The sequence below is a fragment of the Leisingera sp. M527 genome, from assembly GCF_025141525.1.
Classification (GTDB): domain Bacteria; phylum Pseudomonadota; class Alphaproteobacteria; order Rhodobacterales; family Rhodobacteraceae; genus Leisingera.
In genome coordinates, this window is record NZ_CP081037.1 from 3,020,712 (window position 1) to 3,078,382 (window position 57,671).

The 57,671-nt window shown below is 63.9% G+C and carries 44 protein-coding genes (2 of these 44 cut by a window edge); 25 read left to right on the top strand and 19 right to left on the bottom strand.

Features of this window, described 5'->3' with window-relative positions; genetic code table 11:
- Together K3555_RS15095 and K3555_RS15100 are read left to right on the top strand one after the other, a co-directional pair.
- On the top strand, positions 1–51 hold the 3' end of the coding sequence (locus K3555_RS15095; protein ID WP_259997598.1) for a GDCCVxC domain-containing (seleno)protein. The gene continues 177 nt to the left of window position 1, outside the view; only the last 51 of its 228 coding nucleotides appear in the window; its start codon lies off the left edge, out of view; it ends in the stop codon at positions 49–51.
- A 366-nt stretch (positions 52–417) separates the two neighbouring features.
- Positions 418–1,128 carry a phosphatidylcholine/phosphatidylserine synthase gene (locus K3555_RS15100; protein ID WP_260006039.1) on the top strand — a complete coding sequence of 237 codons (711 nt, stop codon included), beginning with the start codon at positions 418–420 and terminating at the stop codon, positions 1,126–1,128.
- Positions 1,129–1,240: 112 nt separating this feature from the next.
- On the opposite strand, the gene K3555_RS15105 is transcribed toward K3555_RS15100, so the two are convergent.
- Positions 1,241–1,693 carry a methylated-DNA--[protein]-cysteine S-methyltransferase gene (locus K3555_RS15105; RefSeq protein WP_259986714.1) on the bottom strand — a complete coding sequence of 151 codons (453 nt, stop codon included), beginning with the start codon at positions 1,691–1,693 and terminating at the stop codon, positions 1,241–1,243.
- 195 nt (positions 1,694–1,888) lie between these two features.
- Here K3555_RS15105 and K3555_RS15110 point away from each other — a divergent pair, with 195 nt between their 5' ends.
- Positions 1,889–2,275, top strand: coding sequence for a hypothetical protein (locus K3555_RS15110; protein ID WP_259997596.1), 387 nt, complete (start codon positions 1,889–1,891; stop codon positions 2,273–2,275).
- Between the two features lie 103 nt (positions 2,276–2,378).
- A complete protein-coding gene (locus K3555_RS15115) occupies positions 2,379–2,786 on the top strand; it encodes a hypothetical protein (RefSeq protein ID WP_260006041.1) in 408 nt (135 codons plus the stop codon).
- Here the strand turns inward: K3555_RS15115 and K3555_RS15120 are convergent.
- The 5 genes from K3555_RS15120 to K3555_RS15140 all read right to left on the bottom strand — a co-directional run bounded on the left by K3555_RS15120 (position 2,743) and on the right by K3555_RS15140 (position 11,139).
- Positions 2,743–3,768 (bottom strand): transporter substrate-binding domain-containing protein, encoded by a 1,026-nt coding sequence (locus K3555_RS15120; protein WP_259997594.1) that lies wholly within the window; start codon positions 3,766–3,768, stop codon positions 2,743–2,745. The two genes, K3555_RS15115 and K3555_RS15120, sit on opposite strands and share 44 nt — an antisense overlap.
- A gap of 11 nt (positions 3,769–3,779) precedes the next feature.
- Positions 3,780–4,859, bottom strand: coding sequence for a transporter substrate-binding domain-containing protein (locus tag K3555_RS15125; RefSeq protein ID WP_260006043.1), 1,080 nt, complete (start codon positions 4,857–4,859; stop codon positions 3,780–3,782).
- A gap of 149 nt (positions 4,860–5,008) precedes the next feature.
- Positions 5,009–5,803, bottom strand: a complete 795-nt coding sequence (locus K3555_RS15130) for a hypothetical protein (protein WP_260006045.1) — start codon at positions 5,801–5,803, stop codon at positions 5,009–5,011.
- Positions 5,804–6,037: 234 nt separating this feature from the next.
- Positions 6,038–8,980, bottom strand: a complete 2,943-nt coding sequence (gene ileS, locus K3555_RS15135) for an isoleucine--tRNA ligase (protein ID WP_260006047.1) — start codon at positions 8,978–8,980, stop codon at positions 6,038–6,040.
- A gap of 329 nt (positions 8,981–9,309) precedes the next feature.
- The gene (locus K3555_RS15140; RefSeq protein WP_260006049.1) at positions 9,310–11,139 is read right to left on the bottom strand and encodes a calcium-binding protein; all 1,830 of its coding nucleotides are present in this window, start codon (positions 11,137–11,139) and stop codon (positions 9,310–9,312) included.
- A 136-nt stretch (positions 11,140–11,275) separates the two neighbouring features.
- Between K3555_RS15140 and K3555_RS15145 the strand changes: the two genes are divergently transcribed.
- A complete protein-coding gene (locus tag K3555_RS15145) occupies positions 11,276–11,698 on the top strand; it encodes a group III truncated hemoglobin (RefSeq protein WP_259986722.1) in 423 nt (140 codons plus the stop codon).
- A gap of 104 nt (positions 11,699–11,802) precedes the next feature.
- Here K3555_RS15145 and K3555_RS15150 read toward each other — a convergent pair whose 3' ends face one another.
- Genes K3555_RS15150 through K3555_RS15160 form a run of 3 tightly spaced genes read right to left on the bottom strand, consistent with a single transcriptional unit; the run spans position 11,803 to position 14,656 of the window.
- Entirely contained in the window at positions 11,803–12,792 is a 990-nt protein-coding gene (locus K3555_RS15150) for a YcjF family protein (RefSeq protein ID WP_260006050.1), read from the bottom strand.
- On the bottom strand, positions 12,789–13,244 hold the full coding sequence (locus tag K3555_RS15155; RefSeq protein WP_260006052.1) for a GNAT family N-acetyltransferase: 456 nt from the start codon (positions 13,242–13,244) through the stop codon (positions 12,789–12,791). The genes K3555_RS15150 and K3555_RS15155 overlap by 4 nt, the downstream gene beginning before the upstream one ends.
- A complete protein-coding gene (locus tag K3555_RS15160; RefSeq protein WP_260006053.1) occupies positions 13,241–14,656 on the bottom strand; it encodes a YcjX family protein in 1,416 nt (471 codons plus the stop codon). Before K3555_RS15160 ends, K3555_RS15155 begins: the two co-directional genes overlap by 4 nt.
- Before the next feature lie 112 nt (positions 14,657–14,768).
- Here K3555_RS15160 and truA point away from each other — a divergent pair, with 112 nt between their 5' ends.
- The 4 genes from truA to K3555_RS15180 all read left to right on the top strand — a co-directional run bounded on the left by truA (position 14,769) and on the right by K3555_RS15180 (position 18,166).
- Positions 14,769–15,536, top strand: coding sequence for a tRNA pseudouridine(38-40) synthase TruA (truA, locus tag K3555_RS15165; protein ID WP_260006055.1), 768 nt, complete (start codon positions 14,769–14,771; stop codon positions 15,534–15,536).
- Between the two features lie 186 nt (positions 15,537–15,722).
- Positions 15,723–16,463, top strand: coding sequence for an NYN domain-containing protein (locus K3555_RS15170; protein WP_260006065.1), 741 nt, complete (start codon positions 15,723–15,725; stop codon positions 16,461–16,463).
- A 102-nt stretch (positions 16,464–16,565) separates the two neighbouring features.
- Positions 16,566–17,501, top strand: coding sequence for a glyoxylate/hydroxypyruvate reductase A (locus K3555_RS15175; RefSeq protein ID WP_260006067.1), 936 nt, complete (start codon positions 16,566–16,568; stop codon positions 17,499–17,501).
- Between the two features lie 200 nt (positions 17,502–17,701).
- Positions 17,702–18,166, top strand: a complete 465-nt coding sequence (locus K3555_RS15180; RefSeq protein WP_259986729.1) for an NUDIX pyrophosphatase — start codon at positions 17,702–17,704, stop codon at positions 18,164–18,166.
- A 172-nt stretch (positions 18,167–18,338) separates the two neighbouring features.
- Here the strand turns inward: K3555_RS15180 and gcvH are convergent, their stop codons facing one another.
- Both gcvH and K3555_RS15190 read right to left on the bottom strand, forming a co-directional pair.
- Complete coding sequence (gene gcvH / locus K3555_RS15185) at positions 18,339–18,698, bottom strand: glycine cleavage system protein GcvH (protein WP_134831259.1); 360 nt, start codon at positions 18,696–18,698, stop codon at positions 18,339–18,341.
- Between the two features lie 219 nt (positions 18,699–18,917).
- Complete coding sequence (locus tag K3555_RS15190) at positions 18,918–20,366, bottom strand: glutamine synthetase family protein (protein ID WP_260006069.1); 1,449 nt, start codon at positions 20,364–20,366, stop codon at positions 18,918–18,920.
- 212 nt (positions 20,367–20,578) lie between these two features.
- Here K3555_RS15190 and K3555_RS15195 point away from each other — a divergent pair, with 212 nt between their 5' ends.
- The 3 genes from K3555_RS15195 (at position 20,579) to K3555_RS15205 (ending at position 22,857) form a co-directional block, all read left to right on the top strand.
- Positions 20,579–21,355, top strand: a complete 777-nt coding sequence (locus K3555_RS15195) for an IclR family transcriptional regulator C-terminal domain-containing protein (protein ID WP_259986731.1) — start codon at positions 20,579–20,581, stop codon at positions 21,353–21,355.
- Between the two features lie 82 nt (positions 21,356–21,437).
- Positions 21,438–21,752 carry a hypothetical protein gene (locus K3555_RS15200; protein WP_260006070.1) on the top strand — a complete coding sequence of 105 codons (315 nt, stop codon included), beginning with the start codon at positions 21,438–21,440 and terminating at the stop codon, positions 21,750–21,752.
- A gap of 121 nt (positions 21,753–21,873) precedes the next feature.
- Positions 21,874–22,857 carry a type I glyceraldehyde-3-phosphate dehydrogenase gene (locus tag K3555_RS15205; protein ID WP_260006072.1) on the top strand — a complete coding sequence of 328 codons (984 nt, stop codon included), beginning with the start codon at positions 21,874–21,876 and terminating at the stop codon, positions 22,855–22,857.
- 52 nt (positions 22,858–22,909) lie between these two features.
- Here the strand turns inward: K3555_RS15205 and K3555_RS15210 are convergent, their stop codons facing one another.
- The 3 genes from K3555_RS15210 to K3555_RS15220 all read right to left on the bottom strand — a co-directional run bounded on the left by K3555_RS15210 (position 22,910) and on the right by K3555_RS15220 (position 24,327).
- Positions 22,910–23,518, bottom strand: coding sequence for a hypothetical protein (locus tag K3555_RS15210; RefSeq protein ID WP_259997569.1), 609 nt, complete (start codon positions 23,516–23,518; stop codon positions 22,910–22,912).
- Between the two features lie 64 nt (positions 23,519–23,582).
- Complete coding sequence (locus tag K3555_RS15215; RefSeq protein WP_259986735.1) at positions 23,583–23,849, bottom strand: hypothetical protein; 267 nt, start codon at positions 23,847–23,849, stop codon at positions 23,583–23,585.
- A 166-nt stretch (positions 23,850–24,015) separates the two neighbouring features.
- A complete protein-coding gene (locus K3555_RS15220; RefSeq protein WP_260006075.1) occupies positions 24,016–24,327 on the bottom strand; it encodes a hypothetical protein in 312 nt (103 codons plus the stop codon).
- Between the two features lie 84 nt (positions 24,328–24,411).
- Between K3555_RS15220 and K3555_RS15225 the strand changes: the two genes are divergently transcribed.
- Together K3555_RS15225 and K3555_RS15230 are read left to right on the top strand one after the other, a co-directional pair.
- Positions 24,412–26,214, top strand: coding sequence for an autotransporter assembly complex family protein (locus K3555_RS15225; protein ID WP_260006077.1), 1,803 nt, complete (start codon positions 24,412–24,414; stop codon positions 26,212–26,214).
- The gene (locus K3555_RS15230) at positions 26,211–29,837 is read left to right on the top strand and encodes a translocation/assembly module TamB domain-containing protein (RefSeq protein ID WP_260006078.1); all 3,627 of its coding nucleotides are present in this window, start codon (positions 26,211–26,213) and stop codon (positions 29,835–29,837) included. The genes K3555_RS15225 and K3555_RS15230 overlap by 4 nt, the downstream gene beginning before the upstream one ends.
- A gap of 21 nt (positions 29,838–29,858) precedes the next feature.
- On the opposite strand, the gene K3555_RS15235 is transcribed toward K3555_RS15230, so the two are convergent.
- A complete protein-coding gene (locus K3555_RS15235) occupies positions 29,859–30,809 on the bottom strand; it encodes a glucokinase (RefSeq protein WP_260006079.1) in 951 nt (316 codons plus the stop codon).
- A gap of 379 nt (positions 30,810–31,188) precedes the next feature.
- On the opposite strand from K3555_RS15235, the gene K3555_RS15240 reads away from it, so the two are divergent.
- Complete coding sequence (locus K3555_RS15240; protein WP_260006080.1) at positions 31,189–32,049, top strand: glycosyltransferase family 2 protein; 861 nt, start codon at positions 31,189–31,191, stop codon at positions 32,047–32,049.
- Positions 32,036–33,013, top strand: a complete 978-nt coding sequence (locus tag K3555_RS15245; RefSeq protein WP_260006082.1) for a glycosyltransferase family 2 protein — start codon at positions 32,036–32,038, stop codon at positions 33,011–33,013. Before K3555_RS15240 ends, K3555_RS15245 begins: the two co-directional genes overlap by 14 nt.
- Positions 33,014–33,166: 153 nt before the next feature.
- On the opposite strand, the gene K3555_RS15250 is transcribed toward K3555_RS15245, so the two are convergent.
- Positions 33,167–33,919, bottom strand: coding sequence for a WecB/TagA/CpsF family glycosyltransferase (locus K3555_RS15250; RefSeq protein WP_259999531.1), 753 nt, complete (start codon positions 33,917–33,919; stop codon positions 33,167–33,169).
- 193 nt (positions 33,920–34,112) lie between these two features.
- On the opposite strand from K3555_RS15250, the gene K3555_RS15255 reads away from it, so the two are divergent.
- From K3555_RS15255 to K3555_RS15290, 8 genes are all read left to right on the top strand, one after another.
- Positions 34,113–35,576 carry a hypothetical protein gene (locus tag K3555_RS15255; RefSeq protein ID WP_260006084.1) on the top strand — a complete coding sequence of 488 codons (1,464 nt, stop codon included), beginning with the start codon at positions 34,113–34,115 and terminating at the stop codon, positions 35,574–35,576.
- Between the two features lie 260 nt (positions 35,577–35,836).
- Positions 35,837–42,265 (top strand): type I polyketide synthase, encoded by a 6,429-nt coding sequence (locus tag K3555_RS15260; RefSeq protein WP_260006086.1) that lies wholly within the window; start codon positions 35,837–35,839, stop codon positions 42,263–42,265.
- Positions 42,266–42,270: 5 nt separating this feature from the next.
- The gene (locus K3555_RS15265; protein ID WP_260006087.1) at positions 42,271–43,287 is read left to right on the top strand and encodes a glycosyltransferase family 2 protein; all 1,017 of its coding nucleotides are present in this window, start codon (positions 42,271–42,273) and stop codon (positions 43,285–43,287) included.
- Entirely contained in the window at positions 43,284–47,861 is a 4,578-nt protein-coding gene (locus K3555_RS15270) for a MupA/Atu3671 family FMN-dependent luciferase-like monooxygenase (RefSeq protein WP_260006088.1), read from the top strand. The genes K3555_RS15265 and K3555_RS15270 overlap by 4 nt, the downstream gene beginning before the upstream one ends.
- Positions 47,858–48,547, top strand: a complete 690-nt coding sequence (locus K3555_RS15275; protein WP_260006089.1) for a 4'-phosphopantetheinyl transferase — start codon at positions 47,858–47,860, stop codon at positions 48,545–48,547. The genes K3555_RS15270 and K3555_RS15275 overlap by 4 nt, the downstream gene beginning before the upstream one ends.
- Positions 48,544–49,482 (top strand): hypothetical protein, encoded by a 939-nt coding sequence (locus K3555_RS15280; protein WP_260006090.1) that lies wholly within the window; start codon positions 48,544–48,546, stop codon positions 49,480–49,482. Before K3555_RS15275 ends, K3555_RS15280 begins: the two co-directional genes overlap by 4 nt.
- Positions 49,479–52,016: a hypothetical protein gene (locus K3555_RS15285; RefSeq protein ID WP_260006091.1), complete on the top strand. Its 2,538-nt coding sequence runs from the start codon at positions 49,479–49,481 to the stop codon at positions 52,014–52,016. The genes K3555_RS15280 and K3555_RS15285 overlap by 4 nt, the downstream gene beginning before the upstream one ends.
- The gene (locus K3555_RS15290; RefSeq protein WP_260006092.1) at positions 52,013–52,849 is read left to right on the top strand and encodes a glycosyltransferase; all 837 of its coding nucleotides are present in this window, start codon (positions 52,013–52,015) and stop codon (positions 52,847–52,849) included. The genes K3555_RS15285 and K3555_RS15290 overlap by 4 nt, the downstream gene beginning before the upstream one ends.
- Before the next feature lie 177 nt (positions 52,850–53,026).
- On the opposite strand, the gene K3555_RS15295 is transcribed toward K3555_RS15290, so the two are convergent.
- A complete protein-coding gene (locus K3555_RS15295; RefSeq protein WP_260006093.1) occupies positions 53,027–54,232 on the bottom strand; it encodes a glycosyltransferase in 1,206 nt (401 codons plus the stop codon).
- 235 nt (positions 54,233–54,467) lie between these two features.
- On the opposite strand from K3555_RS15295, the gene K3555_RS15300 reads away from it, so the two are divergent.
- On the top strand, positions 54,468–55,838 hold the full coding sequence (locus K3555_RS15300; RefSeq protein ID WP_260008549.1) for an oligosaccharide flippase family protein: 1,371 nt from the start codon (positions 54,468–54,470) through the stop codon (positions 55,836–55,838).
- Between the two features lie 2 nt (positions 55,839–55,840).
- Here K3555_RS15300 and K3555_RS15305 read toward each other — a convergent pair whose 3' ends face one another.
- Positions 55,841–57,091 (bottom strand): DUF874 domain-containing protein, encoded by a 1,251-nt coding sequence (locus K3555_RS15305; protein WP_260006094.1) that lies wholly within the window; start codon positions 57,089–57,091, stop codon positions 55,841–55,843.
- A gap of 131 nt (positions 57,092–57,222) precedes the next feature.
- Positions 57,223–57,671, bottom strand: partial view of a CpsD/CapB family tyrosine-protein kinase gene (locus K3555_RS15310; RefSeq protein ID WP_311199985.1) — the 3' portion only. The gene runs 412 nt beyond the window's last position; the window shows 449 of its 861 coding nt (coding positions 413–861); the start codon falls outside the window, past its right edge — the gene reads right to left on this strand; its stop codon occupies positions 57,223–57,225.

Consider the following 57,671-nt stretch of genomic DNA (forward strand, 5'->3'; position numbering starts at 1 on the left):
GGCAGCATCCCCTGCCCGCCGGTACAGACAGGCGGTAACTGCTGCGGCTAGCGCGGCCGCGCATGTGCTTTCGCTAAAATGCGCTCTATTTTCACGGCAGCGGGAAAGCTGCTGTTAAGGCGCCGCGGGCTTGATGGCAGAAACCGATCCAGAAAGGATTCTGCTATGACCTGTAACGGCTATTCAGCCTTGTTTGCCGATGGCGCCCCTGCGGCCCCTGCCCCGCCGCCCGGGACGCACCCCTGGGAGCGGGCACGCGATATTCCTTCCAAAGCCCCCTTTTCCTCGCCTGACATCACAGCGCCTGCCCCCTTTGGCCAGCGCATGGCCCGCATCCAGTTCTCCAACGGTACGGATTTCCGCCCAAAGCTGCATTGAATGCTTGCGGGATTCGGCCAAATTCGCCATCAGGGGCGCATGACACCTCAGATCCGCGCCCTCTCCGTTCATCTGCTGACTGCAACCGGTGCCGTGTTCGCCATGCTGGCGATGCTGGCAGCGGCGGACGGCAAGTGGAGCCTGATGTTTGTCTGGCTGGTGATCGCATTTGCCGTTGACGGCGTCGACGGCCCGCTGGCCCGGCATTACCATGTCAAACGCTACTCGCCGGAATTCGACGGGGTGCTGCTGGATCTGATCATCGACTACCTGACTTATGTCTTCATTCCGGCCTTTGCGCTGTTCCAATCGGGATTGATGGCAGGCTGGACCGGCTGGTTTGCAATCATCGTCATCACCTTTGGCAGCGCGATGTATTTTGCTGACACAAGGATGAAGACCAAGGACAATTCCTTTGCCGGCTTTCCCGGCTGCTGGAATATGCTGGTGCTGGTGATCTTTGCGCTGGAGCCGAGCCATTGGACCATCCTGGTGCTGGTGACCCTGCTGTCCGCCGCCATGTTCCTGCCGCTGAAGTTCATTCACCCGGTGCGCACCGCGCGCTGGCGCAAGGTGTCATTGCCCATGGCGCTGGCCTGGACCTTCTTTGCCGGCTGGGCCGCCTGGGTTGATTTCCACCCCGCCAGCTGGGCGCATTGGGGGTTGGTGGTGACGTCGGTCTACCTGCTGTTTGTCGGCATTGCCCAGCAGATCGTGCCGGAACAGCGGCGCAAATCCACAGCGGTTTGATGCGTAGCTGACAGAGGGGCGCTGCCCCTCTGCGTCCCTGGCAGGAGGCATTCACCCCGGAATACTTCCGGCCAGAAGAAGCTGCAGCAGCGCTGCAGGCCGGACCCTGCGTTCAGATCAGCAGGCCCGCAGCGCCTTCATGTTTCAAAAGCGCGACTTTGGTTTCTACCCCGCCCTGGCCCGAAAAGCCGCCCAGTCCCGTGGCGCTCAGCACCCGGTGGCAGGGAATGATCACCGGGATCGGATTGGCGCCGCAAGCATTGCCAACCGGCTGCGGCGGGGCGCCGAGATCCTTGGCGATTTCTCCATAAGTGCGGGTTTCGCCAAGCGGGATTGCCAGCATCGCATCACAGACCGCGCGCTGAAAGTCCGAGCCCTCTACAAACAACGGCAGATCGAAGGCCGTCAGTTCACCGGAAAAGTAGGCACGCAACTGCGCCAGCGCGCGGTCCAAAAGCGCCGACTGCCCGTCCGCCTGAGCTGACCAGGCAAGGCGCACAATGGCGCCGTCCCGCTCTGTCACGCTGAGCGCACCCACGGGTGTATCAAGGCTTGCTGAAATCATGGGTCCTCCCCGGAGCGTCTTCTGCCTGTGCATCTTCTGCAGGAATGGCATCAGAGGCAAGCGCGTCTCCGCCCCGCCGGCCGCACCCCCGCAGCGCCGCATTAACACCATGTTAACCAGTGTTAAGGTTTCGCCGCCACATTGCATCAAATTATAATAAAGTGAGTATCAAGAACGATCCTAAAGGTCAGCAAGATGATTACTGCAGTTTCCAGCACCGCCAGCCTGTACAACAGCATGAAACAGATGCAGGCCGCCTATCAGCGCCAGCCCGCAATCGCGCAAGCAGGCGGCCAGCCGGCGGATGCACCGCTGATCGAGGGCACTGCCCAAGGGCTCGCCCGGGCCGCTGCCCGGGAACAGGCGCTGAGCGGTGAACGCCCGGATGCCCTGACAGCCCAGTACGTCGGCCCTGCCCGCGCAGCAGCCCGCACCGCGGCGCTGGACCTCAGGCAGATGAATGGTATCGACATGGCCGCCTATTTCCTGGATCTGGCCAGCGGCTGCCAGGCCGGCCCCAAGCCGGTCAGTGCCCTGGAGGCGGAAAACCAGTATGCCAAAGCCCGGCGCATCACCGGCTGATCCGTTCTGCCGATGCGCTGCGGACTGCATTAACCCTGTGTTAAACACGCTATGTTAACTTTTCTGCAAGACCGGTTCTCAGCCACCGCGAAGGTTCCGCTCAATGTTTATACCAGTATCAGGACGGGTTAATCCTGCCAAACCGAACCGCGGTCTTTTGACCGCCCGCCCGGTTGTCCGCTCGGACGATCCGGAGCGCAGCGAATCTGCCAGCACCAGTCCGCGTGAGCGGCACCCGGACGGCCATTCGCAAGATCCGCCCGGCGATCAGGGCAGCCGCCGTATCCGGGCGGGAGGAAACCAGCGCGATACAGACCGGATACCGGCCCTATTTCAGGAAAACGACGTTCTGGCTGCCCATCTGCTGCTGCAACGTGCGGGGCAAGACCCGCATCCCGAGGCGGGATCCGAAGCTGCCTATCATGGCTATGAGGCCGCCAGGTCCGTGTCGGCATGGCGGCCTGAAATTACTGCAGCTGAGCCCAGAACAGTTCCAGATGGCGTGACATGATTTCCTCGAAGCGGCCGCTGTCACGGAGCTTTTTCAGGCCTGCGTTGATCCGGTACAGATGCGACGTGCCGCGCCAGTGACGCTTGGAAATCACCACGTGCAAACCCTCTTCGGAGAGCGGTTTTTCCAGCGGCAGCACAGTGTCGCGCAGACCTTCCCGGACAATCGTGCTGGCGCCCAGGAACAGGTTCACCGCCACCGCATCCACCTGCCCCTCGGACACCATGCGGAAACAGTCGGCCGGTGATTGCGGCTGCACCAGGGTGATCTTGCCGTCATCCAGCCAGCGGCGCCCCTGCCGGTTCAAGTCGTGGGTGAAATAGCCCTTGGGACGGCACAGGGTCTTGCCCTCGATGTCCTTGTCGTCTGCATAGGCGAACTGGTCCTCAACCCGCACAAACAGCATGATCGGCAGCGCCATCACCGGTTCGGAAAAGTGGAAGTTCACGCAGCGCTCATTGTCCGGCTCGGCCGCGCAATCAGGCTTGAACCAAGGGAAGCCCATATCGAACTCCTTTTGGTCCAGCATCGGAAACAGATGCTTGGACCAGTCGTCCTCCCAGTTGATCGCGTAGGACACCGGCGAAGGCGCCAGCTCCAGCGCCGCATTAACCAGCTCGGTCACCATGCCCTGGCCCGGCAGGCTGCGGTCGGTAAAGGGCGCATAGCCGCCGCCGGTCAGCAGCGTCATCTCGGCCTCCTGCCTGCGCAGCGGGGTGGCGTCCGGGGCGGTCGCCTGTTTGATGCAGGGGATCTGCAGCTTCCGGCCCGGCACCACCGACGAGCCGACAAGAACATCCTGGTTGCGGTAGTAAATCATGGTCCAGCGTTCGCGGTCGCCGTAATGGGTCTCGGCGATCGAAAACAGGTTGTCCCCCGGCTGCACGACATAGTCCACATCGCAGATCGCCAGGGCCGCCGAGGGCAGCAGCCCCAGCAGCGCGCCTAAGCCCAGCAAGCGGCGGCAGAAGCTGTTCAGCATGCTCTTCCCCCTCAAAATCCGGCCCAGACCCGGGCCATGTGGTCTTCGATGATCGCCTGATAAGTGCCGTCCTCGCGGATACCCTGCAGCGACGCGTTGACCATCTGCATCAGCTGCTGTGCCTGGGGGTGGGTCTTGTGGACGATCACGTGCAGCGCCTGGATCGAGATCGGTTCGGGCACCGCGTCAAAGCGGTCCGACAGGCCCAGCTCCTTGATCTGCGCGCGGCCGGTGAATTCGTTCATCACGACCGCATCCGCCTTGCCTGCCAGCACCATCTCGTAGCATTCGGCTGTGGTCAGCGGCTGCACCACCTCAACCTTGCCGTCGCGCAGCCAGTGGCGGCCCTGCTGTTCGAACAGATAGGTCTCATAGCCCTGCGGGCGGCAGAATGTCTTGCCGAACAGGTCTTCGTCCTTGGTGAAGGTCAGGGGCCGCGCCTTGTCGGTGAACATCAGCACCAGCACTTCGAACAGCGGGTCCGAGAACAGGAAGTTCTTGCAGCGCGGTTCTTCGGGGTTGTTTCCGCAATCCGGCTTGTACCAGGGGAAGCCCGCGTCCAGCAGCGCATTGGACAGCAGCGGCTCTTCATGCGCCGTCCACAGGTCGACCCAATGAACGGCGTATCCCTGCTCTGGATTGGCATGGCGCATTGCCGCGTTCAGCACATCGGTCATCATGCCGCCGTTGTGCAGGTCCTTGCCGGTAAAGGGGGCAAAGTCATCCGCAGTCAGCAGGTTGATGCGGTGTCGCACCTCGGCGCTGCCTGAGGCGATCTGCACCGGTTTGGCAGCCACAGGCACGCTGGCAGAGATTTCCTTGCCGCCTTCCAGACCCAGGGGCAGGCCCTCAAGGCAGGCCAGCGACAGCTTCATGCCGACGCGCAGGGCACTGGGCTTGGGGCCGATGGTATCAATGTTGCGGCTGTGGATCGCGCTCCATTTGCCCGCATCCTTATACAGCTTGTCAGCGATCACCGACAGGCTGTCGCCCGGCTGCACGGAATAGACCCCGCCGCAAGTCTCGGCCGCAGCAGAATTGGCTGCAAAGGCAAACAGGCCCATGGCAGCGGCTGCAATGTATGTCTTCATAGTCCCCCCGGGAAATAGTCTGCACCGCAGCCGGTTCCGGTCTGCAGCGCCCGTTGTTCTGGTTGTTATGAGAGGTCCCCGGCCTGCACCGGCAGCGCGCCCAAGGGGCAAACGGGAACGGCCCCGGCGCAGCCGCCGGAGCAAAAAGATCAGTTGCCGACAAACAAGGCCAGCAGCGTCGCCGTATCAACCCGCCCGTCAACCCCGATCAGGCTGGCGGGCACGGTGATTTCCTTGCGCTCATAAGCGCCGTTCACCAGCTGGTCGATATAGGCTTCGGACTGGCCCTGGGCCGCGGCGGTCAGCACCATCTTGTAGAGCGCAGTTCCTGCCGCCGGGGCCGCAGCTGCCGCCTGGTTCAGGCTTTCCGGATTTGCCTGCTTGCTGCGCAGCGCGGCCAGGGTTCCGGCAGTGATGCGGGCGACCATGGCGTCTTCGCCGCCGGCACCGTCCTTCTGCAGCCCCCCCGCCGCAGCGGCACCGGCCGGCTGCACGGTACCGGAAGAGGGCTCCGCTTCTGCCGCCGCTTGCAGGCCGGCCTGTTCAGCCGATTCAACCGGGGTTCCGCCGCTGAATTGGAAATACAAAAGCATCGCCGCCGCCACCGCCAGGCCGGCTGCCGCAAGGCCCAGCTTTGGCAGCGCACTGCCACCTTCCGCTGGTACCGGTGCAAAGGGCTGCGGACCTGGCACAACTTTCTGTTGATCCGCTGCGGCACTGGCAGGTTTCGCCGCCTTGGCGGATTTGGCCGTTTTGACAGCAGCGGTTTTGGGCGCGGCAGGCTTTGCAATTGCTGCCGCGGGTTCCGGCTTTGGCCCGGAGCTGTCCGCGACCAGCCCGATTTTCATATTCTTTGGGGCCGATACCCCGTCAATCCGGATAGATGCACTGCGCGGCTTGCCCGGCTCACCTGCCGGTTGCGCGTCCGCTTTCCGCTTCAGCATAATAAACTGCCCCCCTGCCCCATGCCATATTTTTAAGTCGGCTGAAAACCTACATGGAATTAACGAATTCTTAACCAATTGTAGAAAACCGGTCAACATCTAGAGGAATTCAATTTGCCAATACACAAGGCCGCACCCGGAAAAAGTGCAGGAAATCCCGCAACAATAGCGCAAAAATGAGAACGCCCGGCAATTAAGCCGGGCGCCACACGCAAGTCAAAGCTGAAAGCCGGGTTATCCCAGCGCGCTATCGCAGCGGCCGCAAACACCGTCATGGACGTGATTGCCCACATCCGGCAGGATCTTCCAGCAACGCTGGCACTTGCCGCCGTCGGCTTTCTCAAACACCACCGAAACACCGTCGACCTCGGGCATACGGAAGGCTTCGGCCGGGGCCGGATCATTGGTCAGCATGATGTCCGAGGTAATGCAGATATCGGCGAAGTTCACCGATTTCAGCGCCTCCAGCGCCTCGCCGTCGCGCACATGCACCACCGGGGCGGCCTCAAGCGAGGCACCGATCACCTTGTCGGTGCGCTGCACTTCAAGCGCTGCCGTCACCACCCGGCGGGCCTGGCGGATCTTGGACCATTTCGCCGCCAGCGGCTCATTCAGCCAGTCAGCGGGGGTGTTGGGAATGTCCTGCAGATGGATTGAGCTGCCCTCGCCCGGGTATTTCTCCAGCCAGACCTCTTCCATAGTGAAAACCAGGACCGGTGCCAGCCATGTGGTCAGCCGGTGGAACAGGATATCCAGCACCGTGCGCGCGGCGCGGGCGTTCAGGGTGTCGCCATCGCAATAGAGCGCATCCTTGCGGACGTCGAAATAGAAGGCCGACAGATCCACCGTGGCAAAGTTGAACACCGCCGAGAACACGCCCTGGAAATCAAACGTCTGATAGCCGGTGCGCACCTTGTGGTCGAGTTCCGCCAAGCGGTGCAGCACCCACTGCTCCAGCTCCGGCATATCCGCCGGCTCCACGCGCTGTTCCTCGGTGAAATCACTCAAGCTGCCCAGCAGGAAGCGCATGGTGTTGCGCAGACGGCGGTAGCTGTCGGCAGTGCCTTTCAGGATTTCCGGTCCGATCCGCTGGTCCGAAGTATAGTCGGTCTGGGCCACCCACAAGCGCAGGATATCGGCGCCGTACTGCTGCACGATCTTTTCCGGCACGATGGTGTTGCCCAGCGATTTGGACATCTTCATGCCCTTCTCGTCCAGCGTGAACCCGTGAGTCACCACGTTGCGGTAAGGTGCGCGCCCCTTGGTGCCGCAGGCCTGCAGCAAGGACGAGTGGAACCAGCCGCGGTGCTGGTCGGTGCCTTCCATATAGACGTCGGCGATGCCGTCTTCGGTGCCGTCCTCGCGGTCGCGCAGCACAAAGGCGTGGGTCGAGCCACTATCGAACCATACATCCAGCACGTCAAACACCTGATCATAGGCGTCGGCGTCGACGATGCCGTCCAGCACCTTGGCCTTGAAGCCGTCCTGGTACCAGACATCCGCACCTTGCGCGTCGAACTCCGCCACGATGCGCTTGTTCACCTCGTCATTGCGCAGCAGGAAGTCCGCGTCGGTCGGCAGCGCGCCCTTTTTGGTGAAGCAGGTCAGCGGCACGCCCCAGGCACGCTGGCGGCTCAACACCCAGTCGGGGCGGCTTTCGATCATCGAATGCAGACGGTTGCGCCCCGTTTGCGGGTACCATTTCACCAGCTCGTCGATCGAGCGCAGCGCACGTTCGCGGATGGTATCGCCCATCTGGTCCATGCCGTCGTCCATCTTGCGGTCAACGCTGGCAAACCACTGCGGCGTGTTGCGGTAGATGATCGGCGCCTTGGAGCGCCAGGAATGCGGGTAGCTGTGCTTGATCTTGCCGCGCGCCAAAAGGCCGCCGACCTCGGTCAGCTTGTCGATCACTGCCTTGTTGGCATCGCCCTCGCCGCCCTTGCGGTTCAGGATGTATTTGCCGCCAAAGAATGGCAGATCAGCGCGGAAGCCGCCGTCATCCATCACGTTATAGGTGATGACCTGTTCCAGCATGCCGAGATCGCGGTAAAGCTCGAATTCCTCCATCCCGTGCGACGGTGCGCAATGGACAAAGCCGGTGCCTTCGGTATCGGTCACAAAATCTGCGGCGCGGAAGTCGCGGATATCGTCCCATTCGCCATTGCTGCCCTCAGCGCCGTGCAGCGGGTGGGTCAGGCCGATGCCCGCCAGATCAGAGGCCAGAACGTTTGCCACACGGGTGTACTGATCCTCAGCCAGGCGCGCGCGTTTGAACACATCTGCCGCCAGATTGTCGGCCAGAATGTATTTCTCGCCCGCGGCAGCCCAGCATTCGTCCGGAGTGCCGGTGACTTCATAAAGGCCATAGGCGATCTCTTCACCGTAAACCACGGCCTTGTTCGATGGCATGGTCCAGGGCGTGGTGGTCCAGATCACGACATTGGCGCCGGCCAGTTTGTGATCAGCAGGCTCTGCCACCTTGAACTTCACCCAGATGGTGAAGCTTTCCTTGTCGTGGTACTCCACCTCGGCCTCGGCCAGCGCGGTTTTCTCGACCGGCGACCACATCACAGGTTTCGAGCCCTGATACAGTGTGCCGTTCATCAGGAATTTCATGAACTCATCCGCGATCACCGCTTCGGCGTGGTAGTTCATGGTCAGATACGGATCATCCCAGTTGCCGGTGATGCCCAGCCGCTTGAACTCCTCGCGCTGGATATCTACCCAAGCATCAGCAAAGGCGCGGCATTCCTGGCGGAATTCAACCACCGGCACCGCGTCCTTGTTCTTGCCCTTCTTGCGGTACTGCTCCTCGATCTTCCATTCAATCGGCAGACCGTGGCAGTCCCAGCCCGGCACATAGCGCGCGTCAAATCCCATCATCTGATGCGAGCGGACGATCATGTCCTTGATGGTTTTGTTCAGCGCGTGGCCGATGTGCAGGTGGCCGTTGGCATAGGGCGGGCCGTCATGCAGGGTGAAGGGCTGGCGCTCGGCGTCACTGCCCTTGGCTGCGGCGGCCTTGTCACGCAAGCGGTCATAGACCCCGATCTGCGCCCAGCGCTCCAGCCATGAAGGCTCGCGCTTGGGCAGGCCTGCGCGCATCGGAAAATCGGTTTTCGGCAGATTCAGGGTGTCTTTGTAGTCAGGCGTCTGGGGCGTGTCGGCGCACATCTGGGGCGTCCTTTGGATGATCAAGGCTGGAAATCGGGATATTCGGTTCGGCGCGATGGCTCAAGCGCCTTTGCCCGGCGGCTCGATGCTTTCAGAGCGCCGGGGATATAATTCGAATAATGATGACCGCGAATAGGGACATGACAGGCCTTATAGGCAGGCAGCGCGACAGGGTAAAGCGGCGGGTGTAACATAAATCACTCGCTGAATGGCCCCGCAGACTGGTACGATCCAGACTGCGGGCCACAAAATCATGGAGCACCGGTCCGAAATGAATACTGAACCCCAAGAAAAGCACTGCAGATCTAGGGACCCAGTCAGCTCATTCCTCAGACAAAAATAATGTCTCCACTGCTCACGTCTTCTCCATAAACGGTAAGCGTGTTGCTTCCGCCGAAATCGAAAACGGTACTGCCACCGGCCCCAGCCGACGCTTTACCTAGTATCCAGTCGGCATCACGGCCGGCAAAAACACCACCTGTAAATGCTAGTACGTCTGCACCATTGCCAAAATCATCAATTTCGTCATTGCCAGAGGCAAAGATGAACGTATCGGCGCCTTCATCCCCGCGAAGCGAGTCGTTGCCGCTGCCCCCAGACAGCGTGTCATCATCGTGGCCACCATCCAGCGAGTCATTGCCATCACCGCCAAACAGCGTGTCATTCCCATAGGTGCCTTTCAGCGTGTCGCGACCCTCATCACCATTGAGCAAATCGTCACCGTAGCCGCCACTCAACGAGTCATTGCCTTGCTCACCATTCAGCGTATCGTTGTCACCTTCCCCTTCCAGCGTGTCACTCCCTTCCCCGCCGGAAATATTGTCATCACCATACAGCCCCCTCAATAAATCGTTCCCGTCATCGCCGGTGATCGAGTCCATTTGAAAGGTGCCCAGAACTTCGGTAGCGGCGCTGCCTCTGACGATGAGATTGGAAGTCACCACTTCCGTGCCGTTCATAAAGGTCATGTCACCGAAGTCGTAATCACCTCCCGCTTGCAGGTAGACAAATTCTTCGCCGGCATCAATAATCTCGATATGCTCAATTACAATGCCGGTCCCGAGTTGTATGTCAGCTGTGTCCCTTTCGAGCCGCAATACATCAGCGAAACCGCCGCCGCCGCCAACTGAATCATTCAGCCAGTAGTCATCTTCGGCTTTGAGGTAGATGGTATCATCGCCATAATCGCCGAACAGCGTGTCGCGTCCTTTGCCGCCTGTCAGCTCGTCATCGTCAAGTCCGCCATCAAGGTAGTCATCGCCTTCACCGCCAATCAGCGTGTCGTTTCCATAGGCGCCGCTCAGCGTGTCATTTCCCAGATCACCATCAATCGAGTCGTTGCCGTATCCGCCGTTCAGGGAGTCATTGCCACCCTCTCCGTTAAGCTCATCGTTGTCATTTCCGCCTTCCAGCGTATCTCGGCCCTCACCACCCAAAAGCGTGTCGTCGCCGTTCAGCCCCAGCAGTGAATCATTGCCGGTTCCGCCGCTGAAAGCATCACTTTTGACTGTGCCGAAGATTGTCGTCGCGGCATTTCCAAATACCATGAGCATGGAAGGTGTTTCTACCGCACCATTTTGAAACGTCACGGTGGAGAAACTGTACGTTCCACCGCTCTGTAAAAGAATTTCCTCGCCGCCGGAGTCAATTATCTCGATCCCGTCGAGCACAAAACCGGTCCCAATACTCACGGCTTTAGATCCGATTTTGACCAATTTCAGCACATCTGTGCCGCCGCCGCCGTTAACGGAATCATTTAGCCAGGTATCATCGTTGGCATTGAGAATGATTGTATCATTTCCGTCACCGCCCTTCAGCGTGTCGATGCCTTCGCCTCCCTCCAGCAGATCATCGTCATCGCCGCCATCCAGCGAGTCATTACCATCGCCACCAGTCAGCGTGTCATTGCCAATGCTGCCCTTCAGCGTATCTTGTCCATGACCGCCGTTAAGCGAGTCATCACCATAACTGCCGTTTAAGGAGTCATTGCCCAGCCCGCCGTCCAGCGTGTCATTACCCGTTCCACCAAGAAGTGTGTCATCACCATCCCCCCCGAACAGAATATCGTCGCCCCCCAGCCCCTTCAGGGTATCGTCGTCGGAAGTACCATTCAGTGTGTCCGCACCACTGGTGCCTTTAAGAAGAATTCCCACAGCCATACTTCAATCTCCGCTAGCAAACCACGTACCTTTCACTAACCAAAAGTTAATAATTCGTTTAAGCACCGTTGGCTAACTGGGGTTTGCAGCCAAGTAGCCAATCCGGTATCAGCGCGGCCAGTCAAAGGAGCCCGAAATGACCGACGCAGATACCGCAAACCCGCTGGCGCGGTTTGACATCACCGCCAAGGAAATTTCGCGCGTGGTGGCCGTGTTCTACACCCGCGTGCGGACCCATGAGGTGCTGGGGCCGGTCTTTGCCGCTCATGTCGCCGATTGGGTGGAGCATGAGGAAAAGATTGCGGGCTTCTGGCGCAATGCGATTCTGCGGGAGCGGAGCTACAGCGGCAATCCGATGCGGGTGCATGTCTCACGGCCAGATGTGAAAGCAGAACATTTCCCGCTGTGGCTGGGCCTGTTCCACGAGGTGCTGCGGGCCGAACTGCCGGAGCGCACTGCGCTGCAATGGGGGGCCCTGGCCGACCGGATCGGCGAAGGGTTCCGCACCGGCATCGTGGCGATGCGCCAGCCCGCAGACCAGCCGCCGAAACTGTTCTGAGCACCGCCAGCGGGGCGCTCCCGTGCCTGCCGGTGTTCTGGCCTTGCCAGAACACCTCTGCAGCCTTGGGCATGGCTCATGCTGCGCATGAGCCTGGAAACGCGTTACTTATCCTTGGAAAACAGGCCGGTCAGCGCCCGCTGTATCACCCTGCGCGTCCCAGGCCTGTGCTGCGGTGAAAACGGCATCGGGCGGCAGACCTCCATCGCGGCGATGCCGACGCGGGCGGACAGGGCACCGTTGACCAGCCCCTCGCCGAAGCGGCGGGAGAGCTTGGACAGCACCGACCCGCCCAGCACCGGCTCCAGCAGGTCATCGCCAGCGGCCACCGCGCCGGTGGCAGCCAGATGCGCCAGCACCGCGCGGGTCAGCCGCCAGGAGCTGAAGAAGCCGGGCCGGCCGCCATAAATTCCTGCCACCCGGCGGATCATCCGCAGGGAGGAAACCAGCGCGGTCAGAATATCCGCCAGTGCTATCGGCACCAGCGCCGTCACCGCGGCAACCTGCCGGGCGGCGGCCTCGACCTCGCGCAGGGCCAGCGCGTCCAGCGGCACCAGCAGCTCTTCCTCGGTCAGCATCAGCAGGGCATCGGCGTCCATGACTTCTGCCTTGCGCTCAGCCAGCCGCGCCTGATGCCAGGTGAGATCCTCGCGGGTCTTGTAGAAGCTTTCCAGCCGGGCCGTAAAGGCGCGGGCCGCGGCCAGGTCTGCGGCCTCCTCTGCCTGATGGCGCAAGGCATCGACGCGCCGCAGCCGGGACAGCGCCGCCAGTTCCTGCAGGGCCATCGCGAGGGCCAGCAGCAGCAGCAGTGCCAGCCCGGCACTTACGGCCCAGCCCAGCAGCGGAATCCGTGCAATCAGCCCGGCCGCAAAATCCCAGGCCGCGACCGAGGCGATGGCGCCAATGACCGCAACCAGCAGCGCCCAGAACCAGCGGGCCAGCCGTGACGGGCGGCGGGCGGCAATCCGGGCCGCCTGCTCCATCGCTGACGGCTGGGGTGCGGCGGGTTGCGACTCGGGCACTGGCGGCGCCTCAGTTACGGAAGGTGCATCCGTCTCGCCCTCAAGGTCGAACAGAACCGGCTTCTTGCTCATGCCGCCGCCTCCAAGTGGCTGCGCCATTCATAGGCGATGTCGGGCAAGCCTTCCTCGTTGTCTGTGCCGTCACCGCGGCCTGTCTCGGCAAAGCCCTCGCGCCGGTAGAACCGCTGCGCCATTTCATTGGCTGCGAAGGTCCGCAGTGTCAGCCGCGGCATGGCGGCCTTGGCAGCGTCCAGCAGCGCTTTGCCCGCCCCCTGCCCGCAGGCGCCGGGCGCCAGGTAAAGCGCGCAGACCTCCGCGCCGTCACGGGCCAGAAAGCCCTGCACGCGCCCCCCCCGCACGGCCACTGTGACCCAGCCGCGGTCAATCATGACGCCGCAGTAGGCGATCGCCTCGGCCCAGGTATAGAGTTCAGGCATCCATTCCGTACCCTGCTGGAAGCGATAGAGGATCGCGCCGGCGGTTCCGGCGTCCAGAGGGTTTGCAGGGCGCAAGGAGAGTGTCACAGGGCGTCTCCGATCAGAAATTCAGCGGCGCGGTCCAGCCGGATATGCGGCGGGCCGCTGCCGTGTTTCAGGGTAAGCGGTACGGGCGCAAAACCCATCGCCTGATAGTCGCCTTCCAGCCATTTTTCAGCCCCTTGCCGCGCCGGGGTGAGCAGCTGGGCCGGATCTTCGGGCAAGGCTCCGGGATAGAACGCCGCCTGCTTGCCGCTCTTCAGCAAGGTTCCGCGGACGCAGGGCAGATCAGTTCCGTTGTGGGCGCGCATCTCTTCGGTTGTGGTGCGCAAGGAAGCCAGCGCCAGTGCCGCGGTTGCGGCGCCGGCAAAGCGGGCGCGGTCCTGCGCTTCGCGGGTCAGCGCCTCGATGATGGCGGTCATTTGCGGGTGCTGGGCGTGGTGCAGGTGATCGGCCTTGGTGGCAGCAAAAAGGATCTTCTCCACCCGCTTGCCGCCCAAGAGCCGGGTCAGGAAATGATTGCGGCCCGGTTTGAACGTGCTGAGGATATCCGCCATCGCAAGGCGCAGATCCTCTACCGCCTGCGGACCGGAATGGATCGCCGACAGCGCATCCACCAGCACCACCTGCCGGTCGATGCGGGCAAAGTGGTCGCGAAAGAAGGGTTTGACGACCTTGGATTTATAGGCCTCGTACCGCCGTTCCATCTCGCGCCACAGGCTGCCGCGCGGCGGGCTGGCCTCAGGCGGCAGCGGCGCAAATGTCAGCACCGGCGAGCCCTCAAGGTCGCCAGGCAGCAGGAAGCGGCCCGGGGTGCAGTCATAGAATCCGGCGGCGCGGGCGGCGGCCAGATATTGCGTGAAGGCGGCGGCCAACGCCTGGGCCTGCGGTTCGTCATGTGTTCCCGCGGGGGCAGCCTTGGACTTCTCCGCCAGAAACCCCTGTGCCTGCGGGCGGCAGGCAATGCGGGAAAGGACATCGGCAGACCATTCGCCGTAGGATTTATCCAGCAGCGCCAGATCCAACAGCCATTCGCCCGGGTAGTCGACAATGTCCAAATGCAGCGTGCGCGGCCCCTGCAGCCCCGACAGCAGGCCGGCGGGCCGCACCTTCAAACTGAGACGAAGTTCAGACACCGCCCTTGTGCTGTCCGGCCAATGGGGTGACGGCCCGGTCAGCGCCGCAAGGTGGTTTTCATAGTCAAACCGCGGCACGGTGTCGTCAGGCTGGGGCTGCAGAAATGCAGCCTCAATCCGCCCCTCACGCGCGGCACCCAGTTGCAGCATCCGGCCCCGGTCCATCAGGTTGGCGACCAGCGAGGTGATGAACACGGTCTTGCCGGAGCGTGCCAGTCCCGTCACGCCCAGCCGCAAGGGCCGGTCGAACAGCGCCGCAGAAACACCGCTGGCGGCACGTTCCACACTGCTCATCACCCCATCAGCGAGGGAGGTTATCACCAAGGCCCTGATCCTGCTCTGTTCTTGCTGCTGTCAAGATAGGCAGCATGTTGCTGAGATACCAGAGCGCACACGGGGCTTGCCCCGGCCCGGCCCTGTTGCTAGGTGCCCGTCCATGCCGCGTTTTGCTTTGAAAGTCGAATATCACGGGAAGCCTTTTGCCGGCTGGCAAAGGCAGAAGGACCAGCCCTCGGTGCAGGGCGCGATCGAGGCTGCGCTGGCGCGGCTGGAGCCGGGGGAGCATACGATTGCTGCCGCCGGGCGCACCGACACCGGCGTGCATGGGCTGGGACAGGTGGCCCATTGCGACATGGCCAAGGACTGGGATCCGTTCCGGCTGTCGGAGGCGCTGAATTACCATCTGAAGCCAGACCCGGTGGCGATTGTGGACTGCGCCCGGGTGGACGGCGACTGGCACGCGCGGTTCTCGGCCGTTGAACGGCAATATCTGTTCCGCATCCTGATCCGCCGTGCGCCGGCCACCCATGAGGCGGGCCAGGTCTGGCAGCTGAGCCATGATCTGGACGCAGGCGCCATGCAGGAAGCCGCCAGCCATCTGATCGGCAACCATGATTTCACCACCTTCCGGTCGTCAATCTGCCAGGCGGCAAGCCCGATCAAGACGCTGGATGAGCTGACGGTGGAACGCGTACAGGGGTTCTCCGGGCCGGAGATCCATTTCCACGTCCGCGCCCGCAGCTTTCTGCACAATCAGGTCCGCAGCTTTGTCGGCACGCTGGAACGGGTCGGCGCAGGGGCCTGGGAGCCTGCGGATGTGAAGGCCGCGCTGGAGGCCTGTGACCGCGCCGCCTGCGGTCCGGTTTGCCCGGGACACGGGCTCTATCTGGCGCGGGTGGGGTACCCGGAAGACCCCTTTGGCTGAACCGCCGCCGGGGACGGGCAACTCCTGCGCGCCCCGGGCATTGACTGAACCCGCCGAAAGCAGCAGCCGCAGCCCGCTTGCATAACCGCGGGCACACCGCATAATCGGCGCAACCCACCCATCAGGGCCTTTCGGCAGCTCAATCGCTGGCGGTCCGCCCGCAAAACACACAGGCAGACATCCGCAATGGCAAACCCAACCAAACCGCCGCTTCTGGCCGTCCTGATCGACGCCGACAACATCTCGGCCAAGTTCGCCGAAGCAATGTTCGAGGAGATCGCCTCCTTTGGCGAGGCCAGCATCCGCCGCATCTATGGCGATTTTGCCGGCGGCAGCCCGCAGGGGTGGAACAAGGAGAAGCTGGCAGCCCTGGCGATTGTGCCGCATCAGCAGTTTGCCAATACCACCGGCAAGAATGCCTCGGACATCGCGCTGGTGATCGACGCGATGGATATTTTGCACTCGGGCCGGTTCGACGGCTTTGTGCTGATTTCATCGGACAGCGATTTCACCCGGCTGGCCAGCCGCATCCGCGAACAAGGCGTCGATGTCTTCGGCATGGGCATGCGCAAGACACCGGCGGCCTTTGTTCAGGCCTGCAAACGGTTCATCTATGTGGAAAACCTGCTGGAAGAGCCGGGCAAACCGAAGCCCAAGCCGAAGAAAGAAGACGGCGCTAGCAACGGAAATGCTCCGGCGGAACTGGCGGATCCGACCAAGCTGGTGGTCCGGGCGATGGATGCGATCGATCAGGATGACGAATGGTTCACGCTGGGCCAGATCGGCCAGTACATTACCGCAGCCGCGCCGGATTTTGACACCCGCAGCTATGGCAAACGCAAGCTGAGCGACCTGATTGCCTCGCTGAAACTATTTGAGACCAAGCGCGGCGACGGCAACCAGATTCTGGTCCGGCGGCTGGACTGACGCGCCGCGGCGCTGCCGGAATACCTGCGGCAAATACCGCTTTCCCTTGGTCCTGAACCGTGGCTTAGTCCGGCAAATGGGACGCGGACAGGGAGAACGCGCATGGCATTGCTGATCAGCATCGGCCACGACGGCTGGTACACCGAGGAACAGCTGGCAGATGAGCTTCGCTCGGTTGCCCCCGGGGCCGACATCCGGCCCGTTTCCGACCCCGGCAATCTGGAAGACATCACCATGCTGGCGGTCTCTGCACTGAAGGGCGATCTGGCCGCGCAGCTGCCGAACCTGCAGCTGGTGCAGAAACTGGGCGCCGGTGTGGACAGCATCGTGGCGCACCCCAGCGTCGCACCGCATGTGCGTGTAGCCCGCCTGAAGCCGCAAGAGCCGGCATATGAGATTGCAGATTACTGCCTGGCTTATGTGCTGCGCGGTCAGCGCAACATGTCTGCCCACGCAGCATCCCAATCCCGCAGCGCCTGGGAGCCGCGGGCGCCGGGGCGCCCGGCGGAAACCACCGTAGGCGTGCTGGGGCTTGGCCATATCGGCGGCATGACCGCGCGGCTGATGCGCGACATGCGGTTCCGGGTGCTGGGCTGGAGCCGTTCCCCCAAGGAAATCGACGGTGTGGACTGCCGCCATGGCGCAGAGGCGCTGCCGCAGATGCTGGGGATATGCGACTATGTCTGCGCGATCCTGCCGTCCACCCCGGCCACCCGCGGGCTGATGGATGCGGGAATGCTGGCCGCAATGAAACCGGGCGCGACGCTGATCAACGCAGGCCGCGGCGATCTGGTCGATGAAGCTGCCTTGCTGGCAGCGCTGGACAAGGGCACCCCGGGCCATGCGGTTCTGGATGTAGTCAGTAAGGAACCGTTGCCCGCAGACAGCCTGCTGTGGACGCATCCGCAGGTCACGGTCACCCCGCATGTGTCAGGCTGGCATCTGGGCGATGCGCTGCGAGATGTGGTGGAGAACTACCGGCGGCTGGAGGCCGGGAAAGATCTGCTGCACGAGGTGGACCGGCAGCGGGGCTACTGATCCTGGCACCCTGCCCCGTCTTTTCAGACGGTGGCGCTGAAGAAAAATCCGCTCCGCTAAGTCCAGCGGAGCAAACTTCCGGTGTTCAGACTTAGGCGCATCCAGGCAAAGTCAGCTGAGCGGGGCAAACCCGGCCTTGGCAACTTTGTCCGTGATCACCTGAAATCCGAAACGGTACTGTACTTGGAAGGAGATTGATCATGCCGGAAATTCCAATACGCGCGTTCCTTGTCTCCCTTGTCGCCATCAGGAAAACCAATGTCCGGCATGAGGTGCTTCTGCTCAAACGCACCCAGACGCTGGCCGGCGAGTGGTGCCAGGTAGCAGGAAGCATTGAAGAGGGGGAAACCGCTTGGCAGGCCGCTTTGCGCGAGCTTGAAGAAGAAACTGGCCTGAAGCCTACTGCCTTGTATTCAGCTGATACCTGCGAGCAATTCTATGAAGCGGACAGGGATAGCATAACGCTCGCTCCGGTCTTTGCCGGCTTCATCGAAAACACCGCTAGAGTAACCTTGAACCACGAACACAGTGATTACTGCTGGGTGAGTTTTGATGAAGCGGCAGAAATGGTTGCCTTTGGCGGGCAAAGGCGCGTTCTTCGCTGGATTGAAGACGAGTTCGTGAAGAGGCCTCCTAGCAGGCACCTGCTGATTGGGCGTGGATAGCCTGCCCCTCCAGCAAAGTCGAAAAAGGCCCTGAACAGACGCAAAACCGCCAGGTACGCGCCCCTATCACAGGCAGCAACGTTCCATCCTTGTTTTTTTGAGGCTGCGCTTTGCTCCCTTCCAGGAACCCGCACCGGGATTCCAAAGCGGCCCCAAACGGGGCCGCAGGGGATCAGCCGATAAACTTCTTGTAGCCGGCTTCATCCATGTAGTCGTCCATCGGTGACAAGTCCGAGGGCTTCAGCTTGAAAAACCAGGCGCCGCCCTCGGGGTCTTCGTTCACCTTGCCGGGATCATCGGTCAGCGCCTCGTTCACCTCAACCACTTCACCGTCCAGCGGCGACAGGATGTCGGAGGCGGCTTTGACCGATTCAATCACCACGATTTCTTCATCCTTGGAGACCTCGGTGCCCACTTCCGGCAGCTCAACAAAGACGACTTCGCCCAGCTGTTCGGCGGCATGGGCGGTGATGCCAACGGTGATCAGATCGTCTTCGGGCAGCAGCCACTCGTGTTCTTCGGTGTATTTCATCATCGTTTATTCCCTTGGAAGAGGCTTGGGTTTTCAGTGCGGGTTGGTACTTAGTGCGGGTTGTGCCGCCGTAACGGATACCGCGGGAAGAAGAAAGCCGGTCCTGCCGGGCCCTGCATGCGCGGGTATACGCTAACAACGGTGCCGGTCTCCGATCAAGATGGCAAATTATGGGGGTCTTGCATTTTTATGGGCACAGGCCTCGAACGTCCTGTTCGGTCAGAACAGATTGAAATACTCCGCCTGCTCCCATTCGCTGACTGTGTCCAGGTAACGTTCCCATTCGAACTGCTTGAGCTGCAGGAAATAGCTGACGGTCTCTTCCCCCAGCGCTGCACGGCACATCTGCGAGCCGCCGAACCCCTCCAGTGCCTGGCCCAGCGAACGCGGCAGGCGCTCCGCGTCTTCGCTGTAGGGCGACACTGTGGGCTTGGGCGCCTCCAGCCCTTCTTTGATGCCGGCCATGCCTGCGATGATCTGGGCGGCCAGCGCGTAATAAGGATTGGCAGTGCTGTCCGGCGCGCGGTTCTCGATCCGGCTGGCGGTATCGCCCGGCTGCATCAGCGCCCGCAGCATGGCGCCGCGGTTGTCTTCGCCCCAGCCGATGCGGTTCGGGGCCAGCTGGAACGGCAGATAGCGTTTGTAGCTGTTCACCGTCGGCGCGATCAGCAGTGAGGTCTCAGGGGCGTATTTCAGCAGCCCCGCTATCCAGGCACTGGCAGGCGGAGACAGCAGCCCGGCGGTTTCCGGCATGAACAGATTGCGCCCCGAGGCCGGATCCAGCAGCGACTGATGCACGTGCCAGCCGTTGGCCATGGCACCCGCCAGCCGCGGTTTGGCCATGAAGCTGGCGTGCAGCCCGTTGCGGGCGCAGACCTCCTTGACCATGGTGCGGAACATCACCATCGCGTCGGCCTGGGCCATGGCGCCATCCGGTGCAAAGGTGAATTCAACCTGGCTGGGCCCCATTTCAATTTCCACCGAGCGCACCACCAGCCCCAGTTTCTGGGCGTTGCGGCGCAACAGGTCCAGCACCCCCTCCGCTTCGCCATAGCGGGTTTCGCTCAGGTACTGATACCCTTGCGTCAGGTTGCGGGTTTGAACCGGCGCGCCGGGGCAAGTGGCCTGTTCATGGGCCGATGCCTTGTCCGCCAGCTCGAAAATGTGGAATTCCACCTCCAAGCCAAAGATGGCTGCCATCCCTTGCACCTCCAGCGCATCGACTGCCCGCTGCAGCACGCCGCAGGACGCAAACGGGACCGGGTTGCCATCCGGATAGACCGGCGTGCAGAAGATCCAGGCGGAATGGCCGGACCAGGGCAGCGCGCGAAAGGTCTCGGGGCGCGGCACCAGCAGCACGTCGCCGGCGCCCTGCATCGGGCCGGACAGGCCGGTGCCGCCGTCCCAGACCGGAAAGGCATTGCGGTGGGACGTGTCTTTCAGCAGCAAGGTCGCCGGCATGTTGAGCCCGCGGTCAAAGACGCTGGCAAAGGCCTCGGCCATCATTGTCTTGCCGCGCAGGATCCCGTGCTGGTCGGGGAACAGCACCCGCACGGTTTCTATCCCGTCGAACTGCGCGCGGGAGGTGATCTCGGCTGCCTTGCGGCAATCTTCGGACGACAGCAGCCCCAGGCGGGCCAGTTTGCCGGATGTGAATTCTTGTGCCATGGGCGGCCTCCTGGGTAGCGAGCTGTTTGAAATTGCACCGGAAATACCCCGGCGTCCAGTCCACGGCAGATTTTGACGCAACCCGGTGCGCAATCCGGATATTGCGGGGGTTTTGCGCCTTGACAGCATTCGCAGGGCGAACATTGTGTCGAACATTCGCACAAAGCCACTGCCCCGAGCGGTGCCATTCAAGATCAGGACAGCGGTTTCAGATGACAGCAGTTGAACAGGACAGGAATATTTCGTCGAGCTTTGCCAAAGGGCTGGCAGTTCTGGCGGTGTTTGACGCGGCCTCCCCCAGCATGACCCTGGCCGAGATCGCCCGGCGCACCGGCCAGGATCGGGCCACTGCCCGGCGCGGCGCGCTGACGCTGGTGCAGGCAGGCTATCTGCGCCAGGACGGGCGGATGCTGTCATTGACCCCGCGGGTGCTGGCGCTGGCGGGCGGTTTCCTGCAGGCCAATCAGTTCGGGCGCCGGGTGCAGCCGGTTTTGAACCGCCACGCCCGGCAAATGGAGATCGAGGTGACGCTGGCAATGCTGGATCAGGGCCGGGTGCTGCTGCTGGCGCAATCCACCGTCGAGCATGGCCATATTACTTATGGCTTCACTGCAGGTTCCCATATTCCGCTGGCCCATACCAGCCTGGGGCGGATGCTGCTGGCCGGACTGCCGGAGGCCGCGGCGGCTGCGGTGCTGGCCGCAACAGAAATCCCGCGCCATACCGAGGCCTCGCTCACCGATCCCGGCCGCATTCTGGACTGCGTGGGTGAGGCCCGCACGCAGGGCTATTGCCTCACCAGCGGCGAATTCGAGGCCGGGATCACCGGTTACGCCGTGCCCGTCTCGCGGCCCGGCCAGACGCCGATAGTTGCGGGCTGTTCAGCACCGCGCGGACTGCAGCCGGAGGCGGACGCCGAGCGTCTTTTGCGCGGGTTGCAGCTCTGCGCCGCAGAGCTGCGCCAGGCCGAGGCCGTGGACCACCTGTAACCGCGCCTTGCGGGAAAGCCTGCTTTGCATTGCACGCCGCCCTTGCTAGGCTGAAGCAAGATATTTCCGCAGGAGCATTTTGATGATCAAACAGACTGCATTGGCAGCGGCCCTGTGCGCCGCGCTTGCCCCGGCTGCATCGGCCACGGACGCCGAAGGCACCATGGTCACCGTTCTGGGCCGCGATTGGGCGGTTTTCCCGGTCGCGGACACACCGGGCCGCTACAGCGCCACGCGGATGAATCTGGAGCATTTGCCGTTCCGCCCGCCTGCGGTGCTGACCGCGCGCCAGGCAGTGCAGGCCCTGCGCACTGCCACCGGCTGCAGCGTCAACATGGACACGATGGTGCGCAGCATCAACAGCACCTATTACGCCCATGTGATCTGCCGCAAATAGGGGCATGGCTGACGGCCCTGCAGTTTTGCGGCGTATTTCTGAAACATCCTCTTGGGAAATGTGATCATTTTCCGGGAGGCCATGGATTGAGCGGCCCCGGCGCGCCTGCCATAGATTGCGCATGAGACTTGCAATCAACGGATTCGGCCGCATTGGCCGCGCCATCCTGCGCCAGATTCTGACGACCCCGCGCGGAGACGGCATCGACGTGGTGCGGATCAACGATATCGCACCCTTGGATATGTGCGCCTATCTGTTCCAGTACGACAGCACCTTCGGCCCCTTTGCCCATCCGGTGGAGCATGGCGGCGGAGCGCTGCAGGTAATGGGGCGCTCGATCCCCGTCAGTCATGCGCCGGATCTGACATCGGTGGACCTGTCAGGCGTTGATCTGGTGCTGGAATGCACCGGCATTGCGCGGACGTCTGATGTCGCCGAGCGCGGCATCAAGGCAGGTGCGTCCAAGGTGCTGATCTCCGGCCCCTCCCCCGCCGCCGAGCTGACCGTGGTGCTGGGCGCCAACGAAGAGCAGCTGGGCGATGCGCGCATCGTCTCCAACGCCTCCTGCACCACCAATGGGCTCACTCCGCTGGTCAAGCTGCTGGACCAGATCGCCGGCATCGATACGGCACATATGACCACGATCCACTGCTACACCAACTCGCAGCCGATGGTGGACGCACCGCGCGGTGATTTTGCCCGTTCGCGCGGCGGCGCGCAATCAATGGTCCCCACAACGACCTCGGCGATGCATCTGATCGACGAGGTGCTGCCGCATCTGAAAGGCCGGGTCAGCGGTGCCGCAGTGCGGGTGCCGACGGCCAGCGTTTCCGCCGTGGATCTGGTCGCGCAGCTGAAAACCCCGATGAGCGAAGACGCGTTCACTGCCGCCCTGCGCGAAGGCGTGGCAGCATCCAAGGTGCTGGGCTGGACCGATATGCCGCTGGTCTCCTCGGACCTGCGGGCGCGGCCTGAATCGCTGGTGATTGCCGGGCCCGAAACCCGCATGGCCGGCGAGCATCAGGCGCGGGTGTTCGGCTGGTATGACAATGAATGGGGCTTTTCGGCCCGGATGCTGGATGTAGCCAGGCTGATGGCGGAATAAGATCTGCCCTTGTCCGAAGACCGGTTTGCAAGCCCGCCACTGGCGGGCTTGGCTATTCCTGCGGTTTCCGCCCTGCTCCAGACAGCCGGATCCAGCGGAAAATTAGCATCAGCGCAACCATGCAGACCGCAAGACCGATCAGATCTCCAGCTGCATAAACAGCCATGACCGGCAGCTGATCACTGGGAAAGATCAGACCGGAAAACACCACCGATTGCCCCAGCGAATTGATGACAGAGGCCAGCGCCCCCACGGCCAGCAGCCCGGTCCAGGCGATCCGGCGCGCTTGGCCGGCAGAAAGATCCCAGCCGAATAGCCATGCGATTTTAAAACCCGCAAATGCGGCAAAGGCGCCGACAGCGATGGATTCCAGCAGCACCGGCTCCATTAGCTGCTGAACGTTGGATGACGTGAACATCAGCTCAGACAGAAACGCGCCACTGGCAAGAGGCAGAACCGCTCTCCAGCCGAACAGCCAGACGCTCAGCACCCGCACCCCGTGCGGCAAGTAGATCAGGCTGGCAAAGACGGTGATCTCCGGCAGGAACAGATTCTGCACCGGCGTGACGGCCCAGGCCGTCAGACCATGGCAAATGACATAAGCCGCGGCGATCACCGCAAAACTCTGAAACCCGGGCAGGAACTGCAATACTCGTATCATGCCGCCCGTTTAGACAGCGTGCAGGGAAGCTGCAATCGGATGTTCGACGCCTGACAGGCTGCGATCACCTTGCGGCGGGATCAAAGCAAACCACGTAATGCTTGGCCTTGCTGCCGCCCGCCCGCTCCAGTAATCCTAAGGCCAGCAGCGACTTCAGTGTCCGGTGAAAAGTCGCCTGGGCAATTTCCGTCACCAGCCGGTGGCTGCGGATTTGCTCGGACTGAACCGGGGCGCCTGGCACGCTGGTCAGCGCATGCGCGGCCAGCAGCACATCCCGTTCGGCCCTGTTCAACCGGTCCAGGCCAAGGTCGCGTTCCATCTTATGGAGCATATCCCGAAGTTCAAAAATTGACTTTAACCGATCCACAATTGTACCTCCGGGGAACACAAGCTGCTGCTTCAGCACCATTTAATCTGCCAGCATTAGATGACACCACGCGAAAATTATCAATCCGACAATTATCTGGACAGAACAATTCCGCGTGGTATCATTCCCGTCAGACTAGGCTGCATGTGAGTGGTGGCTGCGTCTGACGTTTACTCGAAGTAGCTTTGTTAACCAGTGCCAGCTCCGGCAGCTTCAACTGCCGGAGCTGAACTGAATAGTACAGTTTCTTTTTCGGTTTCCAACCACCTTTGCAGCCAATTTCACCGCGCACACGCCAAACCGGCAGGATTGCGCCCGCGGCTTTGCACTCTTCCTCCAGTGCCGCCGCCTGCCAGCCGCCGCCATGCGCGGCAATCCGCTGCTGGCCGGTGGAGACCGAATCCCGGCGGAAAGCTGCTGCTTTACCGGTTCCATCCTGCAAATTTCCCGTGTTAGGCTTTGACCCAGCCGCCTGCGGCCCTGCCGGGCTTAGAGGCCGATTTTCCGCCCGCCGCCGGGAGCAGACATGAATTTTCCTTTCCGCCCGCGACTATTGGCGAGCACCATTGCCTTCAGCCTGCTGACCTTTCTGCCGCCTGCCGCCTTTGGCGCCGAGGCCACGTTGCAGGCGCCCGGTGCGGATGAAGCCCTGGCCGGGCGGCTGCGCGGCGCCTCGTCTTCGGTGGCCGCCAGCGGCGAAACCAATGTGCAGGAGCTGCTGGCGGCAGCTTTGTCGGATTACCGCACTCTGGTGCAGGTGCTGTATGATGCGGGTCATTTTTCGCCGGTGGTGAATATCCGCCTGGACGGGCGCGAGGCGGCGCGGATCCAGCCGCTGAACCCGCCAAAGAACGTCAGCAAGGTGGAAATCACCGTGCAGCCCGGCCCGCGGTTCAGCTTTGGCACGGCAGAGCTGGCGCCGCTGCCGCAATCCAGTGACGTGGAGATCCCTGCGGGCTTTGCCCCTGGCCAGCCCGCCAGCACCGGCGCGATCCGCGACGCGGCAATTGCCGGCGTGCGGGCCTGGCGGCGCAGCGGCCACGCCAAGGCAACGGTGGCGGACCAGAAGATCACCGCCAACCATGTTCAAGCCCGGCTGGATGCAGAACTCCGGCTGGCGCCAGGGCCGCAGCTGCGGTTCGGGCAGTTGCGGATCACCGGCGACACCAACGTCCGCGAGGACGCCATACGCCGGATCGCCGGGTTCCCGGAAGGCAACGCGTTCCACCCCGATCTGGTCTCCAAATCCGCGACCCGGCTGCGCCGCACCGGCACGTTTTCCACCGTGGTCCTGCGCGAGGCTGAGCAACCGAATGCGGACGGCACCTTGGACTTTACAGCCCGGGTCGAGGATCTGCCGCCGCGCCGCTTAACTTTCGGGGCCGAGATCAGCTCCTCCGACGGAATTGAACTGTCGGGCAGCTGGATGCACAGGAACCTGTTCGGTGCCGCGGAAAAACTGCGGATCGAGGCACGGCTCAGCGGTATCGGCAGCAGCAATGACATTGACGGACGCATTGCGGTGCGTCTGGACCGGCCCGCAGCACTGGGTCCGGATGACAGTATCTTCTATTTGGCCGAGGCCGAACGGCTGGACGAGGAACACTACAGCGCCACCCAGCTGCTGGGCGCCATCGGCATGCGGCGGACGTTTTCGGACCATTTCTATGCCGAGGCCGCCTTGGGCGTGACGTCCATCCTGGCAGAGGATGTATTCGGCAAGCGGCGCTTCAAATACCTGGCAGGCCGGATCCGGGCGGAATACGATGGCCGCGACAGCCGGGTGAACCCCGCCAGCGGCTATTTCCTGCAGGGCGGCGCAACCCCTTTCATCGGCATTGACGGCAACGACTCCGGCCTGCAGATTAAGGCTGACGGGCGCGCCTATTACGGGCTGGGCGCCGATGACCGGATCGTGCTGGCCGGGCGGCTGCAGATGGGGTCGGTGATCGGACCGTCCCTAAGCGGGACCGCCCCCACCCTGCTGTTCTTTTCCGGCGGCGCCGGATCGGTGCGCGGGCATGAATTCCAGTCGCTGGGCGTGCCTGCCAATGGCGGCACCGCCGGCGGGCGCGGTTTTCTAGCGCTTTCGGGCGAGGTGCGGGGCAAAGTCACCGACAAGATCTCGCTGGTCGGGTTTTACGACCTTGGATTTGTCGATGCAGACAGTTTTGTTTCCGGCTCATCCGCGCGCCACGCCGGGGCTGGCTTTGGCCTGCGTTATGATGTTGCGGGCATCGGCCCGATCCGGCTTGACCTCGCCTATCCGGTGGACGGCGGGTCCGAGGACGGGCTGCAATTCTATATCGGGATCGGACAAGCGTTTTGAGACAGTTTCTTGGCCTTGCCCTGGCCCTTGGGCTGACGGTTGCACCGGCAGCGGCGCAGGACACCACGACGGAGGATGCCGGCGGGCTGCTGGTGGATTTCCTGGAGGACACCCTGTCCGGCGACAGCCGCTATATCAGCGTGACAGGTCTTGAGGGCGCGTTTTCCTCGCAGGCCAAGATCAAGCGGATCACGGTGGCGGATGAAGACGGTATCTGGCTGACCGTTGAGGGCGCCGAACTGGACTGGAACCGGCTGGCGCTGTTAAGCGGGCGGTTTTCTGTCAATGAGCTGTCGGCTGAACGCATCAAGGTGGCGCGCGCGCCCAAACCGCTGCCGCCGGATCCTGAATTGCCGGAGCCAGAGGCCACGCCCTTTGCGCTGCCGGAGCTGCCGGTGGCAATTGAGCTGGGCCAGATCAAGGCAGCCCGGATCGAACTGGGCGAGGACCTGGCCGGTTCGGCGGCCACCCTGTCGGTCGAGGGCTCGCTGATGCTGGCGGACGGAACGCTGGATACCAAGCTGGCGGCAACCCGGCTGGACAAACCCGGCGATCATTTCCGGCTGGAGGCAGGGTTTGCCAATGAAACCCGGCAAATCACCCTGGATCTGGCAGTAGAGGAAAGCCCGGGCGGTCTGATTTCGCGCAGCCTGGATCTGCCGGGCAGCCCCGAGTTGCAATTGACTGCCCAAGGCAGCGGCCCGGTCAGTGATTTCACCGCCGATATCCGGTTCAGCACCAATGGCGCGGAACGGCTGACAGGCCAGGTGGTGCTGGCGGCTGTGCCTCTGCCCGCTGACGCCGCACCCGAAGCGCCGCGCGATATCGGCTTCTCTGCCGACCTGGGCGGCAATATCGACGTGCTGCTGCCGCCGGTGCACCGGCCGTTCTTTGGCCCTGGTCTGCGGCTCAATGTAAAGGGCACGCGCGCAGGCAGCGGCGCGGTGGCGCTGGACACGCTGGCCTTGCGCACCAATGCGTTGCAGGTCACCGGCGCAGCAGCGCTGGATGCGGGCGGCAAGCTGGACACTGCAAATCTGAAAACGGCCATCACCGCGCCTGCCGGCCAGGCAGCTGTCACCCTGCCCTTTGGCGGCGGGCTGACGACGCTGGCGGCGGCAGACCTGCAACTGAAAAAGACCGCCGGGGGCAACTGGACCCTGGACGGGGTGCTGGACCAGCTAAGCCACCCCGGCGCCCTGGTGGGCCGGGCCGAGATTTCCGGACAGGGCACGCTGGACCAAAGCACCGGCTTTGCACTGAAGGGACGGCTGACTGCCGGCCTCAGCGGTTTACAGCCGCGTGATCCGGCACTGGCCAAGGCCACCGGCAATGAAATCCGCTTTGAAGGCACGCTCAGCACCGAAGGCCCCGGCGCGCTGCAGATCACGGATATGGAACTGCGGGGCAGCGACTATCAGGCCGCGGGGGATGTGGGTTTTGACGGGTTGGAAGACGGCCTGAAAGTCAGTGCCGACCTGACTGCGGGCCTGGCTGATCTGGCCCGGTTTTCCGATCTGGCCGGGCGCCCGCTGGGCGGCGCGGTGCAGGCCAAGGTCAAAGGTTCCTTCACGCCTCTTTCGGGGGCGTTTAACACCGATCTGTCGATGCGGGCGCAGGACCTGTCGGCAGGCATTGCCCAGGCTGATGAGCTGCTGAAGGGCACAACCACGCTGGCGCTGAAGGCGGCGCGGGATGAGAACGGCATCGCAATCGACCGCTTTGAGCTGGCGGGCAGCGCGCTGCTGGCCAGCGCCGCAGGCACGCTCAACAGCGATGCCGGGCGGATGGAGATCACCGCCAGGCTGAACCGGCTGGAGGTGCTGCTGCCGCAAACGCCCGGCGCGCTGGAGCTGGCCACCACCCTCATCCGCAATGGCGATACCCTGGATGGGGTGGCAGAGCTGAAAGGGCCGCATACCTCCAGCGCCAAACTGGATGGCTCCGTCACGCTGGAAGGCGATGCCGATTTCACCTTTGCCGCCGCCCTGAACGAGCTGGAGCGGTTTGTGCCGCAGCTGGCGGGCAAGCTGACCGCCCAAGGCACCGCCGCGCGCCGCAACGGGGAATGGCAGATTGCGGGTCAGGCTGCAGGTCCTGCCGCCATCACCGCGGATATCGAGGGCCGCTTTATGGAAAACAACGGCAGCACAGATCTGCGCTTTGATGCGGCGATCGGCCAGCTGCAGCGGCTGGTCCCTGACCTGCCCGGCCGCCTCGCTGCCAAGGGCACCGCGGCGCGGCGGGACGGCACCTGGACCATCGACAGCACCGCCAGCGGCCCCGCAGGCATCGACAGCCGCGTTGCCGGCAGCTGGAGCGAGGCCAAGGGCACCGCAGATGTGACCGCCAAGGGCACGCTGCGGCTGGAGGGGCTTAACCCGTTCATCTCTCCCAACCTGTTGCAGGGTCCAGCAAACTTTGACCTTGCGCTGAAAGGCACTCCGGCATTGGACGGCGTGAGCGGCACCATCTCGGTGCCCGGCGCCTCGCTGGCCATTCCGGCGGCAGCACAGCGGGTGGACGATATCAACGCCACTGTTTCCATCGCCCGCTCCAGCGCGCAGCTGCAGGTCTCGGCCCGCCCGCGTGACGGCGGCACGGTGCGGATCAGCGGGCCGGTCGGGCTGCTGCCCCCGTTCAACGGCAACCTGCAGATTGCCATCGGCGATGTGGTGGTGACCGACCACCTGTCTTACGAAACCCTGCTGAACGGCAGCCTGGCGATGTCAGGTGCGATGGCGGGCAACAACCGGATCGAGGGGCGGATCGATGTGGGCGAGACCAATATCAACCTGAATACCGCCGGCGGTTCGGTCTCAGCGGCGCCGATCCCTCCAATCCGCCATATCGGAACCCCGCGCGATGTGCGCCAGACCCTGGCCCGCGCCGGGCTGACCGGCAGCAGCGGCGGCGGTGGCGGCTCCGGCAGAACCGAGCTGGACATTCTGATCAGCGCGCCCTCCAGGATCTTTGCCCGCGGCCGCGGGTTGCGCTCGGAATTGGGCGGCGAGATCCGCCTGCGCGGCACCACCGCACGGCTGTCGCCCTCCGGCCAGATCAGCCTGATCCGCGGCACTTTTGATATTCTGGGGCGGCGGCTGGAGCTGGATGAAGGCCGGATCACCCTGCTGGGGGATCTGAAACCCTATCTGGAGTTCAAATCCTCGGCGGCCACGGATCAAGGCACCGCAACGCTGGAAATCTCGGGCCGGGTCGACGCGCCCGAGATCAAGGTCACCTCGGACCCGCCCCGCCCCAGCGAGGAAGCCCTGGCGCTGCTGCTGTTCGGCGACAATATCCAGGACATCTCGCCGCTGGCGCTGGCGCGTCTGGCGGGGTCAGCGCTGACCCTCAGCGGACGCGGCGGCGGTGCGCAAAACAAGCTGCGCAACGCTACCGGAGCGGATGACGTCGATATCGGTGCCGACAATCTGGGATCCGGGCAGCTGAGCCTCGGCGGCTATGTGGCGGAAAACGTCTATACCGATTTCAACGTCAACACCCGCGGCGACAGCGAGCTGAGCATTAACCTCGACATGACCGACAGCCTGACGGTGCAAGGCACGGTGGACAGCGAGGGCGAAACCGGATTTGGCCTGTTCTTCAAACGCGACTACTGACGGATGGCCCGGCGGCGTGTTTCACACGTCTGCCCCGGCGGCGGCCAGCGCCACCCGCGCAGCCCCGCCGACACCCGCAGCATCATCCGTGATCAGCCACAACGGCGTACCGGCACAGACAGCCCCCAGCTGGCCGCCCGGCGCCGTATAGCTCTCCAGGAAATGCGGCCGCGCGGGGGAGTTCAGCACACCGCGCGCGACGCTTCCGGCAAAGAACAGACCCTGCGCCGGCAGATAGGCCGCTGTCAGCTCGCGCGCCATCAGACCCAGTAAATGCGCCCATTCGCAGACCGTCCGTGCCTCGGGCGAGTCCGGGCTTGCCAGGCAGGCGGCCACAACCCCCTCGGCACTGCTGGCTGCCGAGCCGGTCAGGGCTTGGTGAAACCGCACCAGACCAGCACCCGAGAACAGCATTTCGGTGCTGGCCGCATTCGCCGGCTCATGGCCCAGCACCCCCTGCAGGCGGCGGTGCACGGCTTGCGGCAGGCTGGCGCGGCCAAGTTCGGCTGCCAGCACCTCGCCGTTCAGCGAAGCTGAGACATTGAACCCGGTGCAGATGCCGGCAACCAGTGCCTGGCCGCCGCTATGCCGCCCCGGGTGCAGACAGGACAGCTGTCCCGGGATCAGCGCAGGCAAGGCATGGCACTGGGCTGCAAGATCGTTGATTATACTGGCCTTGGCACTTGCTGGCAGTTGCAATGCGGCGGCTATGCTGCCTGTATCGCCCTGCCAATTGCGGTTGCTGAGGTGAAACTGCCCCTCCCGGACCGGACCTGCCACCGCCAGGCAAGCCCCCTGCAGGGGCGGAAACCCCGGCTGCGCGCAATAGGCCTTCAGCACATCTTCCAAACTGGCGAAACTGCTATTGGCGAAGCTCTGCAATGCTGTGACCCCGATGCCAGGGGCAGCCAAAGCCAGCCGGGTCCGGCTGCCACCAACATCGCCAGCCAAAACGGTCAGCTCAGCCGCCATCTGCCGCGGTCCTTTTCTGATCAATTTCGTACGATCAAGACTGCAGCAATCCCGCCGCAATTGCAATTGAGCTGCAGAAGTGCAATCGTCCCCTGGCATTTGGACAGATAGCCGAAACGCTGCAAAAATAAGACCTCCGATATCAATTGACACAAAACTGGTTCTGGCCTGCATGACTTTACCCGCCCCCTGGCATTCACTGATGCCGCGTATTGCCGGCAAGGCAAAGCGCGTGAAAAAGAAAATGCGGCTGCGGGCATCAATGCGGCACTTGCACGGACCGCGCCACCAGTATGCAGCAGCTGACGATGTGACAGTGGTGACAGTCGTCAAGGACGGGCGGTTTTTCCTGGATGAGTTCTTTGCCCATTACCGGTCAATGGGCATCCGCCACTTTGTCTTTGTCGACAATGGCTCATCTGACGGGACAATCAGGCGAATACAACAGGAGCCCGGCACGGTTGTCCTGCAGTCTGCATTGCCGACTGCGGAATTCGAACCTGATTTCCGGCGCTATGCCGCTGAACGGTACTGCACCGGCAGATGGTGCCTTTACGCTGACATTGATGAGCTGTTTGACTTTGACGGCCGCGAAGACACCGGTTTGAATTGCCTCATCCATTATATGAATGCGAACGGCTACACAGCGCTGGCCGCCCAGATGCTAGATCTGTTTCCCGCCGCGACACTTCGCGAAGCGTCTGACTGGCCTTTTTCCAAGGTGCTGAAAGAGTACCGGTATTTCGATCTCGAAGCGATCGAAACAGTGCCCTATCACCAGAACAGCCATCCGCTGACTGCCGGGTTCTCCTATTTTCTGCAACACAACAGCGTTCCTGGAGAGCACATTCAGTTCCTGTTCGGCGGCATTCGAAACAAGATCTTCGGGGAACAGTGCTGCCTGACAAAGCATCCTCTGGTTTTCCTGGGACCCGGCGTTGAGGCCGGCGTGCATCCTCATTGTTCAGCACGGGTGCGGTGTGCCGATTTCACTGCCTTGCTGCGTCACTATAAATTTTGCAACAGCCCCATCGAACGGGACCGGCAATCCGTCCATGACGGCATTATCCCGCATGGAGCAGACAAATTGCGCCTGGCCGTCCTGGACCAGCAGGACGACCTGACGCTTCACACCCCCCAGGCCCAGGAATACTCCGGCATTGAAGACCTGTATAAAAAAGGATTTTTGATCCGCTCCCAAAAATTCGCTGCATTTTCAGCCGCATATGCCCAAGGATGAACCGTCCATCGGGGCACCGCCGCATGCCATCGCGGCGGTGGTCATTGGCCGCAATGAGGGCGAGCGCCTGATCCGCTGCCTACGCTCCTTGCAAGGCCAGGCGCAGCCGCTGATCTATGTGGACAGCGGCTCCAGCGACGGCTCGGCAGCTGCCGCCCGGGCACTGGGCGCCGAAGTGGTTGATCTGGACCTGTCCCAGCCGTTCACGGCGGCGCGTGCGCGCAATGCCGGGCTGGCAGTTTTGGGTGAGAGAGCCGGCTGCGTGCAGTTCGTGGACGGCGATTGCGAGGTGGACACGGATTGGATCACCACTGCAGCAGCGTTCCTGCAGGCGCATCCCCAAGCGGCCGTGGTTTGCGGGCGGCGGCGGGAGCGGTTCCCCGATGCCTCGGTCTACAACCGGCTGTGCGATGCGGAATGGGACACCCCCCTGGGCGAAGCCAAGGCCTGCGGCGGCGACGCGCTGATGCGGGTTGCGGCGGTCCGTGCGGCGGGCGGATACCGCGGCAGCCTGATCGCCGGGGAAGAGCCGGAACTGTGCCTGCGGCTGCGGCGGGACGGGTGGCGGATCTGGCGGATTGATGCGGAAATGACCCTGCATGACGCGCAGATGCAGCACTTTGGCCAGTGGTGGCGGCGCAGCCGCCGGGCCGGCCATGCATTCGCCGAAGGCGCCGCCTTGCATGGGGCGGGACCGGAACGCCATTGGGCCGCCGAAACCCGCCGCGCGCTGTTCTGGGGGACGGCACTGCCGGCAGGTATCATCCTGGCTGGTCTGATGAACCCGTTCTTGATGATTGCTATACTGATCTACCCGGCGCAGTTTCTGCGCCTGGCCCGTCGCATGGGATACACGCAGGCGCTGTTTGCCGTCATCGGAAAATTCGCCGAAGCTGCCGGCGCTGTGGAGTTCTATTGGCGCCGCTGGCATGGCAGGGCTCGCGGCATTCTCGAGTATAAGTAGCGCCGGCTGGGGCTTTGCCCCTCTTCGCCTCGCGGCCAATTCACCCCAGGATATTTACGGCCAGAAGAATAAAGGGCCCAGGTCCTCATCTGGCCCTTAATCTTCCCTGAGTACGCGGCATAGCCTCGCCAAAAGGCTGGGCATTGCCGCCCGTCACCGCGCCCGGATGCGCCAAGCCCTGAGCATCTGGCCAGGCAGGATCATCAGGCATTTGGCATAGCGCGGCAGCAGCCGCGCCGGGCTGGACAACGCCCGCCACAGCCACTCCATCGCCACCGCCCGCACCCAGGCGGGCGCCCGCTTCTGATGGCCGCCAAGAAAATCCAGCCCGGCTCCGATCGAGGCAAACCCCGTGCGCGGCGACATCCGGCGGCCGCGTTGGGCAAACCGTTCCTGCTTTGGCGCGCCCAGCGCCAGGAAGCACAATGCAACGCCGGTCCCTTCCAGGCGGTGCAGGATCTGATCCGCTTCTGGCCCGTCCGGGTCAAACCCGCCTGATGGCGCATGGACCCAGGCAATGTCCAGTCCCGGCACCTGTGCCAGCAAAGCGGCCTCGGCGTCCTGCAGCGCCGCATCCGTGCTGCCCACGAGGGCCACCGGAACCCCGGCCTCTGCCGCCAGGCGGCACAGCGGCAGCACCATGTCCGAGCCGGGCATCAATTCCACCGGGCGGCGGGCAAGCCGCGACAGCCAGACAACCGGACGCCCGTCTGCAACAACCAGGTCCTGCGCCTGATAGGCCGCCAGAAAGCCCGGGGACTCCGCCATCTTGACCAGGTGGTCCAGATTTACCGTGGCCAAGGCAAACCCCTGCGAGGCCTTGAACCGGGCCCGGACCTCGGCTTCAAGCATGGAACGCGCCGGCATGGTCACCGCAACCCGGCGGCCGTGAAATTCGAAATACAATGCAGCCTCCAACAACAATGCCGCCTCCTCATACCGCCGGCACGGCGGCCAGGCCAGCAGACCCGCATCCGCTGCGCCCTGAGCGTGGCAAAGCTGCACGCTGTTTACCTCTTCTTGCAAATCCGCGGGACAGGGACGTCCGCAACCGGTAAACTTTGATGCAAATCCGGGGAATTGAGGGGGCACGAAGGCTTTGCCCAACACTTTGGCCTATCTGATGCTGCTGGCTTGGCCGCTGGCCAGCCTGATCCTGTTCCGGCGCCTGCCGCTGGAGCGGGCAATCCTGTGGTGCATCATCGCAGGCTATCTGCTGCTGCCGCCGCTGGCCGAGTTCGACCTGCCGCTGGTGCCGGATATGGACAAATTCGCCATTCCTTCGGTGATGGCGTTCCTTTTGTGCCTGCTGCTGCTGCACAGGCCGGTGCCGCTGCTGCCGCGGCACCCTGCGGTGCGGCTGCTGGCGCTTTTGTTTGTGTTCGGCGTCATCCCCACGGTGCTGACCAATGGCGAGCCGGTCCTGTTCCGCAGGATCGCCAATTCCGATCCGATCATATTTCTGACCGATCAGCTTCCGGGACTGCGCTGGCGCGATCTGGGATCCGTGATCATCAACCAGATGATCGTGCTGATACCTTTTCTGTTGGCGCGGCGTTACCTCTCCACCCCCGAAGCGCAGCGCGAGCTGCTGCTGGCGCTGATGATCGGCGGACTGGCCTATACCGTCCCGTCGCTGATTGAAATCCGGCTCAGCCCGCAGATGAACGTCTGGATCTACGGCTTCTTCCAGCATGATTTCAGCCAGATGATCCGCCAGGGCGGCTTCCGCCCCATCGTGTTCCTGCCGCATGCGCTGTGGCTGGCGTTCTTCATGCTGTCGGCGCTGCTGGCCGCCACAGCCCTGGCCCGCACGGCCGCTTCCGGCCAGAGGCTTCGCCTGATCCTGGCGGCGGTATATCTGTTTGCCGTCCTGGTGCTCTGCAAGAGCCTTGCCTCGCTGGCCTATGCGCTGGCCTTCACGCCTGTGGTGGCGCTGGCGCCGCTGCGCTGGCAGCTGCGGGCGGCGCTGCTGCTGGCGCTGATCGCAGTGGTCTATCCGATGCTGCGCAACACCGGGCTGGTGCCGACCGAAGCGCTGGTGGCGCAGGCCGAGGCAATCAGCGCCGAGCGGGCGCAATCGCTGAACTACCGGTTTGAGAACGAGACACAGCTGCTGGCGCAGGCTGCGGAAAAACCCTGGTTCGGCTGGGGCGGCTGGGGCCGCAACCTGGTGCGCCACGCCGAGACCGGGCAGATCCTGTCAATCCCGGACGGGCGCTGGATCATTGTGTTCGGCACCTTCGGCTGGCTGGGATACATCGCTGAGATGGGCTTGCTGGCAGCGCCGCTGGTTCTACTGGCACAGGCCGCGCGGCACGCGCCGCAGGGCAGTGTCTCGCCGTTTGCCGCGCCGATTGCCCTCATCCTGGCCGCAACCATGGTGGATATGCTGCTCAACGCGACTCTGATCCCGATCACCTGGATGTGCGCCGGCTCGGTGCTGGGCTACGCTGAGCGGTTGCTCTACCCGAACCTTTTCAGCAGGAAACCTGCCCTGTTCGGCGGGGCGCAGGCGCTGATGCCTGACACCGCCGGACCGGAGAAGCGAAGTATTCTGTGATGCCGCAATCTTTCCGCTTTTCAGGCCCAATTCAACACATTGCGTCCACAGGCTGGCCCTATGGATTGACGAAAATGAAATGATTGACTCCGGGTTGCAGCACAGATGGGGATCTGGTGCTGCAAGGCCGGGATAACCCGCCGGGGAGAACTCCGGCACCATAAATCAACCCGTCCGGCGGGCATTTGCCAGCTCTGCAAAGCAGTCTGGCATCGTTGTGCCGGGCTGTTTTTAAGGGGCCAGTGGGTCAGGTATTGGCGATGCAGGATGGGAAACCCGCAGCGGGGGGCGCTGCCGGAGATATAGCAATTGTCGGGTTGTCAGTGACTGTCCCCGGCGCAAATTCTGCTGACGCTTTCTGGCAGAACCTGCGCGACGGCATTGAATCGATTGAGGTTCTGGACCGGGACACCCTGCTGGCGGCTGGCGAACGGGCGTCTGTGCTGGCCGACCCGGACTATGTGCCTGCCTCAGCCCGGCTGCAGGGGTTTGATGAATTCGATGCCGAGTTCTTTGGCTTCAGCCCCAAGGAAGCCGCCATCCTCGACCCCCAGCACCGCAAATTCCTGGAAGTGGCCTGGGGTGCCATGGAAAACGCGGGCCACCCGCCCGAAAGCATCGCTGGCCCCATCGGCGTTTATGCAGGCTGCGGCATGGGCAGCTATTTCTACTTCAACATCTGCTCGAATCCGGCCCTTGTGGACGATGTGGGCATGTTCCTGCTGCGCCATACCGGCAACGACAAAGACTTCCTATCGACCCGCGTCAGCCATGTGTTCAACCTGCACGGGCCCTCGGTCAACGTGCAGACCGCCTGCTCCACCTCGCTGGTTGCGGTGCATTACGCCTGCAAGGCGCTGCGGGAAGGCGAATGCGATATGGCGCTGGCAGGCGGCGTCACCATCGAGCTGCCGCAGGGCCGTGGCTACCTGTACAAGGAAAACGAAATCCTGTCCCCGGATGGCCATTGCCACGCCTTTGATCACCGCGCGCAAGGCACCGTCTTCGGCTCTGGCGCCGGTGCCGTGGCGCTGCGGCGGCTGGAGGATGCCATCGCCGACGGCGATCACATCTGGGCTGTCATCAAAGGCTCCGCCATCAACAACGACGGCGCGGACAAGGCCGGTTATCTGGCGCCCTCGGTCGGCGGCCAGTCGGCGGCGGTGCAGGCCGCGCTGCAGGCCGCAGGCACCCCGGCAGAGACCATAGATTACGTCGAATGCCACGGCACCGGCACCTATCTGGGCGACCCGATTGAGGTCACAGCCCTGACCGACGCCTACCGCGCCACCACGCAGGACAACGGTTATTGCCGCATCGGCTCGGTCAAGACCAACATCGGCCATCTGGACACCGCAGCGGGGGTTGCCAGCCTGACCAAAACGGCGCTGGCGCTGCACCACAGGGAAATCCCGCCCTCGCTAGGGTTTGAGACGCCGAACCCGGCAATAGATTTCGACAGCTCGCCGTTCCGCGTGAACGCTGCCCTGACACCATGGCAGCCGCACAAGGGGCCGCGGCGCGCGGGCATCAACTCACTGGGTGTCGGCGGCACCAATGCCCATGTGATCCTTGAGGAAGCGCCAGAGCGCGCAGCCTCGGAAGAAAGCGACTTTCCGTTCCAGATCTTGTGCATCTCAGGACAGTCAAAGGCCGCGCTGGACGCTAATACCCAGACACTCGCCGAGTATCTCCACGCCAACCCCGAGGCCGATCTGGCCGACGTGGCCTATACGCTGAAAGAAGGCCGCCGCGGCTTTGCCAAACGCCGCGTTCTGGTGGCGGAAACCGCCGCCGAAGCGGCTGATCTTCTGACAGAAAACGACCCGCGCAAGGTCTTCACCCATGACCGCCTCGACGACGCGCCCGAGGTGGTCTTCCTTTTCCCCGGCGGCGGCGCGCAATATGCCGGCATGGCCCGCGATCTGTACGAGACTGAACCGGTCTTTGCCGATTGGATGGACCGCGGGCTGGACCACCTGCAACAGAGCCTGGATTACGACATCCGCGCCATCTGGCTGCCCGAAGTTGGTGGCGAGGATACGGCAAACGCCAGGCTGCAACAGCCTTCGGTGCAGCTGCCGCTGATCATGATCGTGGAGTATGCGCTGGCGCAGCTGTGGATCAGCTGGGGCATCAAACCCGCAGCACTTGCGGGCCATTCGATGGGCGAAAACACTGCCGCCTGCCTGGCCGGGGTTATGCGTTTCGAGGATTGCATTGATCTGGTCCTGCTGCGCGGACGGCTGTTTGATACCGTGCCCGCAGGCGGCATGCTGTCTATCGCCCTGCCGCTGGCCGAGGTTGAGGCGATCATCGGCGATGATCTGGACATTGCCAGCGTCAACGCGCCCGCGCTGACTGCCGTTTCCGGCCCGCAAGACGCGCTGGACCGGTTGTCCGCCGACCTGACCGCGCGCGAGGTCGACCACCAGCGCATCCAGATCGACATTGCCGCCCATTCGCGGATGCTGGACGGCATCCTGCAGCAGTATGGCGATTTCATCCGCTCGCTGACCCTGTCGGCGCCAAACCTGCCGGTGATCTCCAACCGCACCGGTGCTGCGCTGACTGCGGAACAGGCCACCAGCGCCGATTATTGGGTCGGCCAGTTGCGCAACACCGTGCGCTATGCCGATTGCATTGAAACCCTCGCCAAAACCCCGAACCGTGTGTTCCTTGAGGCCGGCCCCGGCAAAGCCCTCAGCGCTCTGGCACAAATGTCGCCCGCCGTGCAACCGGGCCAGGTGCTCAGCTCGCTGCGCCACCCGGATCAGGACGTGATGGATGACAGCTACTTCTTCGGCGTCATCGGCCGGCTTTGGGCCTGCGGAGTCGAGGCCGACTGGCAGCAGATCTGGGGCGAGGCACGGCGCAACCGCCTGCCCCTGCCCGGTTACGCCTTTCAGCGCAGCCGCTATTTCATCGAGCCCGGCAAACCCGCAGTTGAACAAGACACGCCCCCGGCCCGGCACGAAGATCTGACCGATTGGGGCTACCGCCCCGCTTGGCGGCCCAGGTTCGCCGATTGCACCCTGGACGTGGAACATGAACTGGACCAAGCACCGCACAACTGGCTGATTTTCGAAGATGAAACAGGTCACGCCACCCGCGCCGCAGACCAGCTGCAGGCCGCAGGCCACAGCGTCACCCGCGTCCGCGCTGGCGACACTTATGCGCAACTGTCCCCGGCCTCATACATCCTGCCGCCGGAACAGGGCCGCGCCGCCTATGGCGCATTGCTGGCAGACTTGGCAGGCGCCGGGCTGCTGCCGGACCGCATCGCCCATTTCTGGCTGGTGACCGGGGAAGAAACCTATCGCCCCGGCTCCTCCTTCTTTGACCGCAATCTGGAGATGGGCTTTCACTCCCTTACCGCATTGGCGCAGGAACTGGGCAATGCCGATCTGCCCGGCCCACTGCATATCAACGTCTTCACCACCGGCGCAGCACAGGTCCGCAGCGAAACGCTGCTCTATCCCGAAAAGGCGATGATCGCGGGGCCGCTGGGGGTGATCCCGCGTGAGCTGCCCGGCATCACCTGCGCCGCCATCGACATCGAACTGCCAAAGCCGCCCAAGGCGCTGTTTGCACGCCGCAAACCAGCACAAGCGGACATCACCCCGCGCCTGCTGGAAGAGCTGATGGCGGACCCCGCGAACACCTCCGCCGCCTGGCGCGGTGAAAAGCGGTATGAACTCACGTGGCGCCCGCTGCCGCTGCCCGCGCCGGAAACGCCGCCATTCAAACCGGGCGGCCATTACCTGATAACCGGCGGTTATGGCGGCATCGGCCTGACCATCGCAGGCCATCTGATGCGCGAATACGGCGCCAATATCTCGCTGATCTCCCGCGAAGGACTGCCCCCGCGCGCCGCCTGGGAGCACTATTTGCGCAGCCACAGCCCGGCCAACCGCACCGCTTTGCGCATCCGCGCGGTAATGGCGCTTGAGGAGACCGGAAAGGGCCGGATCCTGCCGCTGGCCGCCGACGTCTGCAACAGCGGCGAGCTGCGCCGCGCCCGCGCGCAAGGCGAAGCTGCCTTTGGTCCCGTCACCGGGGTGATCCACGGCGCCGGTGTCATCGATGACGGCCCGCTGCTGGCCAAAGACGAGAACCAGATCGCTCTGGTGCTGGCCCCCAAGGTCAGCGGGCTGCGCGCGCTTGATGCGGTCTTCCCCGATGGCAGCCTGGAGCTGATGGTGTTGTTTTCCTCCTCCTCCGCCGTGACCCGGCCTGCGGGCCAAGTGGATTACATTGCCGCCAATGAATTCCTCAACGCCTGGGCCAAGGACCGCACCGGCGGCCTTACCCGTGTGATGGCCGTTGATTGGGGCGTCTGGTCCGATACCGGCATGGCCGCCGACGCCATGGCCAGCCGCAACGGCGCCACCGCTGCCGGCACGATGGCCCCCTGTCCCCAGCCGCTGTTACAGCAATGCGGCTATGACACGGCCGGCAACCGCATCTTCACACCGCGTTTTGAAACCGCTGATTGGCTTCTGGACGAACACCGGACCGCCGATGGCACCGCCCTGGTGCCCGGCACCGGCTACATCGAAATGGCGGCAGAAGCGCTGTCAGAAACCGGTTTTGAAGGGCCGGTTGAAATCCGCGACCTGTACTTCATGCGCCCCCTGGTTGCAAAAAATGAAGCCCCGGCAAAGCTTGCGGTGAAACTCGAAGCTAATGAAAATGGTTATGAACTGTTTGTTTACTCGGCATGTACAAATGGTTACTCTCTAAATTGTCAGGCTATGCTGGCCTCAGCGGCGGCGGCAGAACGCCCCGCTGCACTCAACCTCCAGAAGATTTTCACCCGATGCCCGGAGGAGCAGGCGCCAATCAACGGGCGCTTGTGCTCCGCGCAGGAGGTGCATCTGCGCTTTGGTCCGCGCTGGCATGTGCTAAGGCGCGCGGCACTGGGCAATGGCGAGGGCCTCGCCACTCTCTCACTGCCGGACATCGCGGCGCAGGACGGCTGTCTGCTGCATCCCGGCCTGCTGGACCTGGCCACCGGCTGGGCGATGGGTCTGATCCCCGGTTATGACGCCAGCGCGCTTTGGGTGCCGGTGTCCTACCACCTGATCCGGATCTTTGCCCCGCTCACCTCCAGCATCTGCAGCCATGTGCGGCTGGCGGATGCGCCGGATGGCAGCTCTGCCGGTTTTGATATCACGCTGACAGATCCGGACGGCACTGTGCTGGTCCGGATCGAAGGCTTCCGGATGCAGCGCCTGACCAGCGGGTTCGACGCCGCAGCAGCCGAAGGGCAAGCCGACGCCACCGCCGCAGAGCTGGGCCTGGAACCTGCCGCCGGCACGCATCCCCTGTCCCCCGAGGAACGGCGCCTGCAGCTGAACATCTCCAACGGCATCAAATCCGCGGAAGGCGGCGAGGTGCTGGCCCGCGCCCTGGCCACCGGCCTGCCGCAGGTGGTGGTATCCTCTCTGGACCTGCCCGCACTGATCGCACAAGCAGGGCAGACAGCCGCCCCCGCCCAGGAGGCGCAGACGTTTGAACGCCCGCAGCTCGACACTGATTATGCAGCCCCCCGCAACCCGGTAGAGGAGGAACTGGCCGGCCTCTTTGCCGCCCTCCTTGGGGTGTCGCAAGTGGGGATCAAGGACAGTTTCTTTGACCTCGGCGGCCATTCCCTGATTGCGGTGCGGCTGTTTGCCCAGGTCAAACGCGGCTTTGGTGTGGAATTCCCCCTGTCGGTGCTGTTCGAGGCCCCCAGCGTCGCCTTGCTGGCAGAACGGATCATAGACCGCACCGGTGGCGGCGTTGCTGCGGAACCAGGAGCACCTGCCGCAACTGCGGAGGACGCACCATCCTTCACCCATCTGGTGCCGCTGCATCCGGGCGACGGCACCGGGCGGCGGCCCTTCTTTTTGGTGGCGGGCATGTTCGGCAACGTTCTGAACCTGCGCCAACTGGCCCTGCTCGTGGGGAAGGACCGCCCGGTCTATGGACTGCAGGCCAAAGGGCTGGTCGGCAATGACGCCCCGCACAGCCGGATTGAGGACGCAGCCCAAAGCTGTCTGGGCGAGATCCGCCGGATCCAGCCCGAGGGCCCCTATCTTCTGGGCGGCTTTTCCGGCGGCGGCATCACCGCCTATGAGATGGCGCAGCAATTGAAGGATCAGGGCCAGGAAACCGCCGCGCTGATCCTGCTGGATACGCCCCTGCCCGTCCGCCCGCCGCTCAGCCGCCGCGACAAGGCACTGATCAAACTGGCAGAACTGCGCAGCAAAGGGGCCGTCTACATTGGCGAATGGGCCAGAAACCGCATCGCCTGGGAGGTTGAGAAGCGCCGCACTGCCCCGGCTGAGACCGGCACCCTGCCCGAATTCAACAACCGCAAGATTGAGCTGGCCTTCCGCACCGCCGTTGAAACCTACCCCCTGCGCCCTTGGACCGGCCCGTTCACCCTGTTCCGCCCGCCGCTGGACCGCAAATGGCAGGTCAGCGGCGGCAATTGGGTCAGCGCCGCGCGCGAATATGTGTTTGATGACAACGACTGGACCCGATGGGCTGCGCAGACAGAGGTGGCCGAGGTGCCGGGCGATCACGACAGCATGGTTCTGGTGCCGAATGTCAGCGTGCTGGCCGCCGGCGTCAAAGCCCGGCTCGACGCCGCCGATGCGGCGGCAGGCCGGCCCCGCTATGCCGCGGCCGCGGAGTGACACCCATGAACCCGCAACGCATCCTCACCATCCTCCTCAACTACCGCACGCCGGAAATGACCCTGCAGGCCGCCGAGGCCGCACTGCGCGAAATGGAGGACCTGCCGGGCGAACTGCTGGTCATCGACAATGGATCCGGCGACGGCTCCTATGATCAGATCCGCGCCGAAGCAGACAAACGCGGCTGGCTTGGCAGCGGACGGCTCCGGGTAATCGCCTCGCCAATGAACGGCGGCTTTGGTGCGGGCATGAACATCGGTATTAAAGCCGGTCTCCACGACAACAGCGTGCCGGAATTCTACTACCTGCTGAACTCCGACGCCTTTGTGCAGGGCCGCACCATCCGCACCCTGCGCGACTTCCTGCTGGAACGTCCCGGCGCCGGTCTGGCAGGCTCATACGTGCGCGGCACCGACGGTGTGCCGCATCGCACCGCCTTCCGCTTCCCCTCCATCGCGGGTGAGTTCGAGGCCAGCGTACGCACCGGCATTTTCACCCGCCTGCTGAAACCCTGGGTGGTCGCCATGGACATGCCGCAGGACGAGCTGCAGGTTGACTGGACCGCCGGCGCCAGCCTGATGATCCGCCGCGAAGTCATCGAGGCCGTTGGCGGCTTTGATGAAACCTTCTTTCTGTATTTTGAGGAAACCGACCTCTGCCGCCGCGCCGCCCGCGCGGGCTGGCGCACCCACTATGTGCCAACCAGCGAAATCGCCCACGTGGGGTCGGCGTCCACCGGCATGAAGGCCTGGCAGCGCACGCCGCAATACTGGTTCGACTCGCGGCGGCATTACTTCGTGAAACACCACGGGCATGCCTACGCCGCCGCCGCCACGCTGGCACGGATCACCGGCAGCCTGATCTATGGGTTGCGCCGCCTGACCTCGGATAAACCACAGGCGGATCCGCCGCATTTCCTGCGCGATCTGGTCCTGTACAGCCTGCGTGCGGCATTTGCACCGCGGCCAAAACCATCAAAAGAAACGCGCGCGCCCTCTCCGATCGCAAAGGAGCAGAAATGACGTCCTTCACATGTGCCCTGATTGGCAATGAATCCCTTCTGATCGGCTGCGCCGAGGCACTGCTGGCACGCGGCCACCAGATCCGGGCCGTCGTGTCGCAAGATCCCGATATCCGCAGCTGGGCCGATGGCAAGGGCCTGCCCCTGCTGGACACCCAGCAGCAGCTGCCAGGCGGGTTCGACTGGCTGCTGTCAATCGCCAACCTGACAGTGATCCCTGATAAGGTTCTGGCACAGGCCGCCAAAGGCGCGGTGAACTTTCACGACGGCCCCTTGCCCCATTACGCGGGCCTTAACACCCCGAACTGGGCGCTGATCAATGGCGAGCCACAGCACGGCATCACCTGGCACCTGGTGACCAGTGGCGTCGATGAGGGCGACATCCTGGCCCAGCGGCTGTTCGATGTGGCGGCGGATGAAACCGCGTTCAGCCTGAATTCCAAATGCTACGCCGCCGCGATGGACAGCTTTGGCGAGGTGATGGCGCAGCTGGAAACCGGCGATCTGAACCGCCAGCCGCAGGACCTGAGCCAGCGCCGCGTGTTCGCCAGATCCGACCGCCCCGCCGCAGGGGGGCTGCTGGACATCTCCCGCCCCGCCGCCGAACTGGCGCGGCTGGTCCGTGCCTTGGACACCGGCGGATACTGGAACCCGCTGTGCGCCGCCAAATTGCGGATTGGCGGGCAGGTCGCTCTCACCGGAGCCGCGGAACCAGCAGTAGGCTCCGGCGCCCCCGGCACAGTGCTTGACGTCCGCAAAGACAGCGTGACAATCGCCACCGCAGACGGCGCGCTGATGCTGTCGCGGCTGACCACGCCGGCAGGCAAACCGCTGGACGCAACCGGGCTGGTCAAAGCCGGCGATGTGCTGCCGGCGCTAACCGGGGAAGACGCCGGGACCCTCACTGCACAGATGGCCGCTGCGCAGGGCGGCGAAAGCCACTGGCGCAAAGCGCTTGCCGCGATGCAGCCGGTCCATGTACCGCTTGCCACAGATACCGGCGGCGCAGGGGTAACCCGCCGGAAGATCGCCATGCCTGCCCCCCTCAGCGAGGAACAGGCCGCCGCCGGGGTGCTGATCTGGGCCTTGCTCAGCAGCGGCGAGAAATCCGCTGATGTGGCGCTGTCCATCGCCGGTATGAACGCGGTTCCAGGGCTGATATCCGATTGGGTACCGCTGCAGGCGCGGCGGGCACAAACCGTGTCCGGCCTCCAGGCGAAAGCAATTCAGGGCATTGAAAAAGCACGGGAATACGGTGGTTTTGCCGAGGACTTGGTCGCGCGAGCACCCGAGATTTCGGCGTTCTCTAAACCGGCCATAGGCCTGTCTCTGGACAGGGACAACCCGGTTTCAGGCTGCGCCGCCACCGTCGCTTTCTGCGATGGCGCACTGGCGCTGCACACGGACAACGCCCAGCTGAACGAACAGGCCGCAGAATTGCTGGCCGCGCGGCTGGCACTGGTGCTGGGCGCCCTCGCCGGTGATGCGGACCAAGAGGTCGCAACCCTCCCCATCCTGCCCGAAGCCGAGCGCAAGCTGCTGCTGGAGGATTGGAATCAGACCGCCGCGGACTATTCCGCAGATCTGACCATTCACGCCGCTTTCGAGGCCCAGGCAGCCAGCACCCCGGACGCCGCTGCACTGGTGTTCGAGGACCAAAGCTTCACCTACGCCGAGGTCAACGCCCGCGCCAATGCCGTGGCCGCACGCCTGCGTGAAATGAGCGTGAAACCGGGTGCACATGCAGGCATCCATATCCGCCGCGCGCCCGAGCTGGTCTTTGCCGCCTTGGGCGTGATGAAGGCCGGCGGCGCCTTTGTGCCGCTCGACCCGGCCTATCCTGCAGACCGGATTGCGCACTATATCAGCGACAGCCAGGCGCAGGTGATCGTGACGCAATCCGCACTGGCCAGCGCCCTGCCCGCCTCAGCCGCGCAAGTGCTGGAAATCGAAACCGTCCCCGCGGGGACAGCCGAAGATAACATCAATGGCGGTGCGGCCGGCAGTGATCTCGCCTATCTGATCTATACTTCCGGTTCCACCGGCCTGCCCAAGGGGGTGATGGTCACCCATGCCAATGTCGCGAACTTCTTTGCCGGCATGGATCAGCGCATCCCGCATCAGCCCGGCGATGCCTGGCTGGCGGTGACCAGCCTTAGCTTTGACATCTCGGTGCTGGAGCTGTTCTGGACCCTGTCGCGCGGGCTGAAGCTGGTCTTGTCCAGCGATGAAAGCCGGCTGGAGCTGTCCAAGGGGCCCGTGGCCCTCAGCGACCGCAAGATGGATTTCAACCTGTTCTACTGGGGCAATGATGATGGGCCGGGGCCGCAGAAATACCACCTGCTGCTGGAAGGCGCCAAGTTTGCCGATAGCCACGGTTTCAACGCGGTGTGGACGCCGGAACGGCATTTCCACGCTTTTGGCGGACCCTACCCGAACCCGTCGGTAACCGGTGCTGCGGTGGCAGCGGTGACGCAAAACATTGGCGTGCGGGCCGGCTCCTGCGTGGCCCCCTTGCACCATTCCGCGCGGATCGCCGAGGAATGGGCGGTGATCGACAACCTGACAGCAGGCCGCGCCGGGATCGGCTTTGCCTCAGGCTGGCAGCCGGATGATTTCATCCTGCGGCCCGAAAACACGCCGCCTGCAAACAAACCGGCGTTGTTTGAGAGCATTGAAACCGTGCGCAAACTCTGGCGCGGCGAAGAGGTTGCCTTTGCCCGCAAGGATGGCAGCGATCATCGCGTGGTCACCCAGCCCCGTCCTGTCTCAGCCGAACTGCCGGTCTGGGTCACCACCGCGGGCAACCCCGAGACCTGGCGCGAGGCCGGGGCGATCGGGGCAAACGTGCTGACCCATCTCTTGGGCCAAAGCATCGACGAGGTCGCGGGCAAAATCCGTATCTATCATGACGCTTTGCGCGATGCCGGCCATGACCCCGCGGATTTCAAGGTTACCCTGATGCTGCACAGCTATCTGGCAGCCACCCGCGAGGAAGCCCGCCAAGTGGCGCGCGAGCCGATGAAGGACTACCTGCGCTCGGCCGCCGGCCTGATCAAGCAATATGCCTGGGCCTTCCCGGCCTTCAAGAAACCCGAAGGTGTAAAGAACCCGTTCGAGATGGATCTGGGATCGCTGTCGGAGGAGGAACTGGAAGCGATCCTCGACTTCGCTTTCGAGCGGTATTTTGAGGACTCCGGCCTGTTCGGCACCATTCAGGACGCCTGCCTGCGGGTCGAGCAGCTGAAGCGCATCGGTGTGGATGAGATCGCCTGCCTGATCGACTATGGCATCGCACCGGATGTGGTACTGGAGGGGCTAAGGCCGCTGGCCGAAGTGCTGCGCCTGTCGAACGCACCGCAAGAGCTGGCGGCGGATGACTTCTCGCTGGCTGCACAGATCGTGCGCCACGGCGTCAGCCATATGCAGTGCACGCCTTCAATGGCGCGGATGATTGCCGCGGATAAAGACGCCGGCGCCTGTTTGGCACAATTGCAGCATCTGCTGGTGGGGGGCGAGGCCTTGCCGGGGGATCTGGTGCAAGCGCTGCGCGAGGCAACCTGCGCGGAGATCCACAACATGTACGGCCCGACCGAGACGACGATCTGGTCGACGGTGGAGAAAGTCATGGCTGTCCCGGCGGGGACAACCGGGATCGGCACGCCGATTGCCAATACGCAGGTTTACGTTCTGGACGAAAAACAGATGCCTGTCCCCGCGGGGACGCCCGGTGAATTGTATATCGGCGGCGCGGGTGTCACAGTCGGCTACTGGCAGCGGGAAGAGCTGACCTCTGAACGGTTCGTAAACACAGCGTTCGCTGACACCCCCCTTTACCGCACCGGGGATCTGGTGCGCTGGACAGCCGGCGGCACGCTGGCCTTTCTGGGCCGCACCGACCATCAGGTGAAAATCCGCGGCCAGCGGATTGAGCTGGGCGAGATCGAAGCCGCAATGGCCGCCTTCCCCGGTGTGACGGGGGCAGTGGTTGTGCCCCGCGGCGATGCCGGCAGCGAGCAACTGACAGGTTATCTCACCGCCGCTGCACCTGTTGACGAGAGCCTTGTGAAACAAGCCTTGGCGGCCAGACTGGCCGAGGCGATGGTGCCCGCACGGATCGTCACATTAGAGGCTTTCCCGCTGACACCAAACAAGAAAATCGACCGCAACGCACTGCCTGACCCGCAGCCGGCACGGGCCGAAACCCCTGCGGCTGTTGCGCTGGATGCAGGCGCGCAAGCCAGGATCGCAACCGTCTGGAGCCGCATTCTGGGCATTAGCGGCATTGGCGCGCAGGACAACTTCTTTGCGCTTGGCGGCCATTCGCTGCTGGCGGTACAGGTGCACCGGGAATTGCGCGACGAACTGGGCGAAACACTGGGGACTGCGAGCCTGTCGATCACGGATATCTTCCGCTTCCCGACGCTGGCCGGTCTGGCGGCCCATATCGAAGGGCTTGCAGGCACACCTGCAAATGCGGAACAACAGCCGCAGGACAGCGAAGGACCCGACCGCGCCGGCACCATGTCGAAACGGCGGGCCATGCGTGCAAACCGCAGAGCAAGGACCGGATGACAGAAGCCGAAAACAAACTGGCAAAGCGGCTGGCACTGGTCCGGCCGCTTTTTGCCGCCGATGTGGCGCTGGCCGGGGCAGATCCGCTGGGCGCCCCGCCCGCGCCGCTGTCAGAGGAAGCCGTGGGGCTGTCGCCGAATGCGGTCGCCAAACGGCGCACCGAATTTGCCGCGGGCCGCGCGGCGGTGCATCAGGCGATGCAGCAGCTTGGGCTGGCGCCTGCTCCTGTGCCCGTGGGCCGCGACCGGGCGCCGGTCTGGCCCAAGGGGCTGGTTGGTTCAATCACCCATACCAAGAGCTGCGCCATGGCCGTGCTGGCCCATGAGGGCGACGTTCAGGGTCTGGGGATCGACGTGGAAGAGGACACGCCGCTGAAGGACGAACTGCTGCCTGCAATCTGCTCGGAGCGGGAACAGGCCTGGCTGAAACGGCAGGACAATCCCGGACAGATGGCCAAGGTGATCTTTTCCGCCAAGGAAGCGGCCTATAAATGCCAGTACACGCTGAGCCGGGCTTTTTTTGGCTTTGACGGGATGGAGCTGGAGTTTGATCTGGCGGCAGCCGCGTACCGGGCCGTGTTTACTGCTGACCGGCCGCCTTTTGTGCGCGGAGAAGCTGTCAGCGGAGGTTTTGCGGTTGGTGCCGGCCTGATCATCACCACGGCGGAAATCCGGGGGCGCGGATGATGGGGCGGCGCGGGTTTCTGGTTTGTGGCGCGCTGAGTGCGGCTCTGGGGCTGATGGCCTTTGCAACACGCAGCCGCGGCGTACCGGTTCCGCCGCCGCTGGCGCCGCCTGAGGCACCATTGAAGGTGTTTCACCTGGGTCATTCGCTGGTCGGGTCTGACATGCCGCATATGCTGGCGCAGCTGGCGCCTGCGGGGCATGGGTACAACAGTCAGCTGGGCTCGGGCACATCGCTGCGGGCGCATTGGGAGCCTGGTGAAGACATCCTCGATTTCGCAACCGCCAACCAACCGCCCGCTTACCGGGACGCGCGGGAGGCCGTCGGGTCTGGTGAATACAATGCCGTGGTGCTGACCGAGATGGTCGAGCTGCGCGATGCCCTCCGCTATTTCGGCGCTGCTGAGTACGTCGCGAATTGGGCCGGGCTTGCGCGGGCGGCGTCACCCGGCACACGCATATATCTATATGAAACCTGGCACAGGCTGGACGACCCGGACGGCTGGCTGGCCCGGATCGACGGCGATCTTGAAACGCTTTGGGTGACTAAGCTGCTGGGTCCGGACAGCCGCCGCAACCCGCAGCACCCGGTCTATCTGATCCCCGGCGGTCAGGTGCTGGCGGCGGTGGCGCGGGCGGCGGAGGCCGGGGAGATCCCTGGCCTGGCTTCACGTGAATCGCTGTTTGCCCGCACGCCGGCAGGGGAATTGGACACCATACATGTCAATGATCTGGGGGCCTATGCGGTTGCCCTGACCCATTACGCGGTTCTGTACCAGCGTACGCCCATTGGGCTGCCGCATCAGTTGACCCGCGCCGATGGCAGCCCGGCGCAGGCGTTCCCGGCGGACGCCGCGGCCAGGGTGCAGCAGATCGTCTGGGAGGTGGTGCGCGCCCTGCCCCGTACAGGTATCGCCACCGGGGGAGCACCGTCATGAAGCTGGAGGCGCTGATTACCTCTGTGGTCATGATCGGCCATTCGCTGTTCGGGCCGGACAACCCGCAGATGCTGGACCAGCTTCTGAATGCGCGCGGGCAGGCCGCAGCGGGGCCAACGGTGGAGGCGCAGATCATCAATGGCGCGCCGCTCAGCTATAACTGGCAGCACAGCAGCACCGCCGAGGGTGTTGATTCACGTGAAAGACTGCGCCGCCCGGCGGATGCGGTGATCGTGACCGAAGCGATACCGCTGGCCAACCACCTGAAGTGGAGCGATACCGAAGGCGCTGTCACCCGGTTTTACCAGCTGGCCCGGGCCGCAAACCCGGATGTGGATTTTTATCTGCAGGAAACCTGGCACAGTCTGAACAGCGGCACCGGCGCCGAGGTGCCCTTTGACAAGGGGGCGGATGTGCCCTGGCGCGAAAGGATCACCCAGGACCTGCCGCGCTGGCAAGCGGTAGTTGATGAGGTTAACACAGCCACCGGCGGCACCGTGAAACTGCTGCCTGCCGGGCAGGCCATGGCACGGCTGGAGGATGCGATCCTGGCCGGCACCATGCCCGGTCTCAGCAGCATCCGCGATGTGTTTGCCGATGATATCCATCCCAATGCCACTGGGTTTTACTTCCTGACGCTGCTGCAATTTGCGGTGCTGACCGGGCAGGACCCGGCAGGCCTGCCGCATCAGCTGAGCGACCGCTGGGGCAAGCCCTATCCCGCGCCGCCGCCGGACCTGGCAGCGCGGCTGCAGGACATTGCCTGGGCTGCGGCCCAAGGAACCGATGTGCGCACCGCCGCTTTGCCGCCGGATCCTGCCGCGCTGCCGCGGGAGGCGGCGCTGCCTGCGCTCAACTCGGTGATGGACGCTGACAAGGCTGTCAGGACCGCCCCACTGGCCAACCCCATCCGGCAACCCGTCGCCATCAACCTGGCAGCCATTGCCGACTGGAGCACCCAGGCGCCGTTCCTGGATCATTTCAAAACCGCGCGCCCCTGGATCGGGCATCTGCCGAAACGCTGGGGCGGTGCGGACCACCAGGATCTGCTGGCCGCCGGGTATCTGGACCCGGAAGGCTGGCCCACCGCAATCCCGCCTGAGCTGACATCAATCGGCACGGTGATCCTGACCGACCTGCCTGCGGAAGCCGTCTCGCTGGCGGGCCGCTATGTGCTGCGGTTCGAGGGCCAGGGCATTGTCGAGGTTGCGGGCCGGGCAGAGAATGTGCGCTACGGCAAGGGCGAAGTGCGGTTTGACTATACCCCCGGCCCCGGTCCGGTGGAAATCCGCATCCAGCGGACAGGGCGGCGCGGCGGGAACGGCGATGACTATGTGCGCAACATCCGGGTGGTAAAGGAAGAGCATCTGGAGGCCTATGAGCAAGGCGCGCTGTTCAACCCCTTGTGGCTGGACCGGCTGGACGGGTTTGCCGCGCTGCGGTTCATGGATTGGATGGCCGCCAATGATTCAGAGCAAACCGGCTGGGAGGACCGGCCGCGGGTTCCTGAATATACTTGGGCGCTGAAGGGCGTTCCGGCCGAGATCATGCTGGCGCTGGCCAACACGCTGGGGGCCGATCCCTGGTTCACCATGCCGCATATGGCGGATGACACCTATGTCCGCCAGTTTGCACGGGCAGCAGAGCGCGGCTTGGATGAGGATCTGCGCGCTTATGTGGAGTATTCCAACGAGGTTTGGAACTGGCAGTTCCAGCAAGCGGCCTGGGCCGATGCGCAGGCGCAGGCGCGCTGGGGCGGCGATGGGTTGTGGATGCAGTTCTACGGCGGCCGTGCCGCCGAGATTGCGCAGATCTGGACGCAGGTTTTTGGCGCCGACAGCAAGCGGCTGGTGCGGGTGATCTCCTCGCAGACCGGCTGGCTGGGATTGGAAGAGCAGGTTCTGACGGCGCCGCTTTGGAAGGCGGAACAGGCGCGGCGCCAAGCCCCTGCTGCCTATTTCGATGCCTATGCGGTGACGGGGTACTTCGGCGGCATCCTTGGCATCCCGGAACGCGCCGGGCACGTCCGCGCCTGGATCGCCGACAGCCGGGAGCAGGCCCGGGCGGTGGCGGCGGAACGCGGGCTGACCGGCCCGGCGGCAAGCGCATTTGCAAAGGAACATCAATATGATGCAGCCTCTGCCCAGGCCGGAGCGGAGTTGCGCGACGGGCTGATCTCGGGGGACGGCACCGATACATTGACCGACTTACTGGGGCGTGTGCTGCCCTATCATGCCCAGGTTGCGCAAAAACACGGGCTGGAGCTGATCATGTATGAAGGCGGCAGCCATGTGGTCGGTATCGGCCCATTGGTGGAGGATGAAACACTGACCCGGTTCTTCACCCACTTCAACTATACGCCCGAGATGGGCAGGCTGTACCGGGAACTCCTGTCAGGCTGGAGCGCCCTTGGCGGGGGTCTGTTCACCGCCTATGCCGATGTTGGCGTGCCCGGTAAGTGGGGCAGCTGGGGTGCCTTGCGGGTTCTAAGTGATGAGAACCCGCGCTGGGACGCGCTGGAGGCAGTGAAGTGACCAGAGGTGTTTCGGTCCTGATCCCGGCCCATGATGAAGCAGAGTATATCGCCGGGTGTCTGCAAGCGGTGTTTGCCTCGGATCCGCTGCCTGCGGGCATGGCCGCTGAGGTTCTGGTGCTGGCAAATGGGTGCCGCGATGAGACCGCCGCGCTGGCGCGGGTTCAGCAGCCTCCTGCTGGCTGGGATCTGCGGATTCTGGAGTTGCCGGAGGGCGGCAAGCTCGGGGCGCTGAATGCCGGCGATGCGGCAGCCCGCGGCGGTATCCTGATCTATCTGGATGCGGATGTTGCAGTCAGCCCGGCGCTGATCCCGCAACTTGCCGCAGCACTGTCGCAGGACGTGCCGCTTTACGCCAGTGGCTGCCCGCAGGTGGCACTGGCGCGCAGTGCGGTGACCCGTGCCTATGCACGGCTCTGGACCCGGCTGCCGTTTGTCACCGGCGGCGTGCCCGGGTTTGGCGTATTCGCCATGACCCGGGCCGGACGGCAGCGCTGGGGGGATTGGCCGGACATCATCGCCGATGACATCTTTGCCCGGCTGAATTTTGCACCGTCTGAACGGGTGAAAGTGCCGGCTGTCTACAGCTGGCCGATGGTGGAGGGTTTCCGCAATCTGGTCCGGGTGCGGCGGCGGCAAAACGCAGGCGTGGCTGAGGTGGCAAGCAAATACCCAGGCCTGCTGCAGAACGAGGACAAAATCCCGCCAAGCGCCGGCGCCGTGCTGAAGCTTCTGCTGTCGGATCCAGCTGGTTTTGCGGTCTATGCAATGGTCGGCCTGGCCACAAAAACACCGCTGTTTGCTTCAGCCAGCCGCTGGACCCGCGGCCGCTGAGGCCTGGGTTTTGCCGCTGGCCTGTCCCGGTGGTGCTCCCGCGCCCGCAGGGTGCCCTGGCTGCGCCAGCGCACCCTTGGCGGCCTTGGGCGTGGCCCGGCGCCTTGGCGCCGGGCCACGCCCAACGGAAGCGGTGCATCTGCAGATGCACCGGCGCCGGGCGGGAGTGCGCCGGTTTTACCCGGCGATGGCCTTGCGGAAATGGGCGGCGAGTTTGGCGGCCTCTGCGGCACTGTCATGACGTTTCAGCACGCGCCTGCGGCCCCCCTCGCCCATGCCGGTCAGCTGCTGGTGCGGGGTCTGTGCAAGGGTGAGGACGGCCTGTGCCAGGGCGTCCTCATCCCCGGCCGGCAGCAGCCAGCCCGTTTGTCCTGCCACCACCAGTTCGGGCGTGCCTGCGATATATGTCGCGATCACCGGGCGCGCGGCGGCCATTGCCTCCATCACCACCATCGGCAGACCTTCGGCAAATGATGGCATCACCAGCGCATGGGAGTTTGCCAGCTCTGCCTGCACCTCGGTTTCGGCAAGCCAGCCGGTCAGGGTGACGCTGCCCTGCAAACCATGCGCTGCAATTGCGGCCTCCAGCGCAGGCCGCATACCGCCATCACCAACCAGCGACAGATGCAAGTCCGGGATTTCCTGCACCAGCCGTGCCATGGCTTTCACCAGCACCATCTGGCCTTTCTGCTCCACAAACCGCCCGATCGCCACCAGCCGCAGCGGCCCCTGCGGCAACGGCGCAGGATCTGCAAACCGTTCCGGCTCAATCCCGCAATGCACCACTTTGAGACTGTCCCACTTACCGAAAGCGGCCCAGCGGCTCAGCTGGCTTTTGCCAAAGCTGCTGACAGCCACAGTAAAAGCCGCACGGTTGATCTTGTCGCCCAGCGACAGCGCTTGCGGCGCGTCGAACTCCTCGGGCCCGTGCACGGTGAAACTGTAGCCAGGCCCGCCCAGCGCATGGGCAAGCATCGCCACAGCGGCAGCGTTGGTGCCGAAATGGGCATGCATGTGCTGCACGCCTTCCGCGGCGCAGCGCTGTTTCACATAGGCAGCCTCACCCAGATAGATCAGGTGCCGCAGGAGGCCCTTGTCCGATGCGCGAGCCAATTTCGCCGCCAACCGCAGCGCTTGTGCAAAGCGGGCGGGGGCTGCGGCCTCCCTGGCGAGGGCAGCAAGCAGGCGCCCGGCGCCGGCCTGCAGCACGTAGCCGGTACGGGCTGCCTCAGCCTGATCCTGCGGATCCGCCAAAGACGCAGCCGAAGGGCGCATTGCCAGGCGCAGGATCTCCACGCCCTGATGTTCCAGCGCCTGCAGCTCACGCCGGATGAAACTGTGCGAGGGCTGGGGGTAAGTGTTCAGGACATAGGCAATTTTCAACGCGGCTGGTTCCGTGCAAATCTTGGGTCTGCGGCAGGTTAACGGCGGTTGAGCAGCTTGCCCAGCGTCCTGTTGCGCTTGTCGCACAGATGTGGAGAATGGGCTGCGGGGGCGATGATTGTTAAAATATTTCCGCCCCTCAATCCCGCATTCCTGTTGCAAGCGGCCCTGTGATTGACGCCCCCTGCCCTGCCGCCTAGCCTGCGGAACCGGACGTTTGGGGATTGGCGTGGATATGCAGCGGGTTACTTCGCTCTTTACCGGTCAGGGGATGATGGCGCGGGTGCTGCGCTCAGCCTCCTGGCTGATGATCGGCTATGGCGGCAGCCAGGCCTTGCGGCTGGCCTCAAACCTGATCCTGACCCGCCTCCTGTTTCCCGAGGCCTTTGGCCTGATGGCGCTGGTCTCGGTGGTGACGGTGGGGCTGTCGCTGTTTTCAGACGTTGGTATCGGGCCATCGATCGCCCAGAGCCCGCGCGGTGATGATCCGGAATTCTTGGACACGGCCTGGACCATTCAGGTGATCCGCGGTTTTGGCCTGTGGGCATTGACGGTGCTGCTGGCCTGGCCTGCCGCGCAGTTTTATGGGGCGCCGGAGCTGCTGATCTATCTGCCCATTGCCGGCGCCGGATTGGCAATTGCCGGCTTCAACCCGACAAGGATCGAGACCGCGCACCGGCATCTGCTGGCAGGGCGGGTCACGGTGCTGGATCTGGCGGGCCAGGTCATCGGGCTGGCGGCGATGATTGCGCTGGCACTGGCCACCCAGTCGGTGATCGCGCTGGTGCTGGGCGGGGTGATCCAGGCGGCGGCCAAGCTGCTGCTGTGCCACTACGGCCTGCCCGGTGCTGCAAACCGGTTCCGCTGGGAACGGGCCGCAGCGGGCGAGCTCATTCATTTCGGCAAGTGGATTTTCCTGTCGACCGCCTTCTGGTTTCTGACCTCGCAAGGCGACCGGGCGATCCTGGGCAAGTTTGTCCCGCTGGAGGTGCTGGGCATCTACAACATCGGCTATTTCCTGGCGAGTTTTCCGATGCTGCTGGGCCATGCGGTGAACCAGCGGCTGATGATCCCGGTTTACCGCGGCAAGCCCGCAAAGGAAGGGGCGGCGAATCTGCGGCGGCAGCGGCAGCTGCGCATGGGGCTGACGGCGGGGATCCTGACGATACTGATTGCGATGGCCTGGGCCGGCCCCTTGCTGGTGCAGCTCCTGTATGATGACCGGTACCTGCAAGCGGGGCCGATGATCGTGCTGATTGCGCTGGCGCTGGCGCCTGCAGTGATCACCATGACCTATGATCAGGCAGCCTTGGCAGCAGGCGACAGCCGCGGTTTTTTTGTGTTCTCGGCTGCGCGGGCCTGCTTGCAAACGGGCATGTTCCTGGGCGGGGTGGCCTGGTTCGGGCTGGCGGGCGGCATTGCGGCGCTGGGGCTGGCGATGCTGGCGGCCTATCCGTTGCTGGTGCAGCTGGCGCGCAGGCATCATGTCTGGGATCCGCTGCATGATGCGGTCTATGGGCTGCTGACCCTTGCGGCCGGGGGTGCGGCCCTGCTCTGGCACTGGGATGCTGTAACGGCCATGGCAGCCGCGATGAGCTTTTCCTGACCTCAGGCCCCGCGCCTGAACAGCCTGGACAGCCCGCGCTGGGGCCGCCGGGCGTCCATTACCGGGATTGAGACCACTGGCATCAGGCCGGTTTCCCGCTCCATCTGCGCGGCAGTGCGCAAAACCGGGTGGCGCAGCTCTTGCAGGAAGGCCGCCAAAAGCGCCGCGATAACACTAGCCGCGGCGCCCAAAAGGGCCTTGGTCTTGCGGGCGCCGGTTACAGGAAAGTCCGGCAGCGGTGCGGGTTCGATCACTGTCAGCCGCTCGGCCTGACGGCCGGTTTCCAGGCGAAAGCCGACCTCGGCCTCGTTGCGGCGGGCGGTCATTTGCGACAGTTCTCCCTGCGCCTGCTCCAGGCGGCGGTCATAAGCGCCTAGCCGGCGTTCAACCTCGGGCGTGGTCTGCAAGGAGGCCTCAAGACCGGTCTTGCGCTGGGACAAGAGCTGCTCCTGGGCGTCCAGCGTGGCCAGTTGCTGGTCCGCCTCCGCCAGCAACCGGCGGGCCGTGGCCGGGCGTTCCGTGGCCTGGGCCTGATCGGCAGCGCGGCGGATTTCGATGCGTTCACGGGCGATCTCCAGCAGCCCCTCGTTCATCGTGGCGATTTCGGCCCGGCGGAATTCGATGGTGCCGGGCAAGGTCACGTCGTTTTCATTCCGGTAGGCCGCGATTTCGTCTTCCAGGGCCGCAATCTGATCCGCCAGTGCGGCCTCCTTTTCGGCAAAGAAGCTGAGGGTCTCGCGGGCCTGGTCAATGCGGGTGGCGACGCTGAGTTCGATGGTGCGGCGGCCGAATTCGCTGGCGACCTGCTGCGCCTGCACGGCGGTGGGCATCCGGGCGGTGATGGTCAGCACCGAAATAGTGCCGTCATCGGCAAAGCCTTCACGCGCGGCGGCGACGCCGGTGATGCGGACCGAGCCCCGCAGCAGCGCCACTTTCTGCAAGGGGGTCAGTGCGGCCATGTCCGCGTAAAGACCGAATTTTTCGATGATTTCCAGCACCGTGCCGCGCGCCATCAGACGTTGTTCGATCAGTTGCATCCGCCGGGCAGAGGAGCCTTCGACCGTTGATTTCGCCAGTTCACCGGCGATCTGCGGCTGGGTGACCTGCAGCACCTCGGCGGTCTCAAATTCATGCTGCTGCCGGGCGGCAATCCAAAGCGACAGCAGGCAGCCCAGAACAAAGACGCAAGCGATGGTGAACAGCCTGCGCCGCACCATATCCAGGAAATCGCCAAGCGAGTATATCGGCCCCATCTGTCTGCTCTCTTGCGGCTGGTGTTCGCCAGCCGGTTGCCATCCATGTTTTCAGGCAGCCCGCCGGCCGCCGTAGCCCGTATTTTGACCACAGCAACCGGGCAAAACTATGACCCCCGGCTGCGTGGCCGTCAGTTCAGCGGGCTGTCCGCCTTGCGTGCCCGGTTCAAAACCACACCCAGCATTTGCGTATGGCCCGCCAGCATCTTCTCGCAAGCCGCTAGCTGGGCGGCAGTGGTGCTGGTGCCATCTGCAATCAGCAGCACCCCGTCCACCTGCGGCAGGAAGGCGGCGGTGTCGTCATGCTCCAGCACCGGCGGCAGGTCGAACAGAGCGGTATCGGCGCCCAACCGCAGCATCATGTCCTCCAGCACCCCGGCGCAGCTGCGGCCATGCAGGATTTCGGCGGCATCCTGATCCGCGGCGCTGTTCAGGCCGACAGCCAGCGAGGGCAGCGGGCGCAGCAGCTGATCCTCCAATTGAACGCGTCCGGACAAAAAGCCCGCCAGTTGCCCAGGTGCTGTCATTCCCAAGGCCCTCGCGGCACCGGGGCGGCGGAAGTTCATATCCATCAGCACCG

What these genes read in the sequence shown, in the direction of transcription:
- K3555_RS15275 (WP_260006089.1), top strand. Translation starts at nt 47,858, where the DNA reads ATGACAGAAGCCGAAAACAAACTGGCAAAGCGGCTGGCACTGGTCCGG.
- K3555_RS15130 (WP_260006045.1), bottom strand. Translation starts at nt 5,803, where the DNA reads ATGCTGAAGCGGAAAGCGGACGCGCAACCGGCAGGTGAGCCGGGCAAG.
- K3555_RS15210 (WP_259997569.1), bottom strand. Translation starts at nt 23,518, where the DNA reads ATGATACGAGTATTGCAGTTCCTGCCCGGGTTTCAGAGTTTTGCGGTG.
- K3555_RS15225 (WP_260006077.1), top strand. Translation starts at nt 24,412, where the DNA reads ATGAATTTTCCTTTCCGCCCGCGACTATTGGCGAGCACCATTGCCTTC.
- K3555_RS15280 (WP_260006090.1), top strand. Translation starts at nt 48,544, where the DNA reads ATGATGGGGCGGCGCGGGTTTCTGGTTTGTGGCGCGCTGAGTGCGGCT.
- K3555_RS15115 (WP_260006041.1), top strand. Translation starts at nt 2,379, where the DNA reads ATGTTTATACCAGTATCAGGACGGGTTAATCCTGCCAAACCGAACCGC.
- gcvH (WP_134831259.1), bottom strand. Translation starts at nt 18,698, where the DNA reads ATGAAATACACCGAAGAACACGAGTGGCTGCTGCCCGAAGACGATCTG.
- K3555_RS15305 (WP_260006094.1), bottom strand. Translation starts at nt 57,091, where the DNA reads ATGGGGCCGATATACTCGCTTGGCGATTTCCTGGATATGGTGCGGCGC.
- K3555_RS15145 (WP_259986722.1), top strand. Translation starts at nt 11,276, where the DNA reads ATGACCGACGCAGATACCGCAAACCCGCTGGCGCGGTTTGACATCACC.
- K3555_RS15300 (WP_260008549.1), top strand. Translation starts at nt 54,468, where the DNA reads ATGCAGCGGGTTACTTCGCTCTTTACCGGTCAGGGGATGATGGCGCGG.
- K3555_RS15270 (WP_260006088.1), top strand. Translation starts at nt 43,284, where the DNA reads ATGACGTCCTTCACATGTGCCCTGATTGGCAATGAATCCCTTCTGATC.
- K3555_RS15190 (WP_260006069.1), bottom strand. Translation starts at nt 20,366, where the DNA reads ATGGCACAAGAATTCACATCCGGCAAACTGGCCCGCCTGGGGCTGCTG.
- K3555_RS15180 (WP_259986729.1), top strand. Translation starts at nt 17,702, where the DNA reads ATGCCGGAAATTCCAATACGCGCGTTCCTTGTCTCCCTTGTCGCCATC.
- K3555_RS15125 (WP_260006043.1), bottom strand. Translation starts at nt 4,859, where the DNA reads ATGAAGACATACATTGCAGCCGCTGCCATGGGCCTGTTTGCCTTTGCA.
- truA (WP_260006055.1), top strand. Translation starts at nt 14,769, where the DNA reads ATGCCGCGTTTTGCTTTGAAAGTCGAATATCACGGGAAGCCTTTTGCC.
- K3555_RS15235 (WP_260006079.1), bottom strand. Translation starts at nt 30,809, where the DNA reads ATGGCGGCTGAGCTGACCGTTTTGGCTGGCGATGTTGGTGGCAGCCGG.
- K3555_RS15195 (WP_259986731.1), top strand. Translation starts at nt 20,579, where the DNA reads ATGACAGCAGTTGAACAGGACAGGAATATTTCGTCGAGCTTTGCCAAA.
- K3555_RS15120 (WP_259997594.1), bottom strand. Translation starts at nt 3,768, where the DNA reads ATGCTGAACAGCTTCTGCCGCCGCTTGCTGGGCTTAGGCGCGCTGCTG.
- K3555_RS15150 (WP_260006050.1), bottom strand. Translation starts at nt 12,792, where the DNA reads ATGAGCAAGAAGCCGGTTCTGTTCGACCTTGAGGGCGAGACGGATGCA.
- K3555_RS15265 (WP_260006087.1), top strand. Translation starts at nt 42,271, where the DNA reads ATGAACCCGCAACGCATCCTCACCATCCTCCTCAACTACCGCACGCCG.
- K3555_RS15215 (WP_259986735.1), bottom strand. Translation starts at nt 23,849, where the DNA reads ATGCTCCATAAGATGGAACGCGACCTTGGCCTGGACCGGTTGAACAGG.
- K3555_RS15245 (WP_260006082.1), top strand. Translation starts at nt 32,036, where the DNA reads ATGCCCAAGGATGAACCGTCCATCGGGGCACCGCCGCATGCCATCGCG.
- K3555_RS15175 (WP_260006067.1), top strand. Translation starts at nt 16,566, where the DNA reads ATGGCATTGCTGATCAGCATCGGCCACGACGGCTGGTACACCGAGGAA.
- K3555_RS15110 (WP_259997596.1), top strand. Translation starts at nt 1,889, where the DNA reads ATGATTACTGCAGTTTCCAGCACCGCCAGCCTGTACAACAGCATGAAA.
- ileS (WP_260006047.1), bottom strand. Translation starts at nt 8,980, where the DNA reads ATGTGCGCCGACACGCCCCAGACGCCTGACTACAAAGACACCCTGAAT.
- K3555_RS15205 (WP_260006072.1), top strand. Translation starts at nt 21,874, where the DNA reads ATGAGACTTGCAATCAACGGATTCGGCCGCATTGGCCGCGCCATCCTG.
- K3555_RS15285 (WP_260006091.1), top strand. Translation starts at nt 49,479, where the DNA reads ATGAAGCTGGAGGCGCTGATTACCTCTGTGGTCATGATCGGCCATTCG.
- K3555_RS15200 (WP_260006070.1), top strand. Translation starts at nt 21,438, where the DNA reads ATGATCAAACAGACTGCATTGGCAGCGGCCCTGTGCGCCGCGCTTGCC.
- K3555_RS15240 (WP_260006080.1), top strand. Translation starts at nt 31,189, where the DNA reads ATGGGCATCCGCCACTTTGTCTTTGTCGACAATGGCTCATCTGACGGG.
- K3555_RS15170 (WP_260006065.1), top strand. Translation starts at nt 15,723, where the DNA reads ATGGCAAACCCAACCAAACCGCCGCTTCTGGCCGTCCTGATCGACGCC.
- K3555_RS15100 (WP_260006039.1), top strand. Translation starts at nt 418, where the DNA reads ATGACACCTCAGATCCGCGCCCTCTCCGTTCATCTGCTGACTGCAACC.
- K3555_RS15140 (WP_260006049.1), bottom strand. Translation starts at nt 11,139, where the DNA reads ATGGCTGTGGGAATTCTTCTTAAAGGCACCAGTGGTGCGGACACACTG.
- K3555_RS15105 (WP_259986714.1), bottom strand. Translation starts at nt 1,693, where the DNA reads ATGATTTCAGCAAGCCTTGATACACCCGTGGGTGCGCTCAGCGTGACA.
- K3555_RS15260 (WP_260006086.1), top strand. Translation starts at nt 35,837, where the DNA reads ATGCAGGATGGGAAACCCGCAGCGGGGGGCGCTGCCGGAGATATAGCA.